General features: G+C 70.8%; 37 protein-coding genes and 4 pseudogenes (1 of these 41 cut by a window edge). 20 read left to right on the top strand and 21 right to left on the bottom strand.

Annotated features, from left to right (window positions below):
- Positions 1 to 126 precede the first annotated feature (126 nt).
- Positions 127 to 1314, bottom strand: coding sequence for an ISAs1 family transposase (locus ABZ862_RS30770; RefSeq protein WP_360965129.1), 1188 nt, complete (start codon positions 1312 to 1314; stop codon positions 127 to 129).
- 871 nt (positions 1315 to 2185) lie between these two features.
- On the opposite strand from ABZ862_RS30770, the gene ABZ862_RS30765 reads away from it, so the two are divergent.
- Positions 2186 to 2695 carry a glucosaminidase domain-containing protein gene (locus tag ABZ862_RS30765; RefSeq protein WP_360965126.1) on the top strand — a complete coding sequence of 170 codons (510 nt, stop codon included), beginning with the start codon at positions 2186 to 2188 and terminating at the stop codon, positions 2693 to 2695.
- A 590-nt stretch (positions 2696 to 3285) separates the two neighbouring features.
- Here ABZ862_RS30765 and ABZ862_RS30760 read toward each other — a convergent pair.
- Together ABZ862_RS30760 and ABZ862_RS30755 are read right to left on the bottom strand one after the other, a co-directional pair.
- Positions 3286 to 3849 (bottom strand): TetR/AcrR family transcriptional regulator, encoded by a 564-nt coding sequence (locus tag ABZ862_RS30760; RefSeq protein ID WP_360965123.1) that lies wholly within the window; start codon positions 3847 to 3849, stop codon positions 3286 to 3288.
- The gene (locus tag ABZ862_RS30755) at positions 3849 to 4787 is read right to left on the bottom strand and encodes an oxidoreductase (protein ID WP_360965120.1); all 939 of its coding nucleotides are present in this window, start codon (positions 4785 to 4787) and stop codon (positions 3849 to 3851) included. Before ABZ862_RS30755 ends, ABZ862_RS30760 begins: the two co-directional genes overlap by 1 nt.
- 322 nt (positions 4788 to 5109) lie before the next feature.
- Between ABZ862_RS30755 and ABZ862_RS30750 the strand changes: the two genes are divergently transcribed.
- Entirely contained in the window at positions 5110 to 5982 is an 873-nt protein-coding gene (locus tag ABZ862_RS30750; RefSeq protein WP_360965117.1) for an SDR family NAD(P)-dependent oxidoreductase, read from the top strand.
- 19 nt (positions 5983 to 6001) lie between these two features.
- Positions 6002 to 6142: a hypothetical protein gene (locus ABZ862_RS30745; RefSeq protein WP_360965114.1), complete on the top strand. Its 141-nt coding sequence runs from the start codon at positions 6002 to 6004 to the stop codon at positions 6140 to 6142.
- A gap of 47 nt (positions 6143 to 6189) precedes the next feature.
- Here the strand turns inward: ABZ862_RS30745 and ABZ862_RS30740 are convergent, their stop codons facing one another.
- A complete protein-coding gene (locus ABZ862_RS30740) occupies positions 6190 to 6978 on the bottom strand; it encodes a class I SAM-dependent methyltransferase (RefSeq protein WP_360965111.1) in 789 nt (262 codons plus the stop codon).
- Positions 6979 to 7370: 392 nt separating this feature from the next.
- On the opposite strand from ABZ862_RS30740, the gene ABZ862_RS30735 reads away from it, so the two are divergent.
- Positions 7371 to 8186 carry an ABC transporter ATP-binding protein gene (locus tag ABZ862_RS30735; protein ID WP_360965108.1) on the top strand — a complete coding sequence of 272 codons (816 nt, stop codon included), beginning with the start codon at positions 7371 to 7373 and terminating at the stop codon, positions 8184 to 8186.
- A complete protein-coding gene (locus tag ABZ862_RS30730; protein WP_360965105.1) occupies positions 8183 to 10669 on the top strand; it encodes an FtsX-like permease family protein in 2487 nt (828 codons plus the stop codon). The genes ABZ862_RS30735 and ABZ862_RS30730 overlap by 4 nt, the downstream gene beginning before the upstream one ends.
- Here ABZ862_RS30730 and ABZ862_RS30725 read toward each other — a convergent pair.
- Positions 10626 to 10844 carry a hypothetical protein gene (locus ABZ862_RS30725; protein ID WP_360965102.1) on the bottom strand — a complete coding sequence of 73 codons (219 nt, stop codon included), beginning with the start codon at positions 10842 to 10844 and terminating at the stop codon, positions 10626 to 10628. The two genes, ABZ862_RS30730 and ABZ862_RS30725, sit on opposite strands and share 44 nt — an antisense overlap.
- Before the next feature lie 27 nt (positions 10845 to 10871).
- On the opposite strand from ABZ862_RS30725, the pseudogene ABZ862_RS30720 reads away from it, so the two are divergent.
- Positions 10872 to 11036: pseudogene (locus tag ABZ862_RS30720) on the top strand (ATP-binding cassette domain-containing protein); the annotation flags it as partial.
- Positions 11037 to 11791: 755 nt separating this feature from the next.
- Positions 11792 to 13066, top strand: a complete 1275-nt coding sequence (locus ABZ862_RS30715; protein WP_360965099.1) for a glycoside hydrolase family 6 protein — start codon at positions 11792 to 11794, stop codon at positions 13064 to 13066.
- On the opposite strand, the gene ABZ862_RS30710 is transcribed toward ABZ862_RS30715, so the two are convergent.
- Positions 13012 to 13623, bottom strand: coding sequence for a hypothetical protein (locus ABZ862_RS30710; protein WP_360965096.1), 612 nt, complete (start codon positions 13621 to 13623; stop codon positions 13012 to 13014). The genes ABZ862_RS30715 and ABZ862_RS30710 overlap by 55 nt on opposite strands.
- A gap of 215 nt (positions 13624 to 13838) precedes the next feature.
- Between ABZ862_RS30710 and ABZ862_RS30705 the strand changes: the two genes are divergently transcribed.
- Positions 13839 to 14042, top strand: coding sequence for a cold-shock protein (locus ABZ862_RS30705; protein ID WP_004979083.1), 204 nt, complete (start codon positions 13839 to 13841; stop codon positions 14040 to 14042).
- A gap of 321 nt (positions 14043 to 14363) precedes the next feature.
- Positions 14364 to 14732, top strand: a pseudogene (locus ABZ862_RS30700) (two-component sensor histidine kinase); the annotation flags it as partial.
- A 133-nt stretch (positions 14733 to 14865) separates the two neighbouring features.
- Here the strand turns inward: ABZ862_RS30700 and ABZ862_RS30695 are convergent.
- Complete coding sequence (locus tag ABZ862_RS30695) at positions 14866 to 15432, bottom strand: TetR/AcrR family transcriptional regulator (protein ID WP_360965092.1); 567 nt, start codon at positions 15430 to 15432, stop codon at positions 14866 to 14868.
- 152 nt (positions 15433 to 15584) lie between these two features.
- On the opposite strand from ABZ862_RS30695, the gene ABZ862_RS30690 reads away from it, so the two are divergent.
- The 5 genes and pseudogenes from ABZ862_RS30690 to ABZ862_RS30670 form a co-directional block, all read left to right on the top strand.
- Positions 15585 to 16325: an ABC transporter ATP-binding protein gene (locus tag ABZ862_RS30690; RefSeq protein ID WP_360965089.1), complete on the top strand. Its 741-nt coding sequence runs from the start codon at positions 15585 to 15587 to the stop codon at positions 16323 to 16325.
- The gene (locus ABZ862_RS30685) at positions 16322 to 17023 is read left to right on the top strand and encodes a hypothetical protein (protein WP_360965086.1); all 702 of its coding nucleotides are present in this window, start codon (positions 16322 to 16324) and stop codon (positions 17021 to 17023) included. The genes ABZ862_RS30690 and ABZ862_RS30685 overlap by 4 nt, the downstream gene beginning before the upstream one ends.
- Complete coding sequence (locus ABZ862_RS30680; RefSeq protein ID WP_360965083.1) at positions 16948 to 18741, top strand: ABC transporter permease; 1794 nt, start codon at positions 16948 to 16950, stop codon at positions 18739 to 18741. Before ABZ862_RS30685 ends, ABZ862_RS30680 begins: the two co-directional genes overlap by 76 nt.
- A gap of 252 nt (positions 18742 to 18993) precedes the next feature.
- Positions 18994 to 19374: pseudogene (locus tag ABZ862_RS30675) on the top strand (MBL fold metallo-hydrolase); the annotation flags it as partial.
- A gap of 153 nt (positions 19375 to 19527) precedes the next feature.
- Positions 19528 to 20724, top strand: a pseudogene (locus ABZ862_RS30670) (ISAzo13 family transposase); the annotation flags it as partial.
- Positions 20725 to 20738: 14 nt separating this feature from the next.
- Here the strand turns inward: ABZ862_RS30670 and ABZ862_RS30665 are convergent.
- The gene (locus ABZ862_RS30665; protein ID WP_360965080.1) at positions 20739 to 21914 is read right to left on the bottom strand and encodes a Gfo/Idh/MocA family oxidoreductase; all 1176 of its coding nucleotides are present in this window, start codon (positions 21912 to 21914) and stop codon (positions 20739 to 20741) included.
- 109 nt (positions 21915 to 22023) lie between these two features.
- On the opposite strand from ABZ862_RS30665, the gene ABZ862_RS30660 reads away from it, so the two are divergent.
- From ABZ862_RS30660 to ABZ862_RS30650, 3 genes are all read left to right on the top strand, one after another.
- Entirely contained in the window at positions 22024 to 22383 is a 360-nt protein-coding gene (locus ABZ862_RS30660) for a helix-turn-helix transcriptional regulator (protein WP_360965077.1), read from the top strand.
- 1003 nt (positions 22384 to 23386) lie between these two features.
- Positions 23387 to 24232, top strand: coding sequence for a ribonuclease BN (locus tag ABZ862_RS30655; RefSeq protein ID WP_360965144.1), 846 nt, complete (start codon positions 23387 to 23389; stop codon positions 24230 to 24232).
- Positions 24233 to 25260: 1028 nt separating this feature from the next.
- Complete coding sequence (locus ABZ862_RS30650) at positions 25261 to 26499, top strand: IS110 family transposase (protein ID WP_360965074.1); 1239 nt, start codon at positions 25261 to 25263, stop codon at positions 26497 to 26499.
- Positions 26500 to 26542: 43 nt separating this feature from the next.
- On the opposite strand, the gene ABZ862_RS30645 is transcribed toward ABZ862_RS30650, so the two are convergent.
- Positions 26543 to 27133, bottom strand: a complete 591-nt coding sequence (locus ABZ862_RS30645) for a DUF6461 domain-containing protein (protein ID WP_360965071.1) — start codon at positions 27131 to 27133, stop codon at positions 26543 to 26545.
- Between the two features lie 310 nt (positions 27134 to 27443).
- Here ABZ862_RS30645 and ABZ862_RS30640 point away from each other — a divergent pair, with 310 nt between their 5' ends.
- Positions 27444 to 28646, top strand: a complete 1203-nt coding sequence (locus ABZ862_RS30640; protein ID WP_360965141.1) for an IS110 family transposase — start codon at positions 27444 to 27446, stop codon at positions 28644 to 28646.
- Position 28647: 1 nt separating this feature from the next.
- On the opposite strand, the gene ABZ862_RS30635 is transcribed toward ABZ862_RS30640, so the two are convergent.
- Entirely contained in the window at positions 28648 to 29124 is a 477-nt protein-coding gene (locus tag ABZ862_RS30635) for a hypothetical protein (protein WP_360965068.1), read from the bottom strand.
- Between the two features lie 204 nt (positions 29125 to 29328).
- Between ABZ862_RS30635 and ABZ862_RS30630 the strand changes: the two genes are divergently transcribed.
- Together ABZ862_RS30630 and ABZ862_RS30625 are read left to right on the top strand one after the other, a co-directional pair.
- On the top strand, positions 29329 to 29946 hold the full coding sequence (locus ABZ862_RS30630; protein ID WP_360965065.1) for an isochorismatase family protein: 618 nt from the start codon (positions 29329 to 29331) through the stop codon (positions 29944 to 29946).
- Positions 29943 to 30854: an AraC family transcriptional regulator gene (locus ABZ862_RS30625; protein ID WP_360965062.1), complete on the top strand. Its 912-nt coding sequence runs from the start codon at positions 29943 to 29945 to the stop codon at positions 30852 to 30854. Before ABZ862_RS30630 ends, ABZ862_RS30625 begins: the two co-directional genes overlap by 4 nt.
- 220 nt (positions 30855 to 31074) lie before the next feature.
- Here ABZ862_RS30625 and ABZ862_RS30620 read toward each other — a convergent pair whose 3' ends face one another.
- From ABZ862_RS30620 to ABZ862_RS30570, 11 genes are all read right to left on the bottom strand, one after another.
- The gene (locus tag ABZ862_RS30620; protein WP_360965059.1) at positions 31075 to 31212 is read right to left on the bottom strand and encodes a hypothetical protein; all 138 of its coding nucleotides are present in this window, start codon (positions 31210 to 31212) and stop codon (positions 31075 to 31077) included.
- 378 nt (positions 31213 to 31590) lie between these two features.
- On the bottom strand, positions 31591 to 39711 hold the full coding sequence (locus ABZ862_RS30615) for an amino acid adenylation domain-containing protein (protein WP_360965056.1): 8121 nt from the start codon (positions 39709 to 39711) through the stop codon (positions 31591 to 31593).
- 28 nt (positions 39712 to 39739) lie between these two features.
- Positions 39740 to 40963: an MFS transporter gene (locus ABZ862_RS30610; protein ID WP_360965053.1), complete on the bottom strand. Its 1224-nt coding sequence runs from the start codon at positions 40961 to 40963 to the stop codon at positions 39740 to 39742.
- Between the two features lie 143 nt (positions 40964 to 41106).
- Positions 41107 to 42420, bottom strand: a complete 1314-nt coding sequence (locus ABZ862_RS30605) for a helix-turn-helix domain-containing protein (protein ID WP_360965051.1) — start codon at positions 42418 to 42420, stop codon at positions 41107 to 41109.
- 337 nt (positions 42421 to 42757) lie between these two features.
- The gene (locus ABZ862_RS30600) at positions 42758 to 43690 is read right to left on the bottom strand and encodes a TauD/TfdA family dioxygenase (protein ID WP_360965048.1); all 933 of its coding nucleotides are present in this window, start codon (positions 43688 to 43690) and stop codon (positions 42758 to 42760) included.
- Positions 43691 to 43759: 69 nt separating this feature from the next.
- Positions 43760 to 43972 carry an MbtH family protein gene (locus ABZ862_RS30595; protein WP_360965045.1) on the bottom strand — a complete coding sequence of 71 codons (213 nt, stop codon included), beginning with the start codon at positions 43970 to 43972 and terminating at the stop codon, positions 43760 to 43762.
- 74 nt (positions 43973 to 44046) lie between these two features.
- Entirely contained in the window at positions 44047 to 45228 is a 1182-nt protein-coding gene (locus ABZ862_RS30590) for a cytochrome P450 (protein WP_360965042.1), read from the bottom strand.
- The gene (locus tag ABZ862_RS30585; RefSeq protein ID WP_360965039.1) at positions 45204 to 45950 is read right to left on the bottom strand and encodes a thioesterase domain-containing protein; all 747 of its coding nucleotides are present in this window, start codon (positions 45948 to 45950) and stop codon (positions 45204 to 45206) included. Before ABZ862_RS30585 ends, ABZ862_RS30590 begins: the two co-directional genes overlap by 25 nt.
- 38 nt (positions 45951 to 45988) lie before the next feature.
- Positions 45989 to 47764 carry a non-ribosomal peptide synthetase gene (locus ABZ862_RS30580; RefSeq protein ID WP_360965036.1) on the bottom strand — a complete coding sequence of 592 codons (1776 nt, stop codon included), beginning with the start codon at positions 47762 to 47764 and terminating at the stop codon, positions 45989 to 45991.
- Complete coding sequence (locus ABZ862_RS30575; protein ID WP_360965033.1) at positions 47761 to 52230, bottom strand: amino acid adenylation domain-containing protein; 4470 nt, start codon at positions 52228 to 52230, stop codon at positions 47761 to 47763. The genes ABZ862_RS30580 and ABZ862_RS30575 overlap by 4 nt, the downstream gene beginning before the upstream one ends.
- Positions 52227 to 55708, bottom strand: partial view of an amino acid adenylation domain-containing protein gene (locus ABZ862_RS30570; protein ID WP_360965030.1) — the 3' portion only. The gene runs 1234 nt beyond the window's last position; 3482 of the gene's 4716 nt are visible here — the last part of the coding sequence; its start codon lies beyond the right edge, outside the window — the gene reads right to left on this strand; it ends in the stop codon at positions 52227 to 52229. Before ABZ862_RS30570 ends, ABZ862_RS30575 begins: the two co-directional genes overlap by 4 nt.

Here is a 55708-nt window from a genome sequence, read left to right as displayed (position 1 = left end):
GCGAAGGTCTCATCGACTATCCATCCCTGTGACGCGGCAGGCAGACCGCGGCATGGCAGCCGGACAGCACATCCCTGCCGAGCAGCGCACGAAGGCCGCATCTCATCCAGGGCTCCGTCAAGTTTTCTAAGGGCGGGGCTTGTTGGTGATGCCCAGGATCGTGAGTGCGTGTTCGGGTTCGTGGCGGAGGGCGCGGGTGGTCTTGGCTACGTTGTCGGCTCCGAGAAGTTTCAGGGCGCCGATGGCGAGGTTGCGGAAGCCGGCCATGGCGCGGGGCGCGTTCCCGGCATGAACGGTGGAGGCGTCCTCGGCGAAGGTGACATCTCGGATGTGGTGGGAGGAATTTTCAATTCCCCAATGTCCTTGAATGGCGGCGGCGAGGTCGGCGGGGGTGGCATGGTGGGAGTCGAGGCTGGTGACGGCGTAGACGCTTTCACGGGTCTCGGGCTTGCCGGTGGGCTTGCGGCGGCGGTGGACGCGGATGGCCAGGACGGCATGGGGGAAGGCGATCCCGCCGAGGCTTCCGGCGAGGGAACAGGTCTTGATCGACCGGGACTCGCGCCGTCCGTGGGCGGTGCGGGAGGCGGTGTGCTGGATGGCGATCGATGTCCAGGGCAGGGCGTCGAGCTGGGTGTACGCGACGGGCTGGTTGGTCTTGATGACCGCGATGCAGTGGGTTTTCTTCGTCTCGACCAGCCAGGTGATGTTGGCCTTCACCGAGTGCAGGGCATCGAAGGTGACCACCGTGTCCGTGAGGTCGAGCGGTGCCAGCAGCGGCTTGAAGCGCCGCGTCTCGTTCGTCTCGGCCCCGACCTCGGCCTGGGCGAGGGTGGCGACGGGTGCGTGCGTGACCGCCGAGAGCAGGTGCCGGCGCGGGGCGTCCAGGCGGGCCGAGCCCTTGAGCGCTTTACCGTCCACGGCGACGACCCGCCGGACGTGGGCCGAGGGCATGTCCGCCGATGGGGCCTTGCGGTGCTGGTCGGCGAGGTAGGCGCCAACCGCCTGGTCCAGGGCATCGCCGTCCAGCGCCTCAAGAACGCGTCCGATGGTGACCGGCTTCGGACTACGCCGCCAGCCGAGCAGATGACGGCGGATCCCGAGGGCCGTCAACAGCGCGATGGACGCCCGGTCACCGGCCTCGGCGATCTCCTCGATGCTCTTCGCGCCACCGAGGACCGCGCAGGCACACACCAGCAAGATCGCCGTCAACGAGTACCAGCGACCCCGGCGTGAGCGCGGATCGGGCACCGACTCCAGATAGGGGCGCAGGTCAGCGATCCGGTCCGCGTCCAGCGGACCCAGCTTCGCCAGCACGGCGGGAAGAGGGGAAGATGCAACGGCCGGCACGGGACGTCCTCGTGATCATCTGGCTTAGTCACCACAATCATCACGAACTCCCGTGCCTGTACTGCTCCCCGCCCTCACCAGGCGCGATCGCCAACTCTACGCACCTACAGGGAACTTGACGGAGCCCTGGCCGTATGCAGCGCTCCCGTGCTGTCGTCAGCACGGAAAGGGAGCGGATGGATCCACAACCAACACCCCAACCCCACCGAAGACCCTGAGAGGCATCCCCTGACGAACCAAAACTCAGCAGGAGTTGGCAGAGAGGGTCCGCGCGATTTGCCCAGCATCACAACATCCCATAGCATTGAAATCGCATGGGCTATGCGCTACCGGAAGTGCAGCGTCGGGTGAGGCGTATGTCCTCTCTTCAACTGGCTTCGTTCACGCGCCAGCAAATCCCGAGACCATGCAACGTCCCAGACAGAACAGGGACCGCGGACACCGGTTTCATCTTGGCTGTTTCCTGGTTCGCCATCGTGATCTGTGAGGTCATCCGCAACACCAGGATGACATTGCCCCCAGCACAGTGGTCATGGAATTTTTCCTAGCACACCGACACTCGTTCTCCACGCCAGCTCGCCTTGCTCGGCACCACCATCCTTTTTGACGACGCGAGTGCTGAGCAATAGACGTCGCTGCTGAGCCCGGTCGCAACTCCGGCTACCGTCGTAATGGCCTTACGCTTCTCATCACCGAGCGACGAGGCCGCCGACAGGAGTTGCCGCCTTCTGTGAGCGCCGCCTGGGTCCCAGTACGTGTTCCGGCGGGAACGACCACCGCTGCAGCGAAGTCCAGCACCTTCGCCCCAGCGTTGCGAAGCACACTTCATGGAGCAGAAATGCCAAAACTGACGACGGCACAGCACCAGTTCCTCGGCAACGCCATCAGCGCAGCCCAGGCCACACAGACGGAATTCCAGGTGCCGGTCTCCGTCACGGTCGCTCAGGCCATTCTGGAGAGCGCATGGGGCACACATCACATAGGCGGCGCCAACAACTACTTCGGGATAAAGGCTCAGACACAGAATGGCCAAGTGACGTGGGGATCCATCGCCACCGGATTTGTCACAGTACCCACCCGCGAAGTGATCAACGGTCACGACGTGACAGTCCAGGCACACTTCCGGTCATACAAATCGATGACGGATTCCTTCCGTGACCATGGCTCATTCCTGCGGAAGAACTCCAACTACGCGGCAGCCTTCAAAACGACAGACGGCATCGCCTTCGCCCGGGCCGTGGCCGCCGGCCACTACGCTACGGACCCGCATTACGCGGATCTCCTCGTGCGAATCATCCGGGAGCAGAATCTCCAGCCGCACGACCGTTTTCACACGCCCAGCCATTGATGAATCCGTCGGCCTGCCCGGGGCCGTCGGCCTTCGCGGTGCTGCCTCCGCTGCTGCTGGACCGGCCCCGGGAGTTCCGGCGGCCAGAACGGCTTCGGCGCACTGTCGCCGACCATCAGGGTCTGTACGGTGAGTGGCTCCGGCTCACATTCGGTGGTAACGCCCTGGGGCAACGGGTACTGACGGCAAGAGGCTCAGGTCGACGGGGCATATACGAGGTTGTCAGGCTGCGTTCTTGTCCCGGATACGGCGACAGCACCCGTCCGTGAACTGCGCTGTCAGGACCGGGGCGGGCGTGCCGCACGGTTGCCACCGAATGTGAGCCGGACCCGCTCACCGTACAGACCCGGAGAGAGCGTTGAGGGGTCTCTGAGCTTTACGCGGAGGACGGTGCGGCGGGCGCCGGACGGCAGGTGGCCGGAGCCGCGCAGGCAGCGTCGGCGCCGAGAGTGACGAGGTGGGGGACGACGTGCCGGGTGAGCCGGTCGAGCCTGACGGTCGTTGTCCGGCGGCGAACGTCGGCTCATCGCGAGATGCGGCCAGCGGCCGAGGCCCGGGGGATCTGGTGTTCGGTGGTGTGCTCGCGGTGGTCACTCGGGTCGGCTGATGGCCCGCCAGCAGGCGTCGGCGATCTCATCGAGCTGGGCCTGGGTCAGCTCGATGCCGCCGGCGGCGAGGCGGACGGCCGGGCTGAGGGAGAGCTCGTAGAGCACGTCGAGGGGGAACGGATGCAGTCGTGCGGCGATGTCGGGCAGGGTCACCTGGGCCAGGAGCGGGTTGTTCTCGTCGGTGAGGACGGATTCGTGGGCGGGGCCACGGTAGGGGGAGTGTTCCACCTGCAGGAGGAACCGTGCGTGGTCCGGGTTCGCCTTCACATACCGGTAGCAGGCCAGCCACAGGGCGTGGAACCGCCTTTCGGCGGGGAGGTCGGGGTCCAGGTCCGTCGTGGCGGCGAGGCCGAGCGCGGCTTTCGTCTCGCCGTACGCCGCCAGCACCAGTTCGTCCTTGGAGGCGTAGTGGGTGTAGGCGGTGCCGGTGGCCACGCCCGCCTCGCGGGCGACCGCGGTCATGGAAGTGCCGTGGAAGCCGTTTTGTGCCACCAGGCTGCGCAGGGCTGCGCGGACGGCGGCCGCCCGGTCGGTCGGCGCCGCCATCACGCGCCGGCCGGGGTGTGCAGGTCGAGCGCGACACCGGTTTCGCGCTCGGACACCTCCCAGAGCTTCGCGACGGCATGGTCCATCCCGAACCTGCGCAGGATCGGCTTGCGGACCGGAGCGCCGTTGTTCACGAACACCGGGCCGTAGAACTCGCCGCCCTTGGCCGCCGGGTCGGTGGCGGCGCGCAGCTGCGGCAGCGCGCCGTTGTCGGCGGACATGCCGGTGTGCCGGGCCATGGCGTGGGAGAACCGCTGGGAGGCGCCGCCGCCGGAGCCCTCCACGCTGACCGTCTGGAGGTCGGTGTCGGACAGACCGGGGTGCGCAATCAAGCTGACGGTGTGCGCGCCCGCCCGCTCCAGGTCGCGCTGCAGCCCGAGCCCGAAGTGGAAGTTGGCCAGCTTCGCCTGGCCGTAGGCGCGCCAGGGCCCGTAGCGGCCCTTCAGGTGGGGGTTGGCCACGTCGACGGGGCGGCCCATGTGGTGGGCGGTGCTGGTCACGGTGACGATGCGGGATCCGGGCGTGCGCAGCAGCGCGGGCAGCAGGAGCGCGGTCAGTGTCCAGTGGCCCAGGTGGTCGACACCGAACTGCATCTCGAAGCCGTCGACCGTGCGCGTCTCGGCGATTGCCATGACACCCGCGTTGTTGACCAGGAGGTCGAGGCTGTCGTGGGCGGCCAGGATCTCCCCCGCGGCCTCCTTCACGGACACCTGCGAGGACAGGTCGAGCGCGACCAGTTCCAGTGAGGCGTTCGGGACGGCTGCCCGGATCTCCTCGACCGCGGCGGCGGCCTTCTCCTGGTTGCGCACGGCCATCACGACGTGCGCGCCCTTCGCCGCCAGGTTCCTCGCGGTCACCAGTCCGAGCCCGCCGTTGGCGCCGGTGACGACGGCCGTGCGGCCGTGCTGGTCAGGGATGTCGGTTGCGGTCCAGCCCATCTCACACCTCCGAGTGAATGTTCATTCAATGTAGTGGGCGTGTTCCTGGTCTGCAAACACGGCATCGAAGAGGGGCAACCGCGCGAAGAACCGGGCGCCTTCGAGGGCGCCGCGGTGGTGCCGACGTCCATGCGTTCCTCGAGCTCGCCGACGGCGGCCACCTGCACCGGTACCTGGCCGAGTGCATCGGCGCGCTCCCCGGCGTGCACCGCCCAGGACCGAGGTCGTCGCGCGGTGGATCAAACGGGCCGGACCGCTCGTCGCCTCCCGAGCCTGAGCGCGGCTTGCCTTCGAGCGCGCTCGAAGCTTTAGCGTCGGGGCCATGACCGCGACGAACGAGACGAAGACATGGATCATCACGGGCGCGAGTTCGGGCCTCGGCCTGGCGCTCGCCGAGGCGGCACTCGCGGCCGGCGAGCATGTGGTCGGGACCGCGCGGCGGGCCGACCGGTTCGACGGGCTCAAGGCGCGGTACGGGGACCGGCTCCTCGCCGTCGAGCACGATGTGCGTGACACGGCGGGAGCGGCCGCGGTCGTGCAGCGCGCGCTGGAGGTGTTCGGACGTGTCGACGTGCTCGTCAACAATGCCGGCGCCGGGCAGGTCGGCGCCGCCGAAGAGATCACGGATGCCGCGCTGCGGGCCATGCTCGAGCAGCACCTGTTCGGGCCGGCCGCCTATGTGCGTGCCGTGCTGCCCCACCTGCGGGAGCGTCGCTCGGGTGCGATCGTGCAGATGAGCAGCCAGGGCGGGCGGATGTCGTTCCCCACCGTCGGCAGCTACTCGGCCGGCAAGTTCGCGCTGGAGGGCTGGTCGGAGGCGCTCGCGGGCGAGGTCGCACCGTTCGGTATCCGCGTCCTCATCATCGAGCCCAGTCGCTTCCGCACCGCGTTCAACGCCGCCGACGTGCTCAACACAGCGCAGCAGAGTTCGGTCTACGACGAGGCCACCGGTGCCGTGCGCGCGAACATGGCCGAGGCCGACGGCATCCAGGAGGGCGACCCGGCACGCGCCGCCCAGGTGATCCGCCACATGCTCGACACCCCCGACGCGCCGCTCCGGCTCCCGCTCGGTGCCGAGGCGGTCCGCAATCTCACCCGCGTCTACCGTGGTGCGCTCGACGACGTCGAGAAATGGGCGTCCGTGAGCGAGTCGGCAGACTTCCCGGGCCTGCCGCCCGCGGTGCGCGCGTTCTGATCGCCGTACGCTGCGGGCCATGGCCATGGAAGCGCTGATCGAACACATCCTCGCTGCCGGCGACGGGCCGTCCTCGTCGGCGATCGATGCGCTGCACGAGCTGCCCGACGACGCCACGATCGAGGCCTCGCCGATGCCCATGAGTGTCGCCGAGGTGTGACTGGGCGCTTCAGCCGGCCGGTGAGCTTCGAGCCGGACGCTCCGAGCTCAACGCGGTGCCATCGCTGTGGCTGACGCGCGGCGGCCCGATTCGGGTGGGCCTGGCGAGCCCCACCCGAACCAGCAGAACGGTCGGAACTCTTCGAAGCCCGGCGTCGGGCGCGGGTCGGGCAGCCGGTAGGCGCCGATCCGCGGCCGACCGCCGGCCGGGGCGGCGGTCCCGCCGACCGGAGCGCCCGGTATCGGACGCCACCCCAGATTGACCGCAAAGTACGCCACGGCGGCGCCGGCCGACGGCCACCAGACATCGTCGAGCAGCACGATGCCGCCAGGTCGGACGATCTCACCCAGGAAGCGGAGGTCGACGAACACGTTGTGGAAATGGTGGCTGCCGTCGACGAACGCCGCGTCCGCGGCGAAACCCGCGTCGGCCAACCGGGCGAGGAACCGCTGCGACGGTTCGGTCACCAGCTCGGCGATGTCGTCCAGGCCGGCGCTGCGCAGCAGTTCCCACCCGACACCGTCGTACGCCGTGTACTGGAACGGGTCGATCACCACATGCCGCGGGCTTTGTGAACCGGTGCGCAGCAGCGCCTCGCTGATCGCCAGCGCCGAGCCGGCATAGGCGAGCCCGATCTCGACGACCGTGCCGACCCGCTCATCCACCAGGAGGTCACGTACCTGATCGCACTCGCGCTCCGGCAGCGTGACGGTGGCGAAGTCCGGACCGCCATGGGGACTCCGCGGCGGCCCGTGCTCGGCGAGCTCGCGGCGTACAGCGGCCACTCGATCCCGCCACTCGTCTGCGACTCCGCCCGGTTGCACGATCGAGTTCACCAAGCACGCTCCTTCCGGCTGAGGGCACGCACGGGACGCGGCCCACTGTGACACTCAGTGCGGCCGGCTGGAGCCTCAGTCACATCATCGCCGCCCTCGACCGGCCCGACACGACGAACGGCCCGACCGGCAGCGCGAGCTGAGGCCGGGCTCTTTCGTCTGCCGCGGACGAGGCGGGTCACACGGTGGCGCCGCCGTCGACGGCGAGCGTGGCCCCCGTGGACGAAGGCGGCTGGAAGAACCGCATCAGCAGACGCGGCGAAGGAGGCTGCTTCTCGCGGCCGACCTCGGGTTATCCCCACCCCCGGTCCACCGGCAGCCGTCATGGTCCCCAGCGGCCCCGATCCGTAGCTTCGGGATATCGGCAGGGGAAGATCACGAGAGGTCGGGACATGGGGCTGCGCCGGGCCAAGCGGCAGAAGACGGACCATCTGCCGGAGGATCAGGGCACGCCCGGTCTCGCCGTCGAACTGCGGGGTGTCCGGCGGCAGTACGGCCGTGGAGCCGGCGTCGTGCACGCCCTCGCGGGTATCGATCTCGCCCTGCCACGTGGCACGTTCACTGCCGTCATGGGGCCCTCGGGTTCCGGCAAGTCCACCTTTCTGCAGTGCGCCGCCGGCCTGGACCGGCCGTCGGCCGGGTACGTGCGCCTCGGCGGTACGGAAATCACAGGTATGCACGAGAACGAACTCGCCGAACTGCGCCGCAGCCGCCTCGGCTTCGTCTTCCAGGCCTTCAACCTGCTGCCCTCCCTCACCGTGGAGGAGAACGTGCTGCTCCCGATGCGACTTGCCGGACAGCGACCGGACCGCCGCCGCGCCGCCGCCGTGCTGGCGCGGGTCGGGCTCGCCGACAGGGCGAGAAGTCGGCCCGACGAACTCTCCGGCGGCCAGCAGCAACGCGTCACCATCGCCCGCGCGCTGGTCACGGCCCCGGACGTGATCTTCGCCGACGAGCCCACCGGCGCCCTGGACACCGGTACCGCTGCCGAGGTCCTCGGCCTGCTCCGGCAGGCGGTGGACGGCCTCGGTGCCACCGTCGTCATGGTCACCCACGACCCGGCCGCCGCCATATGGGCCGACCGCGTGCTGTTTCTCGCGGACGGGGTTCTCGCCGGCAGCCTCGACGACAGCTCGGCGGAGCACATCGCGGCGCGGATGGCCGCGCTCGCCTCCCGCACGGGCACGACGGCGGGAGCCACGGCGTGAGGAGGTTCGCCCCCAGCGGCCTCGCCCGTGCGGCCGTTCGCTTCAAACCGGCGTCGTTCGCCGGCACGTTCGTCGCGCTGATGATGGCGGCACTGATCGTCTCCGCCTGCGGCATCCTCCTGGAGACAGGCGTCCGCGCCTCGGTACCGCCACAGCGGTACGCGGAGGCTGCAGTCGTCGTGGCGGCGGACCAGTACGCCCTCGCCGACAAGGGCAGCGACGACGAGTCGGCCAAACCGCTGCCGGACACGGCACGCCTGGACACCGCGTTGGCGGACAAGGCGGCACAGGCGCCCGGTGCGAAGGCTGCGGTACCGGACTTCACCTTCCCCGTGCGCCAGGGCAACGGTGTGATGACCGGCCACGGCTGGGGATCGCACGGCTTCACCGGTGCCGCCCTCACCGACGGTGCCGCCCCCCGGACCGGCGAGGTCGTGCTCGACGACGCCGCCGCAGGGGCGATGAAGGCCGGCATCGGTGACACCGTCGCGCTCGAAACGGCCACCGGGCACTTCGAGTTCCGTGTCTCCGGGCTGGCGGAGGCCGGGCCCGGAGACGTGGCCGAGGGCTCCACGGGCTGGTTCGCCGACGCCCGGGCCCCGGCGCTCGCCGGGCACCCCGGCAAGGCAGACGCCATCGCCGTACTGGCGAAAGACGGCGTGGACGCCGACAGTCTCGCTGCCGGTGTGAGGAAGTCGCTCGCCGGCTCCGGCGCCGAGGTACACACCGGCGACAGCCGGGGCACCGTCGAGGACCGCGGGCTGGGGTACGCCAAGGAGACGCTCTCGGGGCTCGGCGGTTCCTTCGGCGGAATCGCCGCCATGGTCGCCGTCTTCACCGCGTCCGGCACGATCGCACTGTCCGTGGCCCAGCGCGCCCGGGAGTTCGCGCTGCTGCGGGCCGTCGGCGCCACTCCGCGGCAGATCCGCCGCGCGGTCGCCGTCGAGGCGCTGCTCGTCGCTCCGCCCGCCGGGCTGGTCGGCTGCCTGCCCGGCATCGGACTCGCACACTGGTGGTTCGGACAGATGAAGGACCGCGGGGCAGTCCCGCAGGCCGTGGACCTGCGTGTCTCCTTCATCCCGCTCCTCGTCGCCGTCGGGACGGGACTGCTGACCGCGCTCATCGCCGGTTGGGCCGCCGGGCGCAGGCCCGCGCGGATCAGGCCGGGCCAGGCGCTCACCGAGGCGTCGGTGGAGCGGCTGCGGCCAAGCGTGATCCGTACCGTCCTGGGCCTGGGCGCCCTCGTCGGCGGTGGTTTCCTTGCCGTTTTCGCCGCCCGTTCGGCCGGGGAGGACGCGGCCGAGGCATCCCTCGGCGTCGTCATGCTCTTCATGCTCGCCATCGCGCTGCTCGGCCCGCTGGTGGCGCGGCTGTGCGCGGAACTGATCGGACTCCCGCTGAGAGCCGCCGGCGCCGCGGCCTCGCTCGCGGCCGCCAACTCCCGTACGAACGCCCGTCGGCTGGCCTCCGCGATCACTCCGATCACGCTGGCGATGACCTTCGCCTCGACGCTCGTCTTCATGCACACGAGCGAGACCCATGCCGCCGCGAAGCAGCTGCGTGCGGGTGTCACCGCGGACCACGTGATCACGGACCCCGCCGGGCTGCCCGTCGGCACCGCCGACCGGGCAGCCCGCCTCCCCGGCGTCGAAGCGGCCGTGGGGCTGCTCGAGACCCAGGTGCTCGTGGCTGTCGGCTCCGGCCACGACCGGCGGCTGGAGGACTCGTCGGCCCAAGGCATTTCCGGCTCCGGCACGCAGCTCGCGAAGGTGCAGGACCTGGACGTGCGCAGCGGCAGCCTGGACCGGGTCGGCAGGGGCCGGATCGCCATCGACAGGGCGCTCTCCACGTCGGCGAAGGCCGAGGTCGGCGACAGGCTGCCGATCCGCCTCCCGGACGGCACCGGAACGAGCCCCGAGGTCGTCGCCGTGTACGGCCGCGGTCTCGGCCTGCCGGCGGTGACCATGGATCGGGCGTCCCTGACCGCCCACGTCACCTCGGGCTTCGACAGCGTCCTGCTGGTACGGGGCGGAGACGCCGAGGCTCTCGCGCCGCTGGGCAAGGTCACCGGCACCTCCGGGTACGCCGTCCGGCAGAACGCCGACCGTGAACTCAACGCCTGGGCCAACTACACGATGGCCGCTGTCCTCGGCGGCTTCGCAACCGTCGCCGCCGTCAACACCCTCGTGATGACCGTCCTCGACCGCCGCCGTGAGATGGGCCTGCTCCGTCTCGTCGGCGCCACCCGGCTCCAGGTGATGCGGATGCTCCGCTGGGAGGCCCTGCTCGTGTCCGTCTCAGGTGTGGCCCTGGCCACGGCCATCACCGCGGTCACGCTCGTCCCGATGACGCGCGGCCTGACAGGGGAGCCCCCGTACATACCTCCACTGGTCTACGCCGCATTCGCCGCGGCCGCGGTGGCCCTCACCCTGCTCTCCGTCAGCCTCCCGGCACGCGCGGCACTACGCGACCGGAACCAGTGAAGTCCGACCAGTCGATCGTGATGCCGTCCCTGCGGTACTGGATCTCCTCCCAGCCGGTGCGGTACCAGACGAAGTCGCCGGCCGCCTGCCGCGGATCCGCGACGATGGCCTCCGTCGCACGCACGGTGAGCCCGCCGAAGACGTCCTTGCTCTTCGGCTTCGTCGTGCGCCGCATGGAGGCGAAGGCCCAGGGGGCCGTGAGATGAGCCGGCCGGAGATCGAGGTCCGCGCGCTGCACAAGTCGTTCGGCGACAACGAGGTGCCGCGCGGCATCGACCTGGAGATCGGCCGGGGCGACGTGGTGTGCGTCATCGGCCCGTCGGGCTCCGGCAAGTCCACCCTGCTGCGCTGCGTGAACCTCCTGGAGAAACCCACCGCGGGGCACGTCCCGCTCGTGGGCCGGGCCGGCGGCCACGGAGGGGACGCGGGCCCGGGGAGCCATGTCGTTCCGGCAGCGGACCGACCTTGCCGTACAGGTGGCCGTGGACAGCTGGGCCGGGTTCGCCAGAAGCGTGTACCGGCGGTGGGCGGCGGCCGGCCGGGGCCGTTTCCCGGCCCGAGGCCGCAAGGTCTTGTCCCGGGCGCACGAAGTGCCACCGCACACGGGCACTTGACAGCTTTATCTGCTCGCAACACGATACCGATCACACCCCAAAACCTTCGGTGTCTTCGGGACCGCTCCTCATGGGAGCGCTCCCACGTTTTTGTCGTCGATCCTGGGGTGCCGCCCCCGCCGGAGAGCTCGCCGGCACAACGGGACGTCGTACCACCGCACTTCCTCAGCGCGCCGCACACTCCGGACGAGAGTGTGTGACGCAACCTGCCAAGAGACGGAGGTACAGTCGTGCGCCGCAGACTCACAGCGCGCGGCAGCGCTCCCGGCCCTCCCGCCGACGCTCGCCGCCAGCCGGGCAGTTCCTCCCCCGAAGCCGTCTGCCCGATGATCCGCGGCCACTGATCCGGTACTCCCGTGACCCGGTGTCTCGCCGCCCCGCGACGGGGTCACGGGCACCGTCCGCCGCACTCCGGCCGGGGTCGCCGCTCACCGCCGTACGCAAGGCGGCCGACACGCCCCCGGCCTGGCGCTGGCGCTTCTCATCCACTCATCGACCAGGAGCAGCCATGCAACCAGGCAGCTTACGGCGCCGCACGGTCGCCGCCCTCACGACGCTCACCGCTTGCGCAGCCCTCACCACGACGCAGGCACAGGCCGCACCCACGCGAGACGTGATCACCCCGGCCACGAAGCTCTACGTCGACCCGCACAGCAAGGCCGCGGATCAGGCCCTCGTGGACTTCAGGAACGGCGACACGGAGAACGGCAAGAACATGGCCAGACTCGCGAGCTGGCCGCAGGCCGAGTGGTTCACCGAGGGGACGCCCGGTGAGGTGCGCGTCGCGGTGAAGAAGCTCGTCCAGCGGGCCCGGACCGTCCACCGTACCCCGGTCCTGGTCGCCTACGACGTCCCGGGCCGGGACTGCTCGCAGTACTCCAGTGGCGGAGCCCCGTCGTCCGCCGCCTACCGGCAGTGGATCGACGCCTTCGCCGACGGCATCGGCGGCAGCGGGGCCGTGGTCGTCGTCGAACCCGACGGGCTGGCCCTGCTCCCCCAGGACTGCGGGGCCACCACCGACCCGACGGGCGAACTCACGGCCGCCCGGATCGCCGACCTCCAGTACGCCGTCAAGACCCTGAAGGCCGGACCGCGCACCGCGGTCTACCTGGACGCGGGCAACGTCCAGTGGCACGCCGTGGGCGAGATCGCGCGGCGGCTGCTGGACGCCGGGGTCCGGTACGGCGACGGCTTCGCCCTGAACGTGTCCAACCAGCACCCCACCGACCACAGCACCAGGTACGGCACCTGGATCGCCAAGTGCATGTGGTACGCCACCGAGGGACCCGAGCAGGCGCGCGGCCACACCGACCGGTGCGCCAGCCAGTACTACTCGTCCGCCGCACCCAACGACGGCACCCCCGGCAGCTCCGTCTCCTCGTCCGACCCCGCCACCTGGCACTGGACCGACGCCTGGTTCGACCAGAACACCGGCACCCCGCCGGCCGACGGACTGCGCCACTTCGTGGTCGACACCAGCCGCAACGGCCGGGGGGCGTGGACCCCTGAGCCGGGCAAGTACACCGGGGACCCGGAGGTGTGGTGCAACGCCCCCGGCCGAGGCCTCGGTCCGCGCCCCACCGCCGACACCGGCGTCCCGCTCGTCGACGCCTATCTGTGGATCAAGGTGCCCGGTGAGTCCGACGGCAGTTGCACGCGCAACACCGGCGGAACGGTCGACCCCGAGTACGGCATCGTCGACCCGCCGGCCGGCGCGTGGTGGCCCGATCAGGCCCACGCCCTGGCGCGCAACGCGGTACCGCGTCTGACGTTCAACCGCTGAGCCCGCCCGGACACCCCCGCGCACCGCGGGGGTGTCTGTCGCCGATCGAGGCGTTCGCCCAGCGGGGGCTTTCCGACCGGCTCGTCCCCTGCCGCCACGGGCAGCACGTGACCGTCCCCGCGGACGGCGGTCCGCCCGTGGTCCGGGCGACGGACGGATAGGAGCCGACGCCCCGGGACAGCCGGCCCAGCGCCCGGGCGGCCCGGTTCGGCGCGGGTCCGCCCGGGCGGACTTCCCGGTGCTCTCGGGTGGGGTGTCCGCCGGTTCGGGCGGGACACCCGGTCGTCGGCTCCGGTGGAGCCGGCCGGCTCCACCGCGTCCGGGTTGCGGTCGACGACCACGATCTCGGCGGCCGTCAGGGCCTTGAGCACCTGCACGCCGATGTGCCCGAGCCCGCCGGCGCCGATGACCGCACAGACGAGGATGTGCAGGTCGGCCCGGCACACGACGGCGCCGCCGATCCTCCCGACCACGTCGTACGGGCCGGTCACCGAGGGGGTCGGGACGCCGGTCATCCCGGGGTCGCGGCCGTGGCCGACGACCTGGACTGCTTTCACGAGGCCTTCTCCCAGGAAAATGTGGCGGGCCGAGGCTGATCATGGCCGTTTCTCTGTAGCACGAGCCCGTCACGGCGTATAGCGTCGTCGTCGGATGCCGTGGTCCGCAGACTGCCCGCGCTGCTGCGCGGGCGCTTTGCTGTCAAGTGCCCGACCACGGCGTGATCCGCCGGGGCCGCGTCGCGCGGTTCTGACAACGACCGAGAGGTACCAGCATGGCCAGCGGAACCGTCAAGTGGTTCAACGCCGAGAAGGGCTTCGGTTTCATCGCCCAGGACGGCGGGGGTCCCGACGTCTTCGCGCACTACTCCAACATCAACGCGTCCGGCTTCCGTGAGCTGCAGGAAGGCCAGGCTGTCACCTTCGACGTCACCCAGGGCCAGAAGGGGCCGCAGGCGGAGAACATCACCCCCGCCTGACCGGACAGCTCCGGGCACCGGCCGACCACCGTCCCGGCGCCGGCCTCCGCCCTGCGGACGGTCGGCGTCGGGATCACCGCAGGGGTTCCGCCGCTGCCGACCCCGAAGTTTGTCAACCGTGGTCCGAGCCCACCAGCGCACCGCAGGAGTACCTCCGGGGCCGCCCGCGTGCCGTCGGCCCTGCCGTGCGCGCCACCAGGAGAGTTGCGTGTGAGTCCGCGCTCCCACGGGCCCCGGCGTCGGCGTCGGCGTCGGCGTCGGACCAGTTCAGGGACTCGGCGCTCCCATGGGACGTTCACGTTCGCCCGGATCCGGCCCACCGAAGGTGAGGCGGCCCGACTGGTGTGCATCGTCGAGGACCTGCTGCTCGCCCGTCTCGACGAGGAGACCGGTGCGGATGCGCGCCCGCCGCTGCGGCTCACACCGATGGGCCTGCGCACGCCGGCCGCCGACACCCTGCACGACCTGCGGGCCCTGGCGCCCGAACATCCCGTCACCCTGACCGGCCCGGACGGCGGGCCGCCCGGCACGCCGGTACGGATCGGCGTGGGCACCCTCGACGGCAGGGCCGTCCTCGGGCTGAACGACCAGGGCCCCGGGACGACCGCCGAGGAGGCCACCCGCGTCTTCTACCGCGCAGACACCGCCCCAGGCCAGGGCACCACCCTCCGCGTCCTGCTGCCGCTGCACTCCGACGACTCGGCCAGCCCTCCGGCGGACGACGCGGGCACCGGAAGCGGCGGAGAGTTCCTCTTTGCGCGCGAGGGCGCGGAGGGTGGCGAGCCGCCGGACCGAGACTCTCCCGACGGCTCCGGGACGCCGGTCACCGTCCGCCGCCCTCGATACCGGGTCGGGCGAGCGTGCGGAAGATCTCGTCGATCTCCTCCGGTGTGCTCTGCGGGCTCTCGGTGAGCCACCACCGCAGGCAGGCGAGGTGGGCGGCGACGACGAAGCGGACGACCGCCTCTCGGGGGACTCCGCACGGGGTGGCGGCGGGGATCTCGTCGCGCACGACGTCGGCGAGCAGCTCCTCGATGTGCTGCAGCACGGGGCGCAGGCCGCTCTGGGTGAAGACGGCCCGCGCGAGGTTCCGCTGCTCCTGGAGGTGGCGCAGGAACGGCAGGCTGAAACGCAGCGGGTCGCGGGCCGGTGCCGCGGTGGCGTTCGGCGCCGGCCGGTCGATCAGGGTGCGGAGGTCGGCGAAGCCGTCCGTGAGCAGCTCGTCCTTGTTGGAGTAGTGGTTGTAGAAGGTGGAGCGGCCCACGTCGGCGCGGTCGATGATGTCCTGGATCGTCACGTTCTCATAGCCCTTCTCCGCCATGAGCCGGAGGAGGGCGCTCTGCAGTGCCTGCTGGGTGCGGCGAACCCTCCGGTCGGGCCTTGTGACCATCGTCACTCCCTGTTCCTGGACGCCGGGTGCGGCTGCTGTCCGGTTCCGCACACCGTGCCGTCGCCTGTTTCTTGTCCCGCCTACGTTTCTGGACCTTAATCCGTTAGTGAACACACGTCCAGAAACTATCGCCAGGGATGAGGTGGTGCCGTATGACGCCCCGCGTGCAGAACTCCGCGAGTGATCCGGTGATCACGGCTCGAGGACTCTTCAAGACCTATTCGCTGCCTTCGGGTGAGGTCACCGCGCTCGCCGGGGTCGACCTGCGGGTCGTGCCGGGAGAATTCGTCGCCGTGGTGGGCCGGTCGGGCAGCGGCAAGACCACGCTGCTGAACCTGCTGGCCGGCATCGACCGGCCCACCGCCGGAGAGATCGTCCTGGCGGGTACGGCCGTCCACACGCTCAAGGGCTCACGGCTCGCCGCGTGGCGGGGCAGGTGCATCGGCCTGGTCTTCCAGTTCTTCCAGCTGCTGCCCACCCTGACCGTGGCGGAGAACGTGATGCTGCCGATGGACCTGTGCGACACGTTCCCCGCCCGGCACCGCCGTGCCCGGGCCCTGGAACTCCTGGCCCGGGTCGGCATCCGCGAGCAGGCGGACAAGCTGCCCTCGGCGCTGTCGGGCGGCCAGCAGCAGCGCGCCGCGATCGCGCGGGCCCTGGCGAACGAGCCCCCCGTGCTGCTGGCCGACGAACCGACCGGCAACCTGGACTCGGCGACCTCCGACAGCGTGCTGGACCTGTTCGCGCAGATGGCGGCCGAGGGCCGGACCGTGGTCATGGTCACCCACGAACGCGACCTGTCCCGCCACGCCACCCGCCGGATCACCCTCACCGACGGCGCGGTCAGCCAGGACACGGCGACCCGGAACGCACGAGAGGGCGTGGCCTCGTGACCCGCCTGCGGCTGCGGAAACTGGGCCGCGACCTGTGGGCCACCCGCTCCAGGGTCGCGATGATGACGATCGCGATCGCGGTCAGCGTGCTCACGGTCACCGCGTTCCTCTCCGCCCGGGCGATCATCGGCCGGGAGATCACCCGCAACTACCGGGCCACGCACCCGGCCTCGGCCACCCTGCATGTACCTGGCGGCGTCGACCAGGCCACTCTCGCCGCCGTACGTGCCCAGCCGGGCGTTCTGGGCGCCACGGCCCGCAGCACCCTCCAGGCCCGCATCAGGGTGGGTGACGGACCGTGGCGCACCCTGGTGCTCTTCGCCGGCGCCCCGGCCGATCCCCGGCGCATCGCCACGGTCGACGTGGAGACCGGAAGCTGGCCCCCGGCCGAGGGATCCCTGTTCCTGGAGCGCACCGCCCTCGGCTTCCTGGGGGTGAGCACCGGCCAACGGGTGACGGTCGAGGCACCCGGAGGCGCGCCGGCCCCCATGACGGTGGCCGGTTCGGTGCACGACGGCGGAGTGGCCCCGGCCGGGCAGGAGCAGACCGCCTATGGCTACGCCACCACCACCGCGCTGGCCCCCTGGGGCGGCACCAGGTCCTGGACCAACTGCGCATCGTCGTGGGCGACCACTCCACGGCCTCCACCAGTTCCCCGGTCATCGACCGCACCGCGCAGCGCGTCGCCATTCGGCTGAAGACGCTGGGGCACCCGGTCAGCAGCATCGACATCCCGCCCCCCGGCCGGCATCCCCACCAGGGGCAGATGGTCATGGTCGGGTTCGTGCTCCTGGCTTTCGGACTGACGGCGCTGCTGCTGGCCTCGGTCCTGGTCGCCACGATGCTCGGCGGCATGCTGACCGCGCAGATCCGGCAGATCGGGGCCATGAAGGCGGTCGGCGCCCGCACCGGCCAGATACTCCTGATGTACCTGGCGCAGGCCGCGTTCGTCGCGGTCACCGCCACCGCGCTCGCGCTCGCACCCGGACTCGCCCTGGGGCGTGTCCTGGCCGGGCAGGGCGCCCGTCTGCTCAACCTCGACATCGCCGGTGAGTCCGTACCCGCCTGGGTGTACGCGGTGGCGCTGGGCGCCGGGGTGGGCATACCCCTGCTGGTGGCCCTGGTGCCGCTGCTGCGCGGCAGCCGGGTCACCGTGCGCCGGGCCATCGACGACGCCGGGGCCGGCCCCGGTGTCCCGGGCGGCTTCCCGGAGCGGCTCCTGACCCGCCTCCGCGGCCCCGGCCGCACCCAGCTGATGGCCCTGCGCACCATGTTCCGGCGCCGCGGGCGCCTGGCCCTCGGTGTGGGGCTGCTCGCCGTCGCCGGCACCATGTTCCTCACCGGACTGAACACCGCGGGCGGCTGGAGCTCCCTGGTCACCCAGAGCGTCGCCCAGCGCCGCTACGACATCGAGATACGGCTCGACAAGCCCTACTCCGCCGACCGGCTCGTGGCCCTCGCACGCGCGACCCGCGGCGTGGCGGCCGCCGAGGCCTGGGGCCGCGCCGCAGCCACCGTCCACACGGCCGGACGGGTCGACGTGGCGCGCGTCTACCCCGACGAGGCCCACGACAGCTTCACCGTGATGGCGCCACCCGCCGGCACCCGTCTGATGCATCTGCCGCTCACCGCAGGCCGATGGCTGCGGCCCGACGACACCGACGCCGTCGTGCTGAACAACCTGGTACCCGCGCAGCAGGCCCCCGGCACCACCGTCGGAGACACCGTCACCGTCACCGTCGCCGGACACCCCGTCACCCGCCGGGTGGTGGGTATCGTCTCCGACTTCGGCACCCTGGGCGCCGCCTACCTGACCGACCGGGACTACGCCGCAATCACCGGAACTCCCGGCCGGGCCGAGATGCTGCGCGTCGTCACCGACCGTCACGATCCCGCGAGCCGGCAGGCGGTCCTCGACCGACTGGACAAGACCCTGACCGGGGCGGGCACGGGCATCCAGCAGACCGGCACCATCGACACCCTGCGCGTGGCCCTGGACGGACATGTCCTGGTCCTGGCCGACGCCCTGATCGCCCTCGCGGTCGTGATGGGCTTCGTGGGACTGCTGGGCCTCGCCTCCGCGTTGAGCACCAGTGTCCTCGAGAGGACCAGGGAGTTCGGGGTGCTGCGCACGCTCGGCGCCACCGCCTCCGTGATCCGTGCCGTCGTCGTCACCGAGGGCGTCCTGACGGCCGCGCTCAGCCTGCTGCTCGCCACGGTGGCGGCGCTGCCGCTGACCCGGGTGTTCGGGGCCTTCATCGGCCGGCAGGCGTTCCTCCAGGACCTTCCGTTCGCCTTCTCGCTCCCCGCGCTCGTGCTGTGGAGCCTGGTGACCCTGGCGGGCGCCGCCGCGGCCAGCGCCGCCGCCCGACGCGCCTCGCTGACGACCGTACGTGAAGCCCTCGTGAGTCTTTAGCACTCGTCCCGCCGGGCCCGCAGCACCGTCCCGGCGTCCGCAGCGCCGTCCCGACCCCGCGACATCATCCCGAAGGACAGCACCATGAGCCGCAGCCGCAAGATCCTCCTGGCCCTCGTCTGCATCGGCCTCCTGATGGCGGCCGTCCACTTCACCGTCAACGGCGTCCCGGCCCTCAGCAGCCTCAATCCCCACGGCAACTGACTTACCGTCACATATCACACATCCCGAAGAGGCGACTCTTGCCCAACCTTGACAACCTTCCCGTCCGACCCGCCCCGATCCGGGTGGGAAGCCGTACCGTCGTGCCCCTCGTGGAAGCCGTCGGTCCGGCCCTGCCCGCCCGCGCCACCTACCCGCAACTCGACCCGGACGAACTCCGCGAGCTCCTCCAGACGTACGGAGACACCTACAGCGACGGCTCCCGGAATCGTCTGCCAGGGCTTCGCGGTCCTCGGTGGGGGGCGGGTCATACTCATCGACACCTGTCTTGGCGGCCCCAAACCCGAAAGGCCGCATCCCAGGGGCAACTTCGTCTCGCACTGGCCCTCCTTCCTGGCCGAAGCGGGGATCGGGCCGGAACAGGTGGACACGGTGATCAACACCCATCTGCACCATGACCACGTCGGCTGGAACACCACCTTCGAGGCGGGACGGCTACGGCCCGCCTTTCCCCGGGCCCGGTATCTGACCACCACGGAAGAGTTCGCCCACGCCACCCGCGGCACGCCGCAGGCCCACATCACCGACAGCCTGCTGCCGCTGCGAACCATGGGGCGGTTCAATCAGGCCAAGGACCACATGGGTGCCGGAGACCCGGTGATCAGCGTGGACACCGAGAAGAAGGAGGTGGTCGGCGACTACAAGAACGCCGGGCGTCAGTGGCGGCCCGAGAGTGAGCCGGTGCTGGTCAAGACGCATGACTTCCTGGACCGGCAGGGGCCGGGCAAGGCGATCCCGTACGGGATCTACGACATCACCGCCAACACCGGCTGGGTCAGTGTCGGCACCGACCACGACACCGCCGCGTTCGCGGTGGCCTCGATCCGCCGCTGGTGGCAGGCGGTCGGCCGCCGTGACTACCCGCGCGCCACCCGGCTGCTGATCACTGCGGATGCGGGCGGCTCGAACGGCTACCGCACCCGCACCTGGAAGAGCGAACTCGCAGCCCTGGCCACCGAGACCGGCCTGGACATCACCGTCTGCCACCTGCCGCCCGGCACATCGAAATGGAACAAGGTGGAGCACCGGCTGTTCTCCCACATCAGCATGAACTGGCGCGACAGGCCGCTGACCAGCCACGAAGTGATCGTGAACAGCATCACGGCGACCACCACCCGCACCGGGCTGAGAGTCCACGCCGAACTCGATCCGGGCACCTACGACACCGGGGTCAAGGTCACCGACGACGAGACCGATGCGCTGCCGATGGCCCGGCACCGTTTCCACGGCGACTGGAACTACACGCTCCACCCCGTCGGGCCCCAGCCGGCCGACGGCCGAGAGGCAGGACCGCAAGCCGCCGCCGCGATCACCGCCGAGCAGCCCGGATGCCTGGACGGACTCAGCACCTCCCTGCTCCGCAACCCGGAGCTGACCGGCATGGCCATCGAGCAACTGGACGCCCTGGTTGCCTCGTTGATCCCGACACTGGCACACCAACGTGAGCGGCTTCGCCACGAACGCCGGGGCGGTGAGCAACTCCGCGCGCGAGGGGCGGGCGCCAAGGACAAGCTCTGCGATGCGGACCGGATCCTGGCCACCGTCCTCTGCCTGCGCAAGATCGGCACCTACGACCTGCTCGCCCGGCTCTTCGGCGTCGCTGGAAGCACGCTCACGCGTGCCGTTCAAGAGGTACGGCCCCTCCTGGCCGAGCACGCGATCCCGCCCTCAACCGCCAGATTCCGCACCCCGACAGACGTGTCCACCCACCTCGACACGTACGCCCACCAGTCCCAAAGGAAGATCAAACCCGCATGTTGATTCTCTGCGAGTCCCTACGAGTTCGACCCGAGTAGCCGCTGGCGCTCGCCGGTGACGGCCGCCTGCCTGACGTGGTCGAGGAGGCGGTGGTGGCGCACGGCGTGGGTAAAGTCGGGGACGGCCCGGGTGCCCTCGGTGAGGTCGGTGCGCAGTTGGGCGTAGGCGTGGGCGACGGTGTAGGCCATGGTGTCACGCGCGGTGGCGAGGGCGGGGACGTTCGCGTCGTAACGTGGCGGGACCGGCAGCTCGGCTGGTTCCGCGTTCCTGGCGCGGGCGCCGTGGATGGTGACCTGGCCGAACTGGAGGTGTCCGGAGTCGCCGGTGACGAGCAGGTCGCCCTCGGTCCCGTTGATCTCCCACAGGAAGTTGGTGGAACGGGCGACCCCGCCGCGGAAGTGGACTGAGGCGACGGCGCCCGATTCGAGGGTCCCGGTCACGGCGATCTGATCGTCGGCATCTGTAGGTGCGGGCTCTCCGGTCTCCTCGTGGTGGACCTCGGTGCGCCGGACAGCCGTCGTGGCGCCGAGTTCGGTGAACTCGCCCAGCACCGAGGCAAGTCCGTCGACGGTATGGGCGAACGGAATGGACAGCATCGTTGCGCCATTGGCGCGGTCGAGCAGGTAGGCGCTGCGACTGTCGAACGTCGCACCCCACTTCCTCCCCGAGGCGACGACACTGGTGGAGAGCACCCGTCCGACGTAGCCGTCCGCGACCAGGTCGCGCAGGTAGCGGACCGGTGGCGCGGAGCGCGCCTGGAGCCCGACGAAGCCGCGCAGCTTCCGCGACTGCGCAAACGCGGCCATCTCCTCGGCCTCGGTGGTCCCGGTGCCCAGCGGCCACTCGCTCAGCACAGTCTTCCCCGCAGCCAGCGCGGACATGACCAGCTCCCGGTGATGCGGCACCTTCACGGTGACGACCACCAGGTCCACCTCATCCCGCTCGACCAGTTCCTCGACGCTGCCGAACGCCAGCGGCACACCGAACTTCTCTCCGGCGGCCTTCGCCGACTCGACACTGCTGGCACTGAGGGCGCGCAGTTCGTAGGTGTCGGGCAAGGCGGCGAGGGCCGGGACGTGGGCCGTCCCCGCCCAGCCGCCACCGGCGCTGAGCCCGACGATGCCGACGCCGATCGGCGCGGGCGAAGCGGTCGTGGGCGTGGAGGCTTGTGTGAACGCACGAGAGGAGGGCACAACGGTTCCCTTCGCCTGGCCGGTGCCATCAGCAGGTCGTCACCACCGTAACTTATGTTCGTTCAAATGCGAACATGCTCTGCCCGGGACTCCGTGGATACTGGGGGACGTGGCCAGCCGAACCTCGTCCCCGTTGCTCCACCCCGACGAGCAGGACATCGACCTGTTCGCGGTAATGACCGCCCTCACCGACCCCGTACGCCTAGGCATCGTGGCAACCCTCGGTACCCGGTCCGAGGTGGCCTGCGGCTGTTTCGACCTCCCGGTGGGCAAATCCACCAGCAGCCGCCACTTCCGCGTGCTGCGTGAGGCCGGCGTGATCCGGCAGCGAGACGAGGGAACACGCCGTATCAACTCCCTCCGCCGCACGGAACTGGACCGACGCTTCCCCGGCCTGGTCGATCTCGTCCTGCGCGAGGCCGCCAAAACCGGCGGAGTCCTGCAACCAGCGCACCGCAGGGAGCGCTGACCACATCATTCGAACGACCTCACCGGTGCTCCGGCCAGGCGAGGGCAACCTGCAGCGTGAGCCCATCGAGAGAGACGGACACGGTCCTCGTAACGAGCCGGACGCGGCGGATCACCTCAGGCCGTGCAGCGCGGGCGACCGCAGCGCTGGTGAGCTGATGATCAGTTCACCAGGTGGTACCGCGACCTGGCCGCACCACATCCGCGGACCGGATTGCTCGAGGAACACCAGGCCATTTTCCTGGCAGTGCTCACCCGCAACCCTGATGCGGCCGTCGCCGCGATGCGCCACCGTGCCGCCTCCGCCCGCAGCGCTACTCGGGGTGACACCCGTCCCGCCCCGGACACCGTCTCATCCCTGGCTGCCCTCGTCAGCCTGCTCATGCTGCTGACGGCGGAGATGCGCCCGGCGCGGCGCGGGGTGCCTGCCAACAGCCGGATCCGTGCCGTCGTCGTCCGTGTCTGCCGCACGGCCGAGCTGCTGCACCCCATGGTGATGGTGTACGTCACCGGCTTCGTCGCGGTGCACCGCCGTCGGCTCGGCGCACGCTCCATGTCGGTGTCCGCAGTGATCCGGGGAACGCCGGTCTCCGCCGCCGCACTGGCACCGACCCTGGAGGTGGCGCTGATCGCCCTGGTGTTCGCCGGCTCGGCCCCCTTCACGTTCAGCTCCTCGACCAAGACGCCGATGCAGCCGGGAGCCGCAGATGCGTGGAAGGGCGCCGTCGATCCGGCCGATCGGCCGGCCGGGCAGCACTGTGGCCGGCGCACCATCCGCGGGAGCCAGCGGCACCTCCTGGGGAGCATGCAGCGCGATCTGTCGGCGGCCTCGCCGCCACCGGAATCGACGTCATCGTCCTGGCTCTGCCGATGCCCGGCCGATCCGTCCGACGCCGACGCCGACGCCGACGGGAGGAGGCTTGTGAGCACGTTTATCAGACGCGCCGCTGGTGACTCGGGACGACGTGCGCGAGCCGGCGAAGGAGCGCGACGCGCGGCGCCACCTGCACGCGCTCAGACAGGGATGGGAGTGGCTGGGCGCTCACATCCTCGTGCGCCGGGCCCGCGACCTGGAGCTGATGCACCGGGCCATGGGGTTCGCGACGCTGGCCCTGGTCACACTGGCCCCCCTGCTCATCGTGGTCGCCGCCGCGGACCCGCTCGGGCGCGGCGGCTTCGCGGCGTGGCTGGCGGACGGCATGGGGCTGACCGGCCGCTCCCAGCGCGTGCTCACGGGCATCATCAGTCCGCCGCGAGACGTCGTCGGTACCACCAGCGTGTGGGGTGGGCTGGCCCTCGCGCTGTTCGGGGTCTCCCTGGGCGGAAGCGTCCAGAACGGTTACGAGCGGATCTGGCAGCTGCCTCCTGGACCCTGGCACCGGGTATGGCGTCAGGCGACATGGCTCGCGGTACTGACCGCGTACCTCTACCAGGAGATACAGACAGGAGGCGCACTGCACGGACCGCAGCGCATCGCCCTCTCGTCGGTGTCGGGCATCCTGTTCTTCTGGTGGGGGCAGCACTTCCTGCTCGGCGGCCAGGTGCGCTGGCGGGACCTGCTGCCGGGGGCAGCCGTCACCATGCTCGGCCTGGGAGGCTTGAGGGCTTTCTCCTACTTCGTCTTCACCCCCCTGATCGTGGACAACGCGATCAGCTACGGCACTGTGGGCGTTGTCCTGGTGGTCGAGTCCTGGCTCATCGGAGTCGGGTTCGTGATCTATGGCGGCGCGCTGTTCGGCCGCTGGCTCCTCGACCACCACGGGCACCGGTTCCTCACGGTGTGGCTCGGCCGACCGCCAGGAGAACCGGACGGCGACAGCGACGGGCACACCGGCGATGCCCCGGGTTGACCCCCTGCGACCTTTGTGACCCGTTGGCCGAGGCCGCCGACGGTGGTCGAAGGACCGACGGCGCCGGGTGAAAGATCGCTTACCGCGCCATCAGCGGGTGTCGCGGGCCGCCCGGGTGGGGAGCGAAGCCGTATGGCGAGGTGGGCCCAGGGCCCAGAGGGCCGGGTCGCGACCCGCGGGTCGGGGATCGTCGCCAGCCGTCGTCGTCTGCAGCGGCGGCCCCGCAGTCCTGGTCCCAGGCGCCGAGCGGGCTGCCGTCGCATTCTGACCGACCGGTCGTGGCAGATCGGGGCAGGGTGGACGTGCAACCTACGGCATCACGAGCACGACAGGGGCTCGGCATGCTCGGGCGGTTCCTGACCAGGGGCAGGAAGAGCTCGTAAACGTTCGGCCGGACGCCGCACGTCTCAGGGGTCGGAGATCCGTGAGCCAGGTCGCGGCTCATCAAGCGTGGTTCAAGGCCACGGAGCGACAGGCCCGTTTCCCCCCCCGTTACCTACTGATGATCTTCGTGTGATGTCGCGCCGCGGCCGACGATCCTCGCAGTTCAAGGGGACGCCGTCTGCGACATCACGCGTGGAATCTCAGTAATGGGCAGCGAAGCCGGTAGATCGCTACCCGTTACCCGGCCCCAGAGGTCTTGAAAAAGAGCGCGGCCTCCGGCTTCACATCCCGTTCGTGGTGGTAGTGGTCGGTACCGGGAAAATCGTCAAGACACCCCCGGGACCTGATCCCTTGGACAAGAGCCAGCCCCCGGTCCCGTCCGCTGCCTCCACGGTGTCCGCGCCGCATCCACTCCGATGATCGGATCGTTGAAGTCCGTGGTCCAAGCCGTTCACAGGGGTCACCTCTCAAAGAGCCAGGAGCCGTACGAGCTCCCTCACAGACCGAGGGCCCTGCGGATCGCTGAGGTCACGAACGGCTAATCGGATGCAGGGCCATCGAGCCCTTCCATTAGGGAGACGCGTGCCCCCGCACGGCTGCGACCAGTAGCAACACGCCCCGACCGAGAGGATCTGAACCACACAATGAAAGTGTTCTGCGGCATCGACTGGGCCAGCGACCATCACGACGTCGCCATGGTGGACCACGAAGGAACCCTGTTAGGCCGGGCCCGGATCGACGACGACGCCACGGGCCTGCAACAGCCCCTTGATCTGCTCACCGCACACGGCGACACCGCGGACACGCCGATCCCGATGGCCATCGAGACTTCCCACGGGCTGCTGGTCGCCCGCCTTCGAGAAACCGGTCGGCCCATCTACGCGATCAACCCGATGGCCGCGGCCCGGTATCGAGAGCGTCACGCGGTCGCCCGCAAGAAGTCTGACCACCTCGACGCCATGGTCCTGGCGAACATCCTGCGCACAGACAGGGCCCTACACAGGCAGCTGCCCGCCGACAGCGAACTCGTCCAGGCCATCGCTGTCCTCGCCCGAGCCCAGCAGGACGCGGTCTGGAACCGTATCCAGGCCGCCAACAAGCTCCGATCCCACCTGCGAGAGTACTTCCCCGGCTTCCTCGCCGCCTTCGCGCACACCCGCGAAGGACTGTGCTTACCGCTCGCCCGGACCGTCCTGACCGCCGCCCCTACCCCAGCCCAGGCCGCCAAGCTCACCCGCGCCCAACTGCGTTCCCTGGTGAAGAAGGCCGGCCGCAAGCGCGGCATCGACGCTGAAGCCGACCGCCTCCGCGAGGCCTTCCGCACCCCGCAGATGAGACACCTGCCCCAGGTCGAACAGGCCATGGGCCTACGAACGCTCGCACTACTGCGACAACTCGCGGCCACCTGCGAGAGCGTCGAGGAACTCACCGCCGCGGCAGTGAAGTCTTTTGACACGCACCCGGACGCCGAGATCATCACCAGCTTCCCCGGGCTCGGATCTCTCACCGGCGCCCGGGTGCTCGCCGAGATCGGAGACGACCGATCCTGCTTCACTGACGCCAAGGGCCTCAAGGCCTTCGCCGGGGCCGCACCGGTCACTCGTGCATCCGGCAGAAGCCTCTCCGTCATGGCCCGCCGGATCAAGAACCAGCGCCTCGCCGCAGCCGGCTACCTCTGGGCCTTCTCCGCCCTCTCCTCACCCGGCGCCAGAGCCCACTACGACCGCCGACGCGAAGCCGGAGAACGGCATACCGCCGCCCAACGCAACCTCTTCAACCGCCTGCTGGGCTGCCTGCACCACTGCCTCACCAAACGCGTCCACCACAACGAGACCACAGCGTTCCCACCACCACAATTCGTCACCCTTGCGGCTGCTGCTTGACAGCCCTTTCAACCGATCTTGGACGGTCCAGTCGCGTGAAAGGTCACTTCGGCAAAGGGCTCAACCGGCCACTCAAACGCGGATCGTCGACCTCCCCGGGGTGTGTCAGCCGGATACCGAAAGCGTTCTCGACAAGCGACAGGACGCCATAGAGAGGGGGCCACTCGCCAGGGACGAGCCCCAGCGGCCGCATGTGCTCATCGAGCCGTGTCGGGTCCTGCCCGGTCGGCTCGATCTCCTGGAGTGTGTGAAAGTCGACGATGACATCGCCGTCGACCGCGTACTTGAACCAGTACATCGGCTTCTCGTTGTAGTGCAGGGCAACGGCCTCGGTGCCGACGGACACGGCGCTCAGGATCTGCTCCTCGAGCCCGTGCACACCACCCTGTTCCCACGCCCAGGTCCAGGATCCGTCGATGCCCGTGATGACGATCGGTTCCTCATCATCGAGAAGGTCGTCGCCGAAGTCGTCCGACAGATCCATGCCGTCGCGAAGGGCGAGGGTTTCCTGGTGAACTTCCATGCGGGTGAGCAACTCGACAGGGCTCAGCCCCCGTACGAAGGTCAACGTATAGATGGGGAAGTCGCCTACCCGGAACATCTCCAGGCCGCGTTCTGCGTGTGCACTCGTCATTCGGCGGATGCTGTCACACCCCACTGACAGCAGAGCCAACCGCCGCCGCTTGACAGATCAACTGCATCGGATGTCTTCTTCGTGGCTCCGCAATGGGGTCTCCGGCCTTCGGGTCCGGCATGACTTCCCCCCTTGTTGTTCATGATCCGGGAGGGGGTGGTGTCACCGGGCCCGGAGGCATCGACGGACCGCTGATGAGGGGCTTGAGCACCGGCTTCACCCGAACCGGAAGAGCTCTCCGTAACGTGGATGTGGCAGCTCAGTGCCCAGGCAAGGCCGGACGCAAGCGTGATGGAGGGGCCTGCACGTGATCGACACCGGCGACATCGACGTCTTCCTCGGCCTGGACGTCGGCAAGGGCGAACACCACGCCACCGCCGTCACCCCGGCCGGGAAGAAAGCGTTCGACAAGCGCCTGCCCAACACCGAGCCCAAGCTCCGCGAGTTGTTCGCGAAACCCCAGGCCAAGCACGGGACGGTGCTGGTCGTGGTCGACCAGCCGGCCTCGATCAGGGCCCTGCCGCTGGCGGTCGCGCGGGACATGGGCTGCCCGGTCGCCTACCTGCCGGGGCTGACGATGCGGCGGATCGCCGACCTCTACCCGGGGGAGGCGAAGACGGACGCGAGGGACGCGTTCATCATCGCGGACGCGGCCCGCGCGATGCCGCACACGCTGCGGGCGATCGACGGCGAGGACGAGACGATCGCAGAGCTCGAGATGGTCGTCGGCTTCGACGACGACCTGGCCGGCGAAGCGACCAGGGTCGCGAACCGGCTCCACGGCCTTCTGACCCAACTCCATCCGTCGCTGGAACGAGTGCTGAGGCCTCGGTTGCAGCACCCGGCCGGCCTCACGCTGTTGGAACGGTTCGGGTCCCCGGCACAGATACGCAAGGCTGGCCGTCGGCGGCTGGTCCCCCTCCTGCGGCCGAAGGCGCCAAGGATGGCCGAGCGGCTGGTCGAGGAGGTCTTTGCCGCGTTGGACGAACAGACCGTGACCGTCCCTGGGACCGATGCGGCCGCGCTGATCGTCCCGAGCCTCGCCGCCTCACTGACGGCCGTCCTTGACCAGCGCAAACTGCTGGCCGGGCGGATCGAGCAACTACTGGAGACACACCCTCTTTCCAAGGTCCTGACGTCGATACCGGGAGTCGGCGTCCGGACCGGAGCCCGCATCCTGATCGAGGTCGGCGACGGCAGCAACTTCCCGACCGCCGACCACCTCGACGCCTACGCCGGACTCGCCCCCGCAACCCGCAGTTCCGGGTCGTCGATCCGCGGCGAACAGCCCTCCAGGAGAGGAAACAAGCAGCTCAAACGGGCTTTCTTCCTTTCCGCGTTCGCCGCCTTGGGCGACCCGGCATCGCGGGCCTACTACGACAAGAAGATCGCCCAGGGCAAGCACCACACCCAAGCCCTGCTCTGCCTCGCCAGACGCCGGGCCGACGTCCTCTTCGCAATGCTCCGCGACGGAACCTTCTACGAACCGCAGCCGTCTTCCTCAGCCGCCTGACCTACGGGTCTGCGAGGAGAACGACTCGATCGGCCTCGACATCAAAGCCGAGCACTGGATGGCCATAGTGGCCTTCCGGGTCCATCAGCACGGGCTTGTTCAGCCGCCTTCCGATCTCTCGCAGGAAGCCGCAGAACACATCAAGTCGATCCTGGCCCTGCAGCTCCCGCAGGTCGACGTCGAAGTCGACTTCGTCGTCGGCATAGAACCGGAAGATCGCCAGCACATCGGCAGTCGGCCAGACCCGCAGGTTCAAGCACTCGGCGTCCGCCGGGCGGGCCAGCACGGCCTCCGCCCGGGGCACCGGAAGCACCGTCTCTCCCTCGGAGTACTGGCACTTCCAGCCCTTCTCCTCGACAAGATCGAGGACCGCCTGCCAGTCCTGCACCGAGGCATCCGGGACACGCATGTCCGGCAACGACCCCATCAAGTCCGGGTCGAAGAAGGAACTCACGTCATCCCACAGCAGATCAGCCACCCCGCCATACTGCCCGGCTCCCCGACCCAACGCACCCCCGTTTCCCTTGACCAAAGATATAGGGGCACCCCCCACAATTCGATGCACGCCTATATGCACATTCATCGATTTGAATGTCAGACTCGAACCCATGACCGGATCGGTCCGCTCACGGACCCGATCAGGTCTGTCGCCGCACCCGGAGCATCGGCCAGGCTCAGTGACATGACCCGAGCACTGATCGTCGTCGATGTCCAGGAGTCCTTCCGAGCCCGTCCGCTCTGGGAGACCATCTCCGACCCGAAGATCGCCCACCAGGTGGACCGGCTGGTCCGGCTGGCCCGCGAGGCCGGAGACCTGGTGGTGTGGGTACTGCATTCCGAGCCCGGCAGCGGGGACGTCTTCGACCCCGCCCTCGGCCATGTCCGGCTCATGGAGGGGCTGGAGCGCCGGAACACCGAACCGCTGATCCACAAGACCTCGCACAACTCCTTCACCACCACCAATCTGCAGCAGATCCTCACAGAGCACGGCATCCACGACCTCATCGTCTGCGGCATCCGGACGGAGCAGTGCGTGGAGACCACCGCCCGTGTCGCGAGCGACCTCGGATACCAGGTCACCTTCGTCACCGACGCCACCGCGACCAACCCCATCGCCCACCCTGATTCCCCCGCCCACCGGAGCATCGCCGAACTGCTGTCGGACCCCCTTACGCTCGGTGCCGAAGAAATCATCAGGCGCACCGAGTACGCCCTGGCGGGGCGCTTCGTCACCATCGCCACCGTCGGCCAGCTGGAGGCCGCGGCCTACCGCTCGTCGGGCACAATGACCGGATCGTGAGCCGCATCGCCTTCCTCCTGGTGCCCGGACTGCATCTGCTGGACCTGGCCGGTCCCGCGCAGGTCTTCTCCACAGCAGCCGGCTTCGGGCACCCCTACGCCCTCAGCTACACAGCCGAGCGGTCACCGGTCCCGACGGCTCAGGACCTCCCGCTGATCGCCCGGCCCGACTGGCCGGGACTCGGTCCCGACGATCTGATCATGGTGCCCGGCTGGCGGGTGCCCGTCCCGGGCGGCGGTCCCGTCATCGGCGAGACCACCCTCCAGGTCCTCCGGGACCACCATGCCAGAGGCGGGACCGTGGCCAGCGTCTGTGCCGGAGCCGAAGCGCTCGGCCAGGCGGGCCTGCTCGACGGACGCCGCTGCACCACTCACCACGACGTGCAGGACGAACTCGCACGCCGCTATCCCAGAGCCAAGGTCGTCCGCGACGTCCTGTACACCGCCGACGACAGGGTGGTCACCTCGGCCGGCATCGCCAGTGGCATCGATCTTGCCCTGCACCTGATCGCCACCCGGCACGGCCCTGGCGTCGCCGCCCGGGTGGCCAGGGACATGGTCGTCCACGCACGGCGCAACGGCCACGAACCACAGGCCAGTGCCATGCTGAGGTACCGGTCCCACCTCGACGACACCGTGCACCGCGCCCAGGACCTGCTCGACGAAAGGTTCGACCAGCCGCTGCCGCTGCCCGCCCTCGCCGCGGCTGTCGGCGTGAGCGAACGTACCCTCACCCGTCTCTTCGCCCGGTCGACCGGCGGCCTCACTCCACTGCGCTATCAGCAGACCCTGCGTCTCGAACACGCCGAGCATCTGATCAGCCACGGCGCCACGATCGACGCCGCCGCCCGCGCGGTCGGCTTCGGGGACCCTCGTATGCTGCGCCGTCTGCGAGCCCGTGAGCTCTGACCGGCGCCGGCAGGGCAAGGACCTTCAGCGCCGCCGCCGGGCCGCTTCGCCGCCGTGCCCGTCCCCCGATCAGGTCGGGACCGACGCCCAGCCCGGGGGCGTGCTCCTGCAACCGGCGCGGTCGGCCGACGAGCCCGGCCCCTGGGCAGTTTCGGGACCCCGCCGAGTGACCCGGTCGCGCCCTTCGGCGAGGTCGCCGCACCCGGTGTCGACGCGGGTGTCAGGCGGTGGGCGGAAGGACGATGATCTTGCCGGACAGCGCGCCCTCGGCGGCCCGGGCGTGCACTGCCGGCAGCTCGGCCGGCGGCACCCGCCGGGCCACGTCGACACGCAGGTCGCCGCTGTCGACCAGCGCCACCAGCCGCGACAGATGACCGGGCCCGGCCGCGCCTCGAAGGAGAGGATCTCGCCGTGGCCCAGCACCGTGGTGCACGTGCGGCGGTGTTCTCGGCCGGGTCCTGGGACACCGCCGTCGCGAGGATTCCGGCCGACGCCGGCACGAGTGCCGTCGTACATGCCCGCCGGGGTGAGATCGCCGAGAGCCTTGCCCCAAGGCCCCGCCCTGCCTTCACGCACCCATCACCAGAAGATCACCCCGGCGGGAAACTGTTCGACTTGCGCGTTCCATGATCGGTTGAGATACGGCTTCCCGCACCGCCGTCTCATGCCCATAACGCCAACTTCGGATTGCTTACTTGGCGTAGCTTTTCGGGAGACCGAGTAGCAGCTTCGCCTCTCAGGGGAGTTCCGCGAGGCGCCTCGCCACCTCCCGGCCGATCCTGCGCAGCGGCTCGGGTCCGGTCAGTTCACCGTGCCGACAGGCCACCTCGTGCACGGTGAGTCCGCCGGAGACGAACGGGTGCCACGCCGACGGATCGGGTGGTGTCTCACCACGGTCCTGGGTGGCCAGGAAGAACTCGGCGTCGCCTCGGTAGCAGCCGGGCGAGTGGGTCCTGGCCAGCTCGATGCTGCGGGAGAAGATCTCCGGCAGGCGGGCGGCGGTCGCGGCCGTGAGTCCGGCCAGCGGACTGTCCGGGGCGAACAGCCGCGCGGTGAAGCCGGACAGGTCCACGGGCCGGGATCCGGGGTGGTCTCCCGGGTCGTAGCCGAGCGAGAGCAGCAGGGCGGTCAGCAGGTCGTGCTCACTCTCCGGCAGCCCGGCGGGCAACGCCTGCGGTGGGTAGCCGTCCAGCAGGGCCAGCAGCCCGACCTGCTCGTGTTCGGCCTGCAACTGTACGGCCATGGCGTGGGCGACCTGGGCACCGGAGGACCAGCCGAGCAGGTGGAAGGGGCCGCCCCGGTGCACTGTACGGATCTGTGCCACGTAGTCGCGGGCCATCGCGTCCACACTCGAGGGCGGCGAGTCCGGGTCGGTCAGGCCACGGGACTGCAGGCCGTACACCGCACGCTCCGGATCGACGTGCCGCAGCAGACCGGCATACGCCCAGCTCACTCCGGCCGCCGGATGCACGCAGAACAAAGGTGTCCGGTGGCCGCCCTCGCGCAGGGGCAGCAGCACTCCGAGGCCGTGGCGGTCCGGTACGTCGGCGCCGGCGGACAGTTGCCGAGCGAGCCGGGCGACGGTCGGCGCCGCGAAGACCGAGCGGAGCCCGACGTCGATGCCGTTCTCGCGTCGAAGGGTGGCCACCAGCGACGCGGCGAGCAGGGAATGGCCGCCCAGGTCGAAGAAGTCGGCGTCGACGCCGACCGCCGGCAGGCCGAGGACGGTGGCGAAGGCGGCGCACAGTCGCTCTTCCAGCGGTGTCCGCGGCCTTCTGCTCGCCACGGCAGGGGCATACTCGGGGCGGGGCAGCGCCGCCCGGTCGAGCTTCCCGTTCACCGTCAACGGCAACGACGGCAGGGCAACCACCGCGGTCGGCACCATGAATTCCGGCAGTCGCGCCCGCACATGCTCCCGCACGGCGTCCGCCAACTCGGCCGGGTTGCGCCACTCCTGGCGCGTCTCGGGGGCCGGGGCATCAGGGGCCGTCGCATTCCGCGTCGCGTAGAGCATCGACATCCCGCTCTTGCCGGAGCCGGCCTGGTCCGCCCTCTCGACGCGGAAGCCCGCGGCACGCAGCAGGGCCGTCGCCTCGGCGATGTGGTCGTCGCGGTCGTGCACCTCCGCCACCACCTGACCGATGATCGGCCAGTGCACGGCGTCGATGCCGCGGAGGATGTCCAGTTCACTCTTCTCCGCATCTATCTTGAGCAGATCGATGGCGGAGACGGACTTCTCGCGGATGAACTGCGACAGCGAGCACTGGGGGACCTTCATCCGGACACCCTGCAGCCGGTCGTCCAGCAGCTCGTCCAGGTCGGCCGCAGTGAGCTGCGTTCCAGCGCCGGGTGCGTCCGGTGCAGGCGCCTGCGATCGGGCACGGATGAACCTCTTCAGCATCTCCCGGTCATCCGTTCCGCCCGCGTACCTTCCGGAGAGTATGGACACCTCCGGAAGGTACGTGAATGCCGTGGTGCCCCCGCCGCCGCCGACGGCGCACTGCAGGATCTCGGCGTTCAGGCCGTGCAGCCGGGAGTTGACGTCCAGGTACCGGGCGAGTTCCGGGACCGGTTCGAACGCGTAGATCTTCGCTGTGGGGGCCGTCGAACCGACGAACATGGAGAACATGCCCACGTGTGCACCGACGTCGACGACCGTGCCGCCGTCAGGAATGCGGATACCGCCCTGCACGTACTCCCGCTGTTCGAAGATCTCCGTGTAGAGGAATTCGACGTCGGAACGGCTGTGCGCGGCGACGACCAGGCCGTTGGGCAGCGTGTGCAGATCGCCGGCCCGGACGTCGGTGTCGGCACGCGCATGGCAGTGGCGCACCACGGGCCCGGCCGACTCCGGGTCCGGTACGACGTAGGCGACCAGCCTCGTGTCGTTCTCGCCCTCCACCCGCGTGGTCACCGCCACCTGCGTGACCCCGGGATGCTCGCGGATCGCGGCCTCGATCTCACCCGGCTCGATCCGGACCCCTCGGACCTTCAATTGGCTGTCGGCGCGGCCGAGGTACTCCAGCACACCCTCCGCGGTCCATCGTGCCAGGTCGCCGGTGCGGTACATGCGCTCCCCCGGCGCCCCGTACGGGCACGCGGCGAAGCGCTGGGCGGTCAGCCCCGTCCGGCCCAGGTACCCCCGGGCCAACTGGACACCCGCCAGATACAGTTCTCCGGCCACACCTGGCGGAACAGGTTGAAGTGCCGCATCCAGCACATACACACGGGTGTTGCTCACCGGACGGCCGATCGGCACGCCGCTGCCCGCCGCACCGGGCTCGCAGGTCCACGCCGTGACGTCGATCGATGCCTCTGTCGGGCCGTACAGGTTGTGCAGCGGCACGGTGAGAACAGCGTGGAACATGTCCCGCAGGCCGGGCGTCAGGGCCTCGCCGGAGCAGACCACCATGCGCAGACCGGTGCAGCGCTCGGCCGTCGGGCAGCCGAGGAACACCTCCAGCATCGACGGCACGAAGTGCGCGACCGTCACCCGCTCTCGCGCGATCAGTTCGGCGAGGTAGTCCGGTTCGCGGTGCCCGCCGGGACGGGCCAGCACCAGGACGGCGCCGTGCAGCAGCGGCCAGAACAGCTCCCAGACCGAGACATCGAAGCCGAACGGGGTCTTCTGCAGGACCCGGTCCGAGGCCGTGAGGCCGTACTGGGACTGCATCCCCGCGAGCCGGTTGACGATGCCCCGGTGGGGTACCACGACGCCTTTGGGACGCCCGGTGGATCCCGAGGTGTAGATCACATACGCCGGATGGTCCAGCAGCAGCGGAACACGACGGTCCGCATCCGTCACCGCAGCCGCGTCCAACCCCGCCAGCACCGCCCGCGTCTCCTCCGCATCCACCACCAGCCACCCCGCACCCCCCTCCCCCACCAGCCCCGACACCGTACACACCACAACCGGCGCCGCATCACCCAGCATCCCCCGCACCCGCTCCACCGGATACTCCGGATCGACCGGCACATACGCACCCCCCGCCTTCAACACCGCCACCAACGTCACCACCAGATCGAGCGAACGGTGCATCAGCACACCCACCAACGACTCCGGCCCCACCCCACGCCCGATCAGCAACCTGGCCAACCGGTTCGCCCGCTCATCCAGCTCCCCGTACGTCAACGCCACACCCTCACACACCACCGCCACCTCACCCTCCCTCCCCACCACCGCACCCGCCAGCAGATCCGGCAGCACACCCCACCGCACCACCTCACCCGTCTCGTTCCACCCCTCCAACACCCCAGCCACATCACCCCCCACCAACAACGGAAGCCGGTCCAGAGCCGATTCCGGCGCGCGTTCCAGGGCCGTGACGAGTCCTTCGGTGACCGTGCACAGCATGCGGGCGACCAGGTCCGCGTCGATGCCCGCCGCCTGCACCGCGAATCCGAATCCGGTGCCGAAATCGTCCACCGAGACCGCCAGCGGGTAGCTGGTCCGCTCGTCGCCCCAGACTTCGGTGATACCGTCCGGTCCCGCGCTCGTGTCCTCCTCGTCCTCGACGTGCCGGTAGTTGAACAGGGTGGTGAACAACGGCGCGGGAGCCGCCACTCCGCTGGTCCGCTGCGCCACGGCCAGCGAGGTGTGTTCATGGACCATCAGGTCGGCCAGCTGGGTCTGCATCGCGCGCACCGCAACGGTCACGGCGACGCCGGCTGTGCGGACCCGCACCGGTAACGTGTTGAGGTAGAGCCCCGGTGCCCGGTCGATGCCGGCGCCCGACTGCATCCGGCCGAACATCAGGGTGCCGAAGACCGCGTCCTCGCGGGCCGACGCCCCTGCCAGTACCCGCGCAGCCACCACGTGGAAGATGGTGGCCGGGCTCACCCCGAGCCGACGTGCCTGTTCCCGGACCCGGACCGCCAGGCCAGGGTCCATCCGCACCCGGACATCGGCGAGACCGCTGCCGTCCCGGAGCACGTCCAGCACGCCGAAAGGCGCCGTCGGCTCGGTCACGTCACCGAGGAGGCCGGCGAAGTACTCCTGGTGCTCGGGCCGGGAGACCTCCCGCAGCGCGTGGCCGACGAAGGTGCGGTAGGGCAACGGGTCGGGAAGCCGCTCGCCCTGCCCGTCGAGGAGGGCCCGCACCTCGCCCAGCAGGACGTCCCGCGCCGCATGGTCGGAGATGATGTGGTGCATGCGCAGCACCAGCAGCCACCGCCCGGTGCCCGGCTCAGCCGTGACGTGCGCGTCGGCCAGCGGGGCGTGCCGCAGATCCATTCCGCCGGCGCAGGCCGCGACCAGGTCCCGTACGGCGTCCTCCGTGGGAGGCAGGTCGACTTCGGTGACCGGCAGCTCGGCCCGCCGGTGCACCACCTGTACCGGCCGGGGCAGACCGTCCCAGGCCAGCGCGGTCCGCAGCACGTCGTGGCGGTCGACGACGCGCTGCCAGGCCGTCACAAACTCCTCCAGCCGGGCACGCGTGTCGAACGCCCATACCTGACGGGTGAGATAAGGGTCGGTACCGTCGTCGCCCTCGAGCTGATGGTGGAAGAACAGGCCCTCCTGCAGCGGCGCCAGTGGATAGACGTCCGCGACGTCGGCCGCTCCGCCCGGCACCTGCGCGACCACCAGCGCCAGCTCGGCGTCGGACAGGCCTGCCAGCGGCACCATGTCCGAGGTGATCGTCGTGGCGCCCGTGGGGATCAGGCAGGGAGGCACCGGGGCCGGGGCACGTCCGGTCGCCTCGGCGAGCCGTGCCGGTGTGGGCGCGGAGAACAACGTCCGCACGTCCACCACCACGCCACGCGCGCGCAGCCGCTCGACAAGTGTCACGGCCAGCAGGGAGTGGCCGCCGAGTTCGAAGAACCCGTCGTCGACCCCGACGGCGGGCAGCGCGAGGACCTCGGCGAACTCCGCGCACAGGATCTCCTCGCGGACCGTGGTGGCGGTCCGGCCCATGGCCCTGGCCGGACGGTGGGGGGTGGGCAGCGCCGCGCGGTCCAGTTTCCCGTTGGGGGTCACCGGCAGTTCGGGCAGGGACACCACCGCGGTGGGCATCATGGCGGCGGGCAGGTGCCGCGCGGCGAAGTCACGCACCTGCCCGCCGAGCGTGTCGTGTCCGGTTCCGTCGTCGCTCGCGACACCGGCCTTCGGTACGACGTAGGCGACCAGACGCCGGTCGCCGGGGTTGTCCTCGCGTACGGCGACCACGGCCTGCGCCACCTCTTCGTGGCTCGCCAGCAGACTCTCGATCTCGCCGGGTTCGATCCGGACCCCGCGGATCTTCACCTGGTCGTCGGCGCGGCCGAGGTACTCCAATTCGCCGTCGGAGTTCCAGCGCACGCGGTCGCCGGTGCGGTACATGCGCTCCCCCGGCGCCCCGTACGGACACGCGACGAACCGCTGCGCGCTCAGCCCGGCAAGGCCGAGGTAGCCACGGGCCAGGGGCGCGCCGGCCAGATAGAGTTCACCGGTTACTGCGGGTGGTACGGGCTGCAGCGCGGAATCGAGGACGTAGGCACGGGTGTTGCCCATCGGACGGCCGATCGGCACGCTGCCGGGAGCACGGCCGGCCGCACACATCCGCACCGTGGCGTTGACGGTGGTCTCGGTGGGACCGTACTGATTGAGCAGGGGTATCCCCAGAACCGCGTGGAAGTCGGCGCACAGTCCCGGGGACAGTGTCTCTCCTCCCGCCATCACCATCCGCAGACTGCCGAGTTCACCGACGGCGGGGATCCGCAGAAACGCCGACAGCATCGACGGCACGAACTGCGCGACCGTCACCCGCTCTCGCGCGATCAGTTCGGCGAGGTAGTCCGGTTCGCGGTGCCCGCCGGGACGGGCCAGCACCACGGCACCACCCTGCAGCAGCGGCCAGAACAGCTCCAGCACCGACGGGTCGAAGCCGAGCGGTGTGCGGTGCAGGACCCGGTCCCGGGACGACAGCGGATGGCGGGACTGCATGCAGGCCAGCAGATTGGCGATGCCCCGGTGGGGCACCACGACGCCTTTGGGACGCCCGGTGGATCCCGAGGTGTAGATCACATACGCCGGATGGTCCAGCAGCAGCGGAACACGACGGTCCGCATCCGTCACCGCAGCCGCGTCCAGCCCCGCCAGCACCGCCCGCGTCTCCTCCGCATCCACCACCAGCCACCCCGCACCCCCCTCCCCCACCAGCCCCGACACCGTACACACCACGACCGGCGCCGCATCACCCAGCATCCCCCGCACCCGCTCCACCGGATACTCCGGATCGACCGGCACATACGCACCCCCCGCCTTCAACACCGCCACCAACGTCACCACCAGATCGAGCGAACGGTGCATCAGCACACCCACCAACGACTCCGGCCCCACCCCACGCCCGATCAGCAACCTGGCCAACCGGTTCGCCCGCTCGTCCAGCTCCCCGTACGTCAACGCCACACCCTCACACACCACCGCCACCTCACCCTCCCTCCCCACCACCGCACCCGCCAGCAGATCCGGCAGCACACCCCACCGCACCACCTCACCCGTCTCGTTCCACCCCTCCAACACCCCAGCCACATCACCCCCCACCAACAACGGAAGCAGCCGCAGCGGCCGGTGCGGCCGGGCCGTCGCCTCGTCGAGAAGCCGGTGCAGCATCCGTGCCATCCGCTCTGCCGTGGCGCGGCTGAACAGGTCGGCGGCGTACTCGATCTGGCACTCGACGCCGGCCGGCTCGCCGGCCGCCGTGTACCGCTCGGCGAACGCGAAGCTCAAGTCGGTCTTGGCCGTCGCGAGGTCCATGGGCTCGATCCCCACGTCGAGGCCCGGCAGCTCGATGCCGGCCTCCGCGCGGTGCTGCAGCACGATCATCACCTGGACCAGTGGGTGCGTGGCGGGCAGGCGCTCCACGTTCATCGCGGCCACCAGGCGGTCGAACGGCAGGTCCTGGTGGCACTGCGCGGTCAGGTCGGTCTCCCGTACCCGGGCCAGCAGGGTCGCGAAGGTCGGGTCGCCGCCCAGATCGGTGCGGAGCACCAGGGTGTTGACGAACAGTCCGATCAGGTCGGCCAGACCCGGCTCGTTCCGCCCGAGCACCGGCGTACCGACCAGGATGTCGTCGCCGGCGCCCAGTCGGCTCAGCAGCGTGCTCACTGCCGCGTGCAGTCCCATGAAGGGGGTGCAGCGTGCGGCACGGGCCACGTCGAGCAGCCGGCGGTGCACCGGGGCGGGCAGGTCGAACGCGACGATTCCGGCCTGCCCGGTCCTCGTGGTGCCGGGTGACCGGTCGGCCGGCAGGGTGATGCGCTCGGGCGCGCCGGCAAGTCGCTCGCGCCAGTGGGCGACTTGCCCGGAGATCAGGCTGTGCGGGTCGTTCTCGTCGCCGAGTGCCTCACGCTGCCACTCGGCATAGTCCAGGTACTGCACCGGGGTCGGTTTCCAGTCCGGTGCCACGCCCTGTGACCGGGCCGCGTACGCGGTCCCCAGGTCGCGGCCCAGTACGCCCAGCGACCAGCCGTCGGCCGCGATGTGGTGCAGCACGATCAGCAGGATGTGATCGTCCGGGCCCAGGAGGAACAAGGTCGCGCGGATCGGCAGTTCGGCGGCGAGGTCGAAGGGGCGCTCCGCAGCCGCGGTCAGGGCGTCGGCCCACTCCCGGGACGGCAGGCTCACGGTGTCGAAGGGCAGCATCGCGGCCGCCGCCTCCTCCGCCACGACCCGCTGTTCCGGTACCCCGCCGGTCACGGGAACGACGGTCCGCAGCGCCTCGTGCCGCAGCAGTACGTCGGTGAGCGCGGCGCGCAGGGCCCGCGGGTCGAGTGACCCGCGCAGCCGCAGCGGGAGGGGCATGTTGTAGGTGGAGCGGGGGCCCTCCAGCTGTTCCAGGAACCACAGTCCCTGCTGGCCGAACGACAGCGGATGCATGGGAGTTCCTTTCACGGGCACGATGGGCTCAGGCACGGTCGACGGACGGGACACACAGAGCGAGGCCGGCCGCCACGGGGCCGCCGAGCGCGAGCGAGGCGCTGCACAACCAGGCGACGGTGGGCCCGGTGAGGTTCGCCACCAGGCCGAAGACCGCATACGCCAACGGTCCGCAGCCGATCGCGGCCAGCAGCATCAGCGCCGTCGCGACGCCGAGTTGGTCGCGCGGCGCGGACTGCTGGTAGAGGGTGAATCCGGCCGGCCCGTTCTGGCCGGAGCAGACGCCCAGGAGCGTCGCGATCGTTGCCATCGCCGCCGGCGACCGGACGAGGATCATGCAGGTGAGCATGACCCAGATACCGACGCCTCCGCCGATCAGCCGTACGGCGAGTGGCACCCTGTTGCCCAGCATCGCACCGGCCGCCGCAGACACCAGCGCCCCGGCTGCCCAGCAGGCGGTGAGCAGGCCCACGGCCGACACATGCCAGCCCCGGTCCAGTACCACCACCGGCAGCCCCGGGTTGAGCGGCCAGGCGAAGGCGAAGTCCAGGCACAGTGCGGACAGGAACAGCAGTCGCAGCCGCCGGTCCGTGCGCAGCAGCCGGAAGCCGTCCGCCGCCCGCCGCGCCAGGCCGGTCGCGTGGGTCGTGACGGGCGCCAGCGACCGCGTCACCGGGACAAGGCTGAGCAGTGACACCACACAGCCCCCGCAGACCACGGCGAACGAGAGCGTGAGGCGTCCCGTCGCCACCAGCCAGGCACCGAACGGTGAGCCGAGGATCGGAGCGAACCGCGCCACCATCGTGCGCACCGAGTTCGCCGTGTCCAGCCGGTTGTCGCTCACCATGCGGGGCAGCAGCGTGCCGTACGACGGCGCGCCCAGCCCGAGCATCGCGCCCTCCAGCGTGGCCACCACCGCCAGCAGGGGCACCGACCGTACGAACAGAGTGGCGACGGTCGCCACGGCCAGCACCGCCACCCGGACCGACGTGGTGCGCAACAGCACCAGCCGCGGCCCGATGGCGTCACAGATCACCCCGCCGAAGAGCAGCGCCAGCGCTCGCGGAACGGACTCCGCCAGCGTGACCCAGGTGACCGCCGATGTGCCGCCCAGTTGCGCCGCCACCCACAGGGCCGCGACGAAGAAGACCTGATCGCCGATCAGGGACACACCCTGGCCGCCCAGGACGACCCCCACCCGCCCCCACTGCGCAGTCGGCATCGGCGCGGACATCAGCTTCGGATTCGACATCCTGTCCTTTCCGGAGGTGGCCGGCCGCCCGGCGAACTGCCTGGAATCACCGTGGAGTCGACGCCGGTACGCTACGGCGCCCGCTCTGGTGTGATCGGCAGCCCGACCGGCACTTCGGCGGAAGCCGCCGGATCCACAGACGGTCAGCGGCTCGCGTCCGTCAGCTCCGCGGGGGCGTGGAAGGCACGCACGATGTTGAGCACCTCGAACCGGCCCCGGCCCGGCTCCGGGCTGGGACGCACCACGCCCTCGGCGAGCAGGCCGTACACCACCAGTCCGCAGTCGCGTCGGCTCGCCCCGGTGGCGCGCGCCACGTCCTCCAGTCCGAACCGGCCGCCCTGCTCGCACAGGGTGGTGAGCAGGATCCGGTCCTCGGGTGGCATCCGCTCGAGGTGGCGCCGCAGCTGGCTCTCCAGCGTGTGTGCCCCTCCGACGCCGCAGAGATGGGCCAGCAGGCTCGCCGGATGGTCGATGCGGCGGGAGAGGTCGTCCAGGGGGTAGACGGCGAGCCAGGACGCGGCCGCCTGCAGTGCGCGGGGCAGCCCGTCCAGCCGACGGCAGAGATCCCCGATGATCGCGGCGTCCGACTCGGCCGGCACGAAGCCGGGGCGCACCCGGCGTACCTGGTCGAGGAAGAGCCGTGCGGCCGGGGAGCGTTCGATGTCGTCCGCGGCCGGCATGCCGGAGGTGTCCGGCAGAGGCAGCGGAGCGAGCAGGAAGGTCCACTCGTCCGTCACCGCATCGGTGTGGCGGGAGGTCATCAACAGCCGTAGCCCCGGGCACTCGTCGAGCAGGCGGCTCAACAGGTCGCGACGCGGCTGGTGGTCGTCCACTCCGTCCACGACGAGGAGTACGGGCCGGCCACCGACGAGCTCGGCCAGTTTCCGGAGACCGTCGCCCCGGTCGGCCGCGGCTTTTGCCGGGACGGCCGCCGGAGCGATGAGATCCGCGGCACTGGCACGCAACAGGGCATCGAGGGGACCGCCCGAGTGCTGGGTGCCGTCGTCATCGGCCGTGATCCACAGCACGGGCAGTCCGGCACCGGTGTGCAGCCGGCGGGCCACCTCGAGGGCCAGCCGGGTCTTGCCGACCCCGCACAGCCCCACCACGTTGGTCACACGCTCCCGGCCGCTGGACAGCTCCTCCTCGATGATCGCCGCTTCCCGGTCCCGCCCGAGAATGCGCCGGCCGGGCTGCGGGGGTGTGGCTGACCAGATGCCGTCACCGGTCCACAGCGTCCAGCGCGGATGCACGGTGCCGGCTGCCAGGAGGCCGGCCCGGGCGCGTGGGCCGAGCCGCAGCCCGTCGGCGATCAGTCCGAGGGTGACCGTGCGGGGCCGGCGCACCTTGCCGTGCTCTATTTCCCTGATCGCCCGCACGCTCACAGTGGACAGGTCGGCCAGCTGCTGCTGGGTCAGACCGACATGGGCGCGGTACTGCCGCACGAGTCGGCCCAAGCCGCCTTCCGCCTCGCCGCGTTCCTGCGTGTCGCTTTTTCCCTTGCTGTCTCCATTGCACTTATTGCTTATTGCATCCCCGTTCATTTCTGCGAGTCCTCCATCCGTAGGGTGGGCCGGACGAGCACGACAGCTCCGGGCCACCTCGGCATCGGTTCCTGCCGGGAGGAACCTTGGGAGGGTCAGACAGGTCGGTGCGCCGGCCGGGGTGGCGGAGACCGCGCGGTCCCGGTACGACAGCGTGGGGCGCGGCGGACCGGCTGTCGCCACCTGTTCCGCTGAGCGGACCGGGAAGCGGCCCGAGCGGCCCGTCTCGTCCCGTGGCCGTGGCCCGGCGTCACACCGTGACCGCCGCGGCCTGTACGCCGGGCCGGCAGTCCGCCAGGTCGACGGGCTCCCCCATGGCCACGGCGATCCTGCGATCACCGGTGAACGGGTCACGGCCGTGCGCAGCCAGGATGTTGTCCACCAGGAGCAGATCGCCGCGCCGCCAGGGCTCCCGCACCGTGGCGGCGGCGTAGGCGGCGTGAATGGCGCTCACGTCGTCACGGGTGAGTGGTTCCCCGTCGGCCAGCGCGGTGTTGAAGGGAAGCCCGTCGGCGCCGAACTCGTCGATGAGCGCCTCCCGGATGTCCGGCTCGAGGGACCACTCGTTCCAGAAGGCGAGGTGGTTGAACCACACCTCTTCGTGGGTGTCCGGGTGACTGATGACGCCCGGACGCAACTGACGGGTCCGCAGCCGGTCGCCGTCGTGCCACTCCGGCGCGATCCGGTTCTCCGCGCAGTACCGGGCCGCCTCCAGGGGGTCGTCCGTGCCCAGCGCGGTGCGCCAGTCCAGTGAGACGTATCCGGAGTAGTTGCGGGTGAGCGTCCAGCCCGATGCGCGCATCCTGTCGACCAGCCGGTCCGGAAGCCCGCTCAACACCTTGCGGCAGTCCGCGACCGGGGTGGCGCCGCCACCGTCCGGCGGCACCAGGCACGCGAACAGCAGGATGCCGGGAAAGGTCAGCGTGTAGCTGTTCTCGTTGTGCATCCGGATCGCCTGGGCCGGTGGCAGGTCGGTGGAGGAGGCGATGCCTGCGCCGTAGTCACTGCGCGGGGTGGCCTTCTCCCGGTAGGGCGTGGGCCTCGGGACGAGAATGTCCCGTACCGCAGCCACGTCCTCGACCCCGCCGACCGGCAGGCCGCGCACCATGACCGCGCCGTGCTCACGAAGGGCGGTGCGCAATTCGCCGAGGTGAGTACGCAGCCAGTCGCCCGCCTCGGGCATGCCGGTCACGGTGAGAGCTCGGGTGATGGCCGGTCGACCAGGCACGGTGTCCCAGGTCAGCATGGTTGCTCACTGCTCGCTGAGGGATGCGATGAGGCTGGCGGGCCGGATGTCGGTCCAGTGGGTCTCGACGTAGTCCAGGCAGCCTTGCAGGCTGTCCTCCCCGTGGACGGTGGACCAGCCGGCCGGCACGTCGATCCAGACCGGCCAGAGCGAGTGCTGGTTCTCCTCGTTCACCAGCACCAGGTAGGTGCCGTTCTCGTCCTCGAACGGGTTCGTCATGACGGTGACCTTTCTGTCGTGTCGAAGCGGAAGCGGGCCGGTACGGAAGTGTGCGGGGCCGGGGTCCGTCGTCGTCAGCGCGGGACCAGGCGCACCGGGTAGCGGTCCAGGCCGAAGTTGATGACGGAGCGGTGGTACTGCGGGGGCGCGGTCGGTTCGATGACGGCGACGTGCCGCAGCGCCGCCGAGAACAGCGCGCCGAGCTCGGCCTTGGCGAGCGGGCCACCGATGCAGTAGTGCGCCCCGAGGCCCAGCGCCAGATGCCGGTTGGGCGTCCGGTCGAGGACGATCTCGTGGGGCCGGTCGAAGACCGCCGGGTCGTGGTTGGCCGCCCAGAGCCAGACCGCCACCCGGTCGCCCGCGCGGATCCGCCACCGGTCGAGGAGGACGTCACGGGTGGCGGTGCGCAGGGTGTGCAGCCCGACGGAGGTCCAGCGCAGCAACTCCTCGACCGCGGTCTCGACCTCCACCGCGCCGTCCCGCAGCCGCTGCCACAGCTCGGGGCGCTGTACGAGCGCGAGCAGGCTCATCGTCGCCGTATGACGCACCGTCTGGGCACCCCCGACCAGGATGTTGTCCAGGTTGAGCACGACGTCCTCGAAGGGCAGCAGCCGACCGCCGACCCGATGGGTGGCGACCGCGCTGACGAGGTCGTCCCCGGGATCGGCCCGGCGCAGGATCACCTGCTGCAGCAGATAGGGGATCAACTGCTGGTGACCGGCGCGGCGCCGGTCCGGGGTGGGAGCCAAGAACGCCTCGTCGCAGACCCGTACGACCATCGCCCGGTCACTGTCCGGGATGCCGAGCAGGTCGCACATGACCGCGAGGGGCAGCTGCGAGACCACCTCGACCAGATCGACGGTCCGCTGCCGGACGGCGTCGGCGAAGATCCTCCCGGCCAGCGCGACGATGTCCGGGCTCGTGTCCCGGACGCGGCCCGGGGAGAAGAACGGGGAAGCGGGTGCCCGCAGTTCGCGGTGCAGGGGCGGATCGCTCAACGCCATCATCCGGCCGGATCCGGCCGGCACCTTGCCCACGCCGGTACCGAGCAGGGATCCGCTCCTGGAACTGTACGTGGCGGTGTCCCGGAGCACCTGGGCGGCCAGGTCGTAGGACAGCACCGACCAGACCGGTCCGTCGTCCGCGGTGGGGGTGCGGTGCACCGCCGACTCGCCGCGCAGGTCGTCGATGAGAGCCGGCAGGTCGTCACGGCTCCACAGTTCCGGATCGCTCAGGTCGGTCGCGGTGGTGAGCATGGCCCCTCCTGGGTGTGCAGTTCGGCTCGCCGCCGGATGATCGAGGTCAGCAGGTCGACGGGCGCGTGCCGGTCCGCGGTCGCCAGCAGGTGTCCGCCCGGTACGACGGAGAGGCTGAAGGCGCCGGCCGTGTGCTCCGCCCAGCCGGCCAGTTGCCCGGCGTCGAGCATGGGGTCCGCGTCCCCCACGACCGCGTGCAAGTCCGCGTCGATCGGTGGGGCGGGCCGGTGACGGTAGGTACGGCGGACGGCGAGGTCGCGCCGCAGGGCGGCCAGGGCGAGCGAGTGCAGCTCCGGGTCGTTGTGGACCACGTCGTCCGGGCCGGCGAGTCGCAGCAGCTCAGCCGGACTGCGTTCGGGCACCGCTTCCCCCGCCCAGGCGCCGGGCGGCTGCCCGGAGGCCGTCACCACCAGCTCGGGCCGCCGTCCCGAGGGCAGGGCTCGGGCCACTTCGTAGGCGAGCAGTGCGCCGAAACTCTGCCCGTAGAAACCGAACGGGGCCCGCAGATGCGGTCGTACGGCTTCGATGACCGCCGCCACCAGCAGGTCGAAGGTGGCGGGCATCGGTTCACTGCGCCGCCCGCCCCGCGCCGGCATGCGCAGGGCCCACACCTCGGTGTGGGGAGCCAGCGCGTGCGCCGTCGGGGTGAACGCGGTCGCGTCCCCGCCGGCGTGCGGGAAGCACACCAATTGGAATGCCGGCTCTTCCTGGCGTGCCGGCACCAGCAGCCAGTCCCCGACCGCGCAGGGCGGCCCCGGCCTCACCTGTCGCCGCCGATTCGGCCGACCAGGGCGGGCCGGCGCCTCCCGCCGTCCCGGATGGCCTGCCGTACCGCAGCGGTGAAGTCGCTCAGGTCGCGGGCGTCCAGCAGATGCCGCAGCTGGACCTCGGCGTCGAACCGGCGGCGCAGGATGTGGACGACCCTCAGCGCGGCCAGCGAGTGACCGCCCAGGGCGAGGAAGTCATCGCCGGGTTCCACCGCCTCGCGGCCGAGCACGCCGCACCACACCTCGGCGATCTCCGACAGCAGGTTCGCCCCGGAGGCCGCCGGGCGGTCGGGTGTGTCGTCGAGTGCGGTCGCCGGTACGGGCAGGGCCGCGTAGTCGACCTTGCCGTGGGAGCTGAGCGGCAGGGCGTCCAGGACTTCGATGACCGCCGGTCGCAGATGCTCGGGCAGGATGGTGCTCAAGTGCTCCGTGAGCCGGCTCGGCGCCGGGGCCGGGCCCAGCGGCGTGACATAGGCGGCCAGTCGCCGGTCTCCGGGGCCCGCTTCGTATGCCGTGACGGCGGCCTCGGCGACCTGGGGATGGCTGCGCAGCGCACTCTCGATCTCCCCGGGCTCGATCCGGAACCCGCGCACCTTGATCTGCCGGTCGACGCGTCCGGCGAACTCCAACTGCCCGCCGGTGCCCCGGCGGGCCCGGTCACCGGTGCGGTACATGCGTTCACCGGCCGGGCCGAAGGGGTCGGACACGAAACGCTGCGCGGTCAGGCCGGGCCGGTCGACATACCCGTGGGCCACCCCGGGGCCGGCGAGGTAGAGCTCGCCCACCGCTCCGGCCGCCACCGGCCGCAGTGCCTCGTCCAGGACGTACCCGCGCACGCCGGGCAGCGGCTGCCCGATGTGCGGGCCGGGGCCGGTGATCCAGGCCGTCGTCGCGTCGACCGTGCACTCGGTCGGGCCGTACAGGTTCACCGCGGGCGGCCCGTCGGCCGCCAGCTCCCGCCATGTCCGTTCCGGCACGGCCTCGCCGCCCATGAACAGCCGCGGCCCGGGCGCCCCGGCCAGGGTCTCGCGCAGCAGTTCCCAGTGCGAGGGGGTCAGGTCGAGGTCGGTGACACAGTGTTCGGCGAGCAGTGCGGCCAGCCGGGCCGGTTCGGAACGGTGGGTCTCATCGACCACAAGCACGGTGTCGCCACGGCAGACCCGCACCCACTGCTGGACGGAGGGGTCGAAGGACACGCTCGCGTTCCAGGCGACGACGCCGGGCTCGGCGCGGTAGACGTCCCGGTCCTCGAGGCCTGCGACGAGATGGGCGACGGAGCCCCGGGAGACCTCGACGCCCTTGGGGGTGCCGGTCGACCCGGAGGTGTGGATGACGTAGGCCGGATCCATCGGCGTCGGCGCCGGACAGGCCACCACGTCCCCTCGGGCGTCGGGGGGCAGCACCTCCACCCCGACGGGCAGCCAGTTGCCGCCGTCCTCGCCGAGCAGCAGGGTGATGCCGGTGCCGGCGGCCATGGCGGCCAGCCGCTGATCCGGGTACGCCGGGTCGAGCGGCACATAGGCGGCGCCGGCCCGCCACACCGCGAGCAGCGCGATCGGCAGCGCGGTGGTCCTGGGCAGACACACCCCCACCCGGTCGCCGCGGCCGATGCCGCGGGTGCGCAGAGCACCGGCGAGCTCGGCGGTGCGCCGCTCCAGCTCGGCGAAGCTCAGCCGGCCGTCGGTGGCTCGGATCGCGACGCGGTCCGGGGTGGTCTCGGCGACCCGCAGGAAGCGGGTCACCGGGTCGGTCGCGGCGGTTTCGGTCATGCTGGGAACCTCGTCTTCCGTGGGCGCGGCGGATCCGCGGATGCGGCCATGGCGTCGAGGGCCGCCGCATAGGCGTCGATGAACTGGTCGGCAAGCGGGTCCGGGACGACCGACGGCTGGTGGTCGACGGCGAGCAGCACGTGGTCCGTCACCGGGTCCTGGATCAGCGAGGCGCCGAAGAGGAAGCTGTTCGGCTCGTGTCGCATGACCGGCTCGCAGCCGATACGGTCGTCCACGATCCGGGCCCCGTTCAGGCGCCCGAGTGCATGGAACTTCAGGTAGCCGAACTGGCTGTCGAGCCCGGTGCCGGCCATCAGACGGGCGAGCCGGGCGAAGGGGACGCGACGGTGGGGCAGCATCTCGAGTTCCTCTCGGTGGACCGCCCTGACGAGCGCGAGCGGATCGCCGTCCGGGACCGGATCGCACACCAGCGGGACGGTGTTGAGGAACAGCCCGTACACCTCGCTGCCGCCGTCGCGTTCGAGTCGGCCGTTGACCGCGAGGCCGGTGGTGACGGTGCGGTGGCCGGTGATCTGCCGCAGGGCGTGCACATGAGCCGCCAGCGCCACCGACTTGACCGGCACGCCGGTGCGGGCGGCGATCAGGCGCAGTTGCCGAGGCGCGGAGGGCAGTACCCGCTCGGTGGTGCGCGGCAACCCGGTCCCGCTCCTGCCGGGCCACAGTTCTCCCCGGACACCCCCGAGCTTGCGCCCCCAGTAGGCGAGGGAGTCGGGATCGGTCGCGGCCTGCCGTTCGGCGACCACGAAATCGCGGAAGGCCGACCGTGGCGGCGGCGCCGGCGGCGCGGCGGGGTCGGCGGCGAGCGCGGCGTGCCGGTCGAGGAGTTCGGCGAGCAGTGAGGTGAAGCTCCAGCCGTCCAGAATCGCGTGGTGCTCGCTGACGGTGAGCGCGAAGTCGTCGTCGGACAGCCGTTGCACGCTGATCCGGAACAGCGGCGCGCGGGTGGTGTCGAACGGCGTACGACGGTGCTGCTCGAACACCGCGCGCACCGCCGGGTCCTGGGCCTCGGTGCCGCGCAGATCGGCGAAGTCCACGGGTGCCGGCAGGCCGGCGTACACGAGTTGGAGCGGCTCGCCGTCCCCCGAGAGGTCGAATGCGGTCCGCAGCACAGGATGGCGGCGCATCGCCTCGCCGACGGCCCGGCGGAAGGCGGTCTCGTCCCATGCGCCGGAGACCCGGTAGGTGTTGACGTTGTGGTAGTTCTGCGTCGAGCCGGCGATCTCCATGTGGAAGATCATGCTGAGCTGCATGGACACCATCGGATAGGCGTCCACCACGCCGGGCGGGAGCGCCGTGCGGCGCGCCGGGTCCACCAGCGCGAACGGCTCCGCCGACGCCGTCCCTGTGGTCACCGGGCGCGCCAGCGGCACCAGTTCGGCGATGGTGGTGGCGGCGAAGATGTCGCGCAGCGACACGCTCCAGCCGCGTTCGTGCAGGGCTCCGGCGAGCTGGACGGCGCGGATCGAGTCACCGCCGAGCCGGAAGAAGTCGTGGTGCACGCCGATTCCGGGTACGCCGAGCACCTGCGACCAGGCGGCGGCGAAGGTGTGCTCGGTCGAATTGCGAGGCGGCACGTGATCGTGCCGCGCCGCCGTGATGCGGGGGGCGGGCAGGGCCGCGCGGTCGACCTTGCCGTTCGTCGTCACCGGCAGGGTGTCCAGCACCGTGACGCTCGCCGGAATCATGTAGTCGGGCAGCGTGCGGGCCAGGAACTCCGCCATTCCCTCGGGTGCGCGCCCGGTGACGTAGGCGGCCAGTCGCTGGTCGCGGAGAGTGACCACACACGCCTCCACATCCGGGTGCACGCACAGGGCCTGTTCGATCTCGCCCAGCTCGATCCGGTGTCCCCGCAGTTTCACCTGGAGGTCGGCGCGACCCAGGTACTCCAGACCGCCGTCGGGCAGCCACCGGCACACGTCACCGGTGCGGTACAGGCGGGCTCCCGGTGCACGTCCGAAGGGGTCCGCGACGAATCGGCCGGAGGTGAGGGCCGAGCGTCCCCAGTACCCGTGGGCGAGGCTTGCACCGCCGACGTAGAGCTCGCCCGGCACGCCCACCGGACATGGGCGCAGCCAGTCGTCGAGGACGAGGGTGCTCAGGTGTGGCAGGGGGGCGCCGATGAGGCTGCGGCTGAAGTCGCCGGGCGTGACGGGCACGTCGTGGGTGGTGACGTGGACGGTGGTCTCGGTGATGCCGTAGAGGTTGCACAACCGGGCAGAGGGCACGGGGCGCAGGGCGAGCCAGCGCTCGACCAGGGCCGGCTCGAGCGCCTCCCCGCCGAGCATGACCCGCTTCAGGTGCGGCAGTTCGCGCGGCTCGCGGCGCAGCGCCTGCTCCAGGGAGCGCAGCCCTGAGGGGGTCAGGCAGAGGTACGACACCCGTTCGCGTTCCAGCAGGTCTGCGAACACCTCGGGGGAACGGCTGGTGGTGTAGGGCACGACGACCAGCCGGGCGCCGTGCAGCAGGGCTCCCCACAGCTCCCATACGGTCCAGTCGAAGGCGTAGCTGTGAAAGAGGGTCCACACCTGCTGTGGCCCGAAGCCGAAGTGCCGGTTGCCTGCCGCCATCAGCCGGCTCACGTGCTCGTGTGCGATGGCGGCCCCTTTGGGGCGGCCGGTGGAGCCGGAGGTGAAGATGACGTAGGCGATGTCGCCGGGCCGGACCGCCGCAGCCGGGCGGCTCGGCCGTGACACGGCGAGTTCGGCCTCCCGGTGGGCCGGCGGGTGGATCCGCCACGGGCCGCGGGGCACCCGGTCCGGCTGGTCGGTGACGACCAGCGCGACACCCGTGTCCGTGAACGCGGCGGCAGCGCGTTCGGCCGGCGCCGTCGGATCCACCGGCACGTAGGCAGCACCCGTCTTCAGCACGGCCAGCACCGCGACGGGGATGTCCGGGGTCCGCTCCAGCAGCAGGCCGACCCGGTCGCCGACGCGCACCCCCGCGCCGATGAGCGCGTGGGCGAGCCGGTTGGCCCGCGCGTCCAGTTCGGCGTAGGTCAGGCACTGGTCCTCGTGGCTGACCGCGATCCGGCCGGGGTGGGCGTCGGCGGCCTCTTCGAACAGGTGGTGCAGACAGCGCCCCTCGGGGGCCTCGGTGGCCGGAGCGGGCGTGCCCGCACCGGCCGCGGTGAACGCGCGCAGCGGACGGTCGGGGTCATCGAGTGCGGCGGCGAGCAGCGCGGCCCAGTCCCCGATCAGCCGCCGTATCGTCGCCCGGTCGAAGAAGTCGGTGGTGTACTCGACCTCGCCGCGCAGTTCGCCGCTGTCGAAGACGGAAAAGGTCATGTCGAACTTCGAGGTGCCGTTGGACCGGACCCGCCGCCGTGCCGTGGCCGGACCGAAACGCAGGGGACGGGACTCCTCGGCGTGCGTACCGAACACCACCTGCACCAGGGGCAGGTGAGGGGCCGACCGGTCGGGCAGGACCTGGTCGACGATGGTGTCGAAGGACACGGCCAGATGCTCGTATCCGTCAAGGGCGGACTCCTGGACCTGCTGCAGCAGTTCCCGGAAGGGAGTCGCGGGCTCCAGCCGGACGCGCAGTGGCAGCAGATTGACGAAGTAGCCGATCAGGTCCCGCTGTTCCGGCCGGTCGCGGGTGGTCACCGGTGTGCCGACGACCAGGTCGGCGGCACCGGTGTACACGTTCATCAGGACGGCGAACGCGGCCAGCTGGACGATGAACGGCGTCACGCCCTCCGTCTCGGCCAGTCGCCGGACGAGCGCCGCGGTGCCCGGTGCGCAGTCGAACGGCTCGGTCGCGCCGCGCTGAGTGGGCATCGCCGGCCGGGGGCGGTCGGCGGGGAGCTCCAGCCGTCCCGGAGCGCCCCGCAACCGGTCCTTCCAGTACGCGAGGTGGTCCTCGACCGGCGCGGACTGCTCCTCGGCCGCGTAGTCGGCGTACTGGGCGGTCAGCTCCGGCAACCGGGGTGCCCTGTCCTCGGTGAGCGCCGTGTAGATCTCCGCCAGTTCCCGCTCGAACACCTCCGCCGACCAGCCGTCCCAGACGATGTGGTGCACCACGACGGTCATGACTGTGCGGTGGGCGGTCTGCAGGATCACGTCGGCCGTGAGCAGCGGCCCGGCCGCCAGGTCGAGGGGCGCCCGCCCGGCGGCGTCGAGGAGGACCTCGGTGCGTGCCACCCGCTCGTCCTCGCCGACGCCGCGGAGATCGGTCACCGTGAACGGGAGGGGCAGGCGCGGGTGGATCCGTTGCCGGGGGCCGGTCCCGTCCAGCACGAAGGTGGTGCGCAGCACCTCGTGCCGCTCGGCCACGGTGGCGAGCGCCGTCTCCAGGAGGGACGGATCGAGCGGTCCGTCGAACTCGAAGACCCACGGAACGTGGTAGGTGGCCGTGCCGGGATTCCAGCGGTCGAGGAACCACAGGCCACGCTGTGCCCCGGACAGGGGCGCGTCCCTCGGCACGTCGTCTGCCGCTGCGTTCACCGTACGTCCTCCTTCCGCGCCGTAGCCTGGTCGTCCAGACATTCCGCGATTGCGCGGACCGTCTTCGCCCGGAACACCACCTGGGGTGGCACCCTGCTACCGGTCAGCTGGGACAGCCGCATCGCGAAACGAACCGCGGCGAGGGAACTGCCGCCGACCCGGAAGAAGTTGTCGTGCGCTCCGGCTCCGGGCAGGCCGAGGACCTCGCACAGGGCGGCGGCCACCATCCCCTCGGTTTCGGTGAGTGCGGTCTGCCGGGGCCGCGCGCCGGCAAGCACCGGGGCGGGCAGGGCCCGGCGGTCGGTCTTGCCGTTGGCGTTGCGCGGGAGCGCCGCCAGCACGTCGAGCGTGACGGGCACGAGGTGCTCGGGCAGGTGGCGCGCCACATGGTCGAGGACGGCGCCGGGGTCGAGCGACGGCATGCCGGTGGTGACGTAGGCGGCGAGGCGCCGGTCTCCGGGAGCCGCTTCGAAGACGGCCACGGCTGCCTCCCGTACGTGCGGATGCCGCGTCAGGGCGTCCTCGATCTCACCCGGTTCGATCCGGAACCCGCGGATCTTGACCTGGTCGTCGGTCCGTCCGCTGATCTCCAGGACTCCGTCGGGCGTACGGCGGCCGAGGTCCCCGGTGCGGTAGAACCGCTCCCCCGGGCCCCCGTGGGGGCTGGCCACGAACCGGCCGGCGGTCAGGCCCGGCTGCCCGGTGTAACCGAACGCCAGCCCGTCGCCCGAGACGTACACCTCGCCCGTGACGCCCGGAGGGACCGGCCGCAGCGCGGTGTCGAGGACATGGATCCCCTTGCCGTGCACGGGAAGTCCCACCGGGATCGAGCCCCCCGATACGTCCTGCTCCGTGACCGGGTGACAGGTGGTGAACCCGAGGCTCTCCACCGGGCCGTATCCGTTGCCCACCCGCAGGTCCGGAAAGCCGGACAGCACCTTGGAGACATGGCTGACCGAAGCCCGCTCGCCGGCCGTGAAGGCTCCCTCGAGGCCGGCGAAGGTCTGCGGGAACTCCTCGATGAGGAAGTTGAACAGGCTTGCGGAGAGCTGGAGTTGGGTTACCCCGTGCCGGGCGGTGAGGTCGGCGATGATCTGCGGGTCGGTGCGGTGCCCGGGATGCAGCACGCAGGTGCCGCCGAACAGCAGCGCGCCGTAGAGCTCCAGCGCGAAGGCGTCCCAGGCGACCGGGGAGCACTGCAGCCACACCTCGGACGGCCCGAAGCGCGCGTAGTCCTGTCCGAGGTAGGTGGCGGTGAGCGCGCGGTGGGAGACGGCCACCGCCTTGGGTCGCCCTGTGGAGCCGGAGGTGAACATCACGCAGGCCAGGTCGTCCGCGGTGACCGGCGGCCGCGGGCCGAGGGCGGAATGCCGCATCGGGGCGTCGGCCAGGTCATCGAGGTCGAGGTGGTTCGGAGCGGTGAAGGGCGGTGTGCGGTGCCCGTGGGTGAGCACGAGGCCGGCGGCGCCGGCGGTCACCACGCCGGCGAGCCGGGCGGCCGGCAGGCCGGGGTCGAGCAGGGTGTAGCCGGCGCCGGCCTTCAGGGCGGCCAGCAGTGCGACGACGAGGTCGAACCCCCGGTCCATGAGGACAGCGAGGACCGCTCCGCGCCCGACGCCCCGCTCGGCAAGGATGCCGGCCAACCGGTCGGCCCGGGCGTTGAGTTCGGCGTAGGACAGTCGCTCACCGTCGTGGATCAGTGCGGTGGCGTCCGGGCGCCGGGCGGCCTGGACCTCGAACAGGGTGTGCAGGGGAGCGCCGACCGCGGAGGCCAGGGTGCCCAACCAGCTCTCGCACAGGTTTGCGATGGTCGCTTCGTCGAAGAGGTCACTGTCGTATTCGAAGCGGCCCGTGAAGTCGGTGGTGCGGTCGTCGACGGAGATCGACAGGTCGAAGCGGGACACGTCGTTCGAGTACAGCGCCCTGGACACCGGCGTGCCGTCGAGGTCCAGGGGGCGGGTCTCCAGGGTGTGCAGTTCCAGCAGGACCTGGCACAGCGGGTTGTGGTTCGCCGGGCGTTCGTCGAGCACCAGGTCGGCGATGTCGTGGAAGGGAACGTCCCGATGCCGGTGGGCGCCGGTCAGCACCTCTCGCACCTGACGCACCAGCTCACCGAACGGCGTGTCGTCGTTCACGCGCAGGCGCAGAGGCAGCAGGTTGACGAAGTAGCCTATGAGGGAGGCGAGTTCAGGCCGTCCTCGGACGCTGGTCGGCGAACCGATGACCAGGTCGGACTCCCCGGAGCGACGGTGCAGGGCAAGGGCCAGCCCCGCCAGCAGCACCATGAACGGGGTGGCTCCGGCGCGACGGGCGAACTCGCGCACCGCCCGGGTGAGCGGCGGTGTCATCGCGAACCCGTGACAGGCACCGCGGAACGCCTGGACCTCCGGACGGGGGTGGTCGGTGGGCAGTGCCGGTTCCTGCGGCGGATCGCGCAACTGATCACGCCAGTAGTCCAGTTCGCGGCTCGAGGTGCCCGTGCGCTCCTGCCAGAGGCTGAAATCCGTGTATTGGACCGGCAACCGGGGCAGGCGGTGCGGGCGCTGTTCGCGCCGGGCCGCGTAGGCCTCCCGCAGTTCGCTCTCCAGCACCGACAGTGACGCCTCGTCCCAGACGATGTGGTGGACCAGAAGCACCAGCACGGTCTCCCCGTCCGGAACACGCAGCAAGTGGGCGCGCAGCAGCGGGCCCGCTGCCAGGTCGAAGGGCTCGCGGGCCGTCGCCGCGATCAGGTCGTCGACTCCGGCGGAGGGCACCTCGGTCACACGGAACGGGAGATCGATCCGGTCCAGGACCACCTGCCGGGGCACGTCGCCGCGCAGCCGGAAGACGGTCCGCAGGACGTCGTGCCGGGCGACGACGGTCTCCAGGGCGGCCCGCAGCAGACCCGTGTCGACCGGGCCGGCGAACCGGAACACCCAGGGCACGTTGTAGGTCGCGGAGCCCGGCTGCCACTGTTCGAGGAACCACAGGCCCCACTGGAACCTGGACAGCGGTGCTTCGGACAGGCCGGACGCGGTGAGCACCGGCCCCTCCTGGTCCACCGGGCTGCCGAGGGCCGCGGCGAACTCGGCGAGCGTCGGTGCCTCGAAGATGGTGTACGGCGAGACGGCGCCGAACACGTCGGCCACGCGGCTCACCACACGGACCGCCGTCAGCGAGTCGCCGCCCAGCTCGAAAAAGTTGTCCCGTACGTCGATGTCCGTGAGGCCCAGCACATCCGACCACACGGCGGCGACCAGCTGTTCCGCAGGGGTGCCGGGTGCCTGGCGCCCCCGCCGCGCACGCAGTGGGCCCGACGGAGCGGGCAGGGCGGCTCGGTCGATGACACCGGTCGGGGTCAGCGGCAGGGCGTCGAGGACGGTCAGGCTCGTCGGCAGCAGGTGGTCCGGCAGCCGGCTGGCCAGGAACTCCCGGGCCGCCACGAGATCCGGGGGCGCCGATCCGGTGGCGTACGCAGCGAGGGCCCCGTCGCGTA

The sequence above is a fragment of the Streptomyces sp. NPDC047000 genome (assembly GCF_040644295.1).
In the GTDB taxonomy this organism is placed as follows: Bacteria; Actinomycetota; Actinomycetes; order Streptomycetales; family Streptomycetaceae; genus Streptomyces.
Note: the sequence above shows the minus strand (reverse complement) of the source record. Positions and strands in the feature narration are given on the sequence as shown.

What these genes read in the sequence shown, in the direction of transcription:
- ABZ862_RS30715 (WP_360965099.1), top strand. Translation starts at nt 11,792, where the DNA reads ATGCAACCAGGCAGCTTACGGCGCCGCACGGTCGCCGCCCTCACGACG.
- ABZ862_RS30705 (WP_004979083.1), top strand. Translation starts at nt 13,839, where the DNA reads ATGGCCAGCGGAACCGTCAAGTGGTTCAACGCCGAGAAGGGCTTCGGT.
- ABZ862_RS30750 (WP_360965117.1), top strand. Translation starts at nt 5,110, where the DNA reads ATGACCGCGACGAACGAGACGAAGACATGGATCATCACGGGCGCGAGT.
- ABZ862_RS30695 (WP_360965092.1), bottom strand. Translation starts at nt 15,432, where the DNA reads ATGGTCACAAGGCCCGACCGGAGGGTTCGCCGCACCCAGCAGGCACTG.
- ABZ862_RS30595 (WP_360965045.1), bottom strand. Translation starts at nt 43,972, where the DNA reads ATGACGAACCCGTTCGAGGACGAGAACGGCACCTACCTGGTGCTGGTG.
- ABZ862_RS30590 (WP_360965042.1), bottom strand. Translation starts at nt 45,228, where the DNA reads ATGCTCACCACCGCGACCGACCTGAGCGATCCGGAACTGTGGAGCCGT.
- ABZ862_RS30760 (WP_360965123.1), bottom strand. Translation starts at nt 3,849, where the DNA reads ATGGCGGCGCCGACCGACCGGGCGGCCGCCGTCCGCGCAGCCCTGCGC.
- ABZ862_RS30645 (WP_360965071.1), bottom strand. Translation starts at nt 27,133, where the DNA reads ATGACGAGTGCACACGCAGAACGCGGCCTGGAGATGTTCCGGGTAGGC.
- ABZ862_RS30650 (WP_360965074.1), top strand. Translation starts at nt 25,261, where the DNA reads ATGAAAGTGTTCTGCGGCATCGACTGGGCCAGCGACCATCACGACGTC.
- ABZ862_RS30765 (WP_360965126.1), top strand. Translation starts at nt 2,186, where the DNA reads ATGCCAAAACTGACGACGGCACAGCACCAGTTCCTCGGCAACGCCATC.
- ABZ862_RS30755 (WP_360965120.1), bottom strand. Translation starts at nt 4,787, where the DNA reads ATGGGCTGGACCGCAACCGACATCCCTGACCAGCACGGCCGCACGGCC.
- ABZ862_RS30610 (WP_360965053.1), bottom strand. Translation starts at nt 40,963, where the DNA reads ATGTCGAATCCGAAGCTGATGTCCGCGCCGATGCCGACTGCGCAGTGG.
- ABZ862_RS30600 (WP_360965048.1), bottom strand. Translation starts at nt 43,690, where the DNA reads ATGCCCGAGGCGGGCGACTGGCTGCGTACTCACCTCGGCGAATTGCGC.
- ABZ862_RS30615 (WP_360965056.1), bottom strand. Translation starts at nt 39,711, where the DNA reads ATGCATCCGCTGTCGTTCGGCCAGCAGGGACTGTGGTTCCTGGAACAG.
- ABZ862_RS30580 (WP_360965036.1), bottom strand. Translation starts at nt 47,764, where the DNA reads ATGACCGAAACCGCCGCGACCGACCCGGTGACCCGCTTCCTGCGGGTC.
- ABZ862_RS30690 (WP_360965089.1), top strand. Translation starts at nt 15,585, where the DNA reads ATGACGCCCCGCGTGCAGAACTCCGCGAGTGATCCGGTGATCACGGCT.
- ABZ862_RS30735 (WP_360965108.1), top strand. Translation starts at nt 7,371, where the DNA reads ATGGGGCTGCGCCGGGCCAAGCGGCAGAAGACGGACCATCTGCCGGAG.
- ABZ862_RS30630 (WP_360965065.1), top strand. Translation starts at nt 29,329, where the DNA reads ATGACCCGAGCACTGATCGTCGTCGATGTCCAGGAGTCCTTCCGAGCC.
- ABZ862_RS30745 (WP_360965114.1), top strand. Translation starts at nt 6,002, where the DNA reads ATGGCCATGGAAGCGCTGATCGAACACATCCTCGCTGCCGGCGACGGG.
- ABZ862_RS30725 (WP_360965102.1), bottom strand. Translation starts at nt 10,844, where the DNA reads ATGCGGCGCACGACGAAGCCGAAGAGCAAGGACGTCTTCGGCGGGCTC.